The sequence below is a fragment of the Lacicoccus qingdaonensis genome, from assembly GCF_900101075.1.
GTDB lineage: Bacteria > Bacillota > Bacilli > Staphylococcales > Salinicoccaceae > Lacicoccus > Lacicoccus qingdaonensis.
The window spans coordinates 1-57671 of the sequence record NZ_FNFY01000005.1 but is presented as its reverse complement, the minus strand read 5'-3'; the positions used below and the strand labels follow the sequence as shown (position 1 = coordinate 57671).

At 44.2% G+C, this 57671-nt stretch carries 61 protein-coding genes, 1 pseudogene, 1 riboswitch and 1 other annotated feature (1 of these 64 running past the window's edge); of the genes and pseudogenes, 15 read left to right on the top strand and 47 right to left on the bottom strand.

The features are described 5' to 3' along the window. Positions 1–56 carry the end of a DUF362 domain-containing protein gene (locus BLR15_RS04610; RefSeq protein ID WP_092985153.1) on the top strand. The gene continues 184 nt to the left of window position 1, outside the view, so 56 of the gene's 240 nt are visible here — the last part of the coding sequence; its start codon lies beyond the left edge, outside the window; the stop codon is at positions 54–56. Between the two features lie 158 nt (positions 57–214). Here the strand turns inward: BLR15_RS04610 and BLR15_RS04605 are convergent, their stop codons facing one another. The 3 genes from BLR15_RS04605 to BLR15_RS04595 are packed head-to-tail and all read right to left on the bottom strand — an operon-like array spanning position 215 to position 1527. Next, the gene (locus BLR15_RS04605; protein WP_092985151.1) at positions 215–577 is read right to left on the bottom strand and encodes a DUF423 domain-containing protein; all 363 of its coding nucleotides are present in this window, start codon (positions 575–577) and stop codon (positions 215–217) included. An 18-nt stretch (positions 578–595) separates the two neighbouring features. Next, positions 596–877: a DUF5327 family protein gene (locus BLR15_RS04600; protein WP_092985149.1), complete on the bottom strand. Its 282-nt coding sequence runs from the start codon at positions 875–877 to the stop codon at positions 596–598. Then, a complete protein-coding gene (locus tag BLR15_RS04595) occupies positions 874–1527 on the bottom strand; it encodes a uracil-DNA glycosylase (RefSeq protein ID WP_092985147.1) in 654 nt (217 codons plus the stop codon). Before BLR15_RS04595 ends, BLR15_RS04600 begins: the two co-directional genes overlap by 4 nt. A 117-nt stretch (positions 1528–1644) precedes the next feature. On the opposite strand from BLR15_RS04595, the gene thiD reads away from it, so the two are divergent. The 4 genes from thiD to folE2 are packed head-to-tail and all read left to right on the top strand — an operon-like array spanning position 1645 to position 4461. Beyond that, positions 1645–2475, top strand: coding sequence for a bifunctional hydroxymethylpyrimidine kinase/phosphomethylpyrimidine kinase (thiD, locus tag BLR15_RS04590; RefSeq protein ID WP_092985145.1), 831 nt, complete (start codon positions 1645–1647; stop codon positions 2473–2475). 56 nt (positions 2476–2531) lie between these two features. After that, positions 2532–2891 (top strand): DUF1806 family protein, encoded by a 360-nt coding sequence (locus tag BLR15_RS04585; RefSeq protein WP_092985143.1) that lies wholly within the window; start codon positions 2532–2534, stop codon positions 2889–2891. Between the two features lie 12 nt (positions 2892–2903). Next, positions 2904–3572, top strand: a complete 669-nt coding sequence (gene bshB2 / locus BLR15_RS04580) for a bacillithiol biosynthesis deacetylase BshB2 (protein ID WP_092985141.1) — start codon at positions 2904–2906, stop codon at positions 3570–3572. Positions 3573–3582: 10 nt separating this feature from the next. Continuing rightward, a complete protein-coding gene (gene folE2 / locus BLR15_RS04575) occupies positions 3583–4461 on the top strand; it encodes a GTP cyclohydrolase FolE2 (RefSeq protein WP_092985139.1) in 879 nt (292 codons plus the stop codon). A gap of 30 nt (positions 4462–4491) precedes the next feature. Here the strand turns inward: folE2 and BLR15_RS04570 are convergent, their stop codons facing one another. Genes BLR15_RS04570 through BLR15_RS04550 form a run of 5 tightly spaced genes read right to left on the bottom strand, consistent with a single transcriptional unit; the run spans position 4492 to position 8778 of the window. After that, positions 4492–5373 carry a Cof-type HAD-IIB family hydrolase gene (locus BLR15_RS04570; protein WP_092985137.1) on the bottom strand — a complete coding sequence of 294 codons (882 nt, stop codon included), beginning with the start codon at positions 5371–5373 and terminating at the stop codon, positions 4492–4494. 48 nt (positions 5374–5421) lie between these two features. Beyond that, positions 5422–5904 (bottom strand): tRNA adenosine(34) deaminase TadA, encoded by a 483-nt coding sequence (gene tadA / locus BLR15_RS04565; RefSeq protein ID WP_092985135.1) that lies wholly within the window; start codon positions 5902–5904, stop codon positions 5422–5424. After that, positions 5888–6592 (bottom strand): HAD family hydrolase, encoded by a 705-nt coding sequence (locus BLR15_RS04560; protein WP_092985133.1) that lies wholly within the window; start codon positions 6590–6592, stop codon positions 5888–5890. Before BLR15_RS04560 ends, tadA begins: the two co-directional genes overlap by 17 nt. Positions 6593–6631: 39 nt before the next feature. After that, on the bottom strand, positions 6632–7576 hold the full coding sequence (locus tag BLR15_RS04555; protein WP_092985131.1) for an NAD-dependent epimerase/dehydratase family protein: 945 nt from the start codon (positions 7574–7576) through the stop codon (positions 6632–6634). 11 nt (positions 7577–7587) lie between these two features. Next, positions 7588–8778: a glycine C-acetyltransferase gene (locus BLR15_RS04550; RefSeq protein ID WP_092985129.1), complete on the bottom strand. Its 1191-nt coding sequence runs from the start codon at positions 8776–8778 to the stop codon at positions 7588–7590. Positions 8779–8938: 160 nt separating this feature from the next. On the opposite strand from BLR15_RS04550, the gene BLR15_RS04545 reads away from it, so the two are divergent. The 3 genes from BLR15_RS04545 to BLR15_RS04535 are packed head-to-tail and all read left to right on the top strand — an operon-like array spanning position 8939 to position 12467. Continuing rightward, the gene (locus BLR15_RS04545) at positions 8939–10114 is read left to right on the top strand and encodes an amidohydrolase (protein WP_092985127.1); all 1176 of its coding nucleotides are present in this window, start codon (positions 8939–8941) and stop codon (positions 10112–10114) included. Next, a complete protein-coding gene (locus tag BLR15_RS04540; protein ID WP_092985125.1) occupies positions 10105–11295 on the top strand; it encodes an amidohydrolase in 1191 nt (396 codons plus the stop codon). Before BLR15_RS04545 ends, BLR15_RS04540 begins: the two co-directional genes overlap by 10 nt. Continuing rightward, on the top strand, positions 11295–12467 hold the full coding sequence (locus BLR15_RS04535; RefSeq protein WP_245696592.1) for a M20 metallopeptidase family protein: 1173 nt from the start codon (positions 11295–11297) through the stop codon (positions 12465–12467). The genes BLR15_RS04540 and BLR15_RS04535 overlap by 1 nt, the downstream gene beginning before the upstream one ends. Before the next feature lie 124 nt (positions 12468–12591). Here BLR15_RS04535 and BLR15_RS04530 read toward each other — a convergent pair whose 3' ends face one another. The 33 genes from BLR15_RS04530 to BLR15_RS04370 form a co-directional block, all read right to left on the bottom strand. Further along, positions 12592–14526, bottom strand: a complete 1935-nt coding sequence (locus BLR15_RS04530; RefSeq protein WP_092985121.1) for an ABC transporter permease — start codon at positions 14524–14526, stop codon at positions 12592–12594. Then, the gene (locus BLR15_RS04525) at positions 14516–15280 is read right to left on the bottom strand and encodes an ABC transporter ATP-binding protein (protein ID WP_092985119.1); all 765 of its coding nucleotides are present in this window, start codon (positions 15278–15280) and stop codon (positions 14516–14518) included. Before BLR15_RS04525 ends, BLR15_RS04530 begins: the two co-directional genes overlap by 11 nt. A 102-nt stretch (positions 15281–15382) precedes the next feature. After that, positions 15383–16375, bottom strand: a complete 993-nt coding sequence (locus BLR15_RS04520) for a sensor histidine kinase (protein ID WP_092985117.1) — start codon at positions 16373–16375, stop codon at positions 15383–15385. Positions 16376–16381: 6 nt separating this feature from the next. Beyond that, the gene (locus BLR15_RS04515) at positions 16382–17056 is read right to left on the bottom strand and encodes a response regulator transcription factor (protein ID WP_218118657.1); all 675 of its coding nucleotides are present in this window, start codon (positions 17054–17056) and stop codon (positions 16382–16384) included. A 128-nt stretch (positions 17057–17184) separates the two neighbouring features. Beyond that, positions 17185–18372 (bottom strand): elongation factor Tu, encoded by a 1188-nt coding sequence (tuf, locus tag BLR15_RS04510; RefSeq protein ID WP_092985113.1) that lies wholly within the window; start codon positions 18370–18372, stop codon positions 17185–17187. A 128-nt stretch (positions 18373–18500) separates the two neighbouring features. Next, the gene (gene fusA, locus BLR15_RS04505; protein ID WP_092985111.1) at positions 18501–20582 is read right to left on the bottom strand and encodes an elongation factor G; all 2082 of its coding nucleotides are present in this window, start codon (positions 20580–20582) and stop codon (positions 18501–18503) included. Between the two features lie 58 nt (positions 20583–20640). Next, positions 20641–21111 carry a 30S ribosomal protein S7 gene (rpsG, locus tag BLR15_RS04500; protein WP_052254911.1) on the bottom strand — a complete coding sequence of 157 codons (471 nt, stop codon included), beginning with the start codon at positions 21109–21111 and terminating at the stop codon, positions 20641–20643. 76 nt (positions 21112–21187) lie between these two features. Next, positions 21188–21607, bottom strand: a complete 420-nt coding sequence (gene rpsL / locus BLR15_RS04495; RefSeq protein WP_092985304.1) for a 30S ribosomal protein S12 — start codon at positions 21605–21607, stop codon at positions 21188–21190. A 398-nt stretch (positions 21608–22005) separates the two neighbouring features. Further along, positions 22006–25623, bottom strand: coding sequence for a DNA-directed RNA polymerase subunit beta' (rpoC, locus tag BLR15_RS04490; protein WP_092985109.1), 3618 nt, complete (start codon positions 25621–25623; stop codon positions 22006–22008). A gap of 39 nt (positions 25624–25662) precedes the next feature. After that, positions 25663–29199, bottom strand: a complete 3537-nt coding sequence (rpoB, locus tag BLR15_RS04485) for a DNA-directed RNA polymerase subunit beta (RefSeq protein WP_092985107.1) — start codon at positions 29197–29199, stop codon at positions 25663–25665. Positions 29200–29439: 240 nt separating this feature from the next. Beyond that, entirely contained in the window at positions 29440–30060 is a 621-nt protein-coding gene (locus BLR15_RS04480) for a class I SAM-dependent methyltransferase (protein WP_092985105.1), read from the bottom strand. A gap of 101 nt (positions 30061–30161) precedes the next feature. Further along, positions 30162–30530: a 50S ribosomal protein L7/L12 gene (gene rplL, locus BLR15_RS04475; protein ID WP_092985103.1), complete on the bottom strand. Its 369-nt coding sequence runs from the start codon at positions 30528–30530 to the stop codon at positions 30162–30164. Between the two features lie 37 nt (positions 30531–30567). Continuing rightward, entirely contained in the window at positions 30568–31062 is a 495-nt protein-coding gene (gene rplJ, locus BLR15_RS04470; RefSeq protein ID WP_092985101.1) for a 50S ribosomal protein L10, read from the bottom strand. Between the two features lie 34 nt (positions 31063–31096). Next, positions 31097–31249: a sequence feature (ribosomal protein L10 leader region), on the bottom strand. A 44-nt stretch (positions 31250–31293) separates the two neighbouring features. Beyond that, on the bottom strand, positions 31294–31992 hold the full coding sequence (gene rplA, locus BLR15_RS04465) for a 50S ribosomal protein L1 (RefSeq protein WP_092985099.1): 699 nt from the start codon (positions 31990–31992) through the stop codon (positions 31294–31296). A gap of 79 nt (positions 31993–32071) precedes the next feature. Continuing rightward, entirely contained in the window at positions 32072–32497 is a 426-nt protein-coding gene (rplK, locus tag BLR15_RS04460; protein ID WP_052254920.1) for a 50S ribosomal protein L11, read from the bottom strand. Positions 32498–32636: 139 nt separating this feature from the next. Next, the gene (gene nusG / locus BLR15_RS04455; RefSeq protein WP_092985097.1) at positions 32637–33176 is read right to left on the bottom strand and encodes a transcription termination/antitermination protein NusG; all 540 of its coding nucleotides are present in this window, start codon (positions 33174–33176) and stop codon (positions 32637–32639) included. 17 nt (positions 33177–33193) lie between these two features. After that, a complete protein-coding gene (secE, locus tag BLR15_RS04450) occupies positions 33194–33370 on the bottom strand; it encodes a preprotein translocase subunit SecE (protein ID WP_092985095.1) in 177 nt (58 codons plus the stop codon). 20 nt (positions 33371–33390) lie between these two features. Further along, positions 33391–33525, bottom strand: a complete 135-nt coding sequence (gene rpmG / locus BLR15_RS04445) for a 50S ribosomal protein L33 (protein ID WP_245696589.1) — start codon at positions 33523–33525, stop codon at positions 33391–33393. Between the two features lie 79 nt (positions 33526–33604). Continuing rightward, the gene (locus BLR15_RS04440; protein WP_143003928.1) at positions 33605–34198 is read right to left on the bottom strand and encodes an RNA polymerase sigma factor; all 594 of its coding nucleotides are present in this window, start codon (positions 34196–34198) and stop codon (positions 33605–33607) included. Between the two features lie 63 nt (positions 34199–34261). Further along, positions 34262–34786: an NYN domain-containing protein gene (locus BLR15_RS04435; RefSeq protein ID WP_092985089.1), complete on the bottom strand. Its 525-nt coding sequence runs from the start codon at positions 34784–34786 to the stop codon at positions 34262–34264. 4 nt (positions 34787–34790) lie between these two features. Beyond that, positions 34791–35531, bottom strand: coding sequence for a 23S rRNA (guanosine(2251)-2'-O)-methyltransferase RlmB (rlmB, locus tag BLR15_RS04430; RefSeq protein WP_092985088.1), 741 nt, complete (start codon positions 35529–35531; stop codon positions 34791–34793). Continuing rightward, a complete protein-coding gene (locus tag BLR15_RS04425; protein WP_092985086.1) occupies positions 35524–35928 on the bottom strand; it encodes a Mini-ribonuclease 3 in 405 nt (134 codons plus the stop codon). Before BLR15_RS04425 ends, rlmB begins: the two co-directional genes overlap by 8 nt. Continuing rightward, the gene (gene cysS, locus BLR15_RS04420; protein ID WP_092985084.1) at positions 35921–37315 is read right to left on the bottom strand and encodes a cysteine--tRNA ligase; all 1395 of its coding nucleotides are present in this window, start codon (positions 37313–37315) and stop codon (positions 35921–35923) included. The genes BLR15_RS04425 and cysS overlap by 8 nt, the downstream gene beginning before the upstream one ends. After that, on the bottom strand, positions 37299–37955 hold the full coding sequence (gene cysE, locus BLR15_RS04415) for a serine O-acetyltransferase (protein WP_092985082.1): 657 nt from the start codon (positions 37953–37955) through the stop codon (positions 37299–37301). The genes cysS and cysE overlap by 17 nt, the downstream gene beginning before the upstream one ends. A gap of 264 nt (positions 37956–38219) precedes the next feature. Continuing rightward, positions 38220–39671, bottom strand: coding sequence for a glutamate--tRNA ligase (gltX, locus tag BLR15_RS04410; RefSeq protein ID WP_092985080.1), 1452 nt, complete (start codon positions 39669–39671; stop codon positions 38220–38222). After that, positions 39664–40155: a 2-C-methyl-D-erythritol 2,4-cyclodiphosphate synthase gene (gene ispF / locus BLR15_RS04405; protein ID WP_092985078.1), complete on the bottom strand. Its 492-nt coding sequence runs from the start codon at positions 40153–40155 to the stop codon at positions 39664–39666. Before ispF ends, gltX begins: the two co-directional genes overlap by 8 nt. Continuing rightward, positions 40152–40835: a 2-C-methyl-D-erythritol 4-phosphate cytidylyltransferase gene (gene ispD / locus BLR15_RS04400; RefSeq protein WP_092985076.1), complete on the bottom strand. Its 684-nt coding sequence runs from the start codon at positions 40833–40835 to the stop codon at positions 40152–40154. Before ispD ends, ispF begins: the two co-directional genes overlap by 4 nt. Positions 40836–40837: 2 nt before the next feature. Next, positions 40838–41887: a PIN/TRAM domain-containing protein gene (locus BLR15_RS04395; RefSeq protein WP_092985074.1), complete on the bottom strand. Its 1050-nt coding sequence runs from the start codon at positions 41885–41887 to the stop codon at positions 40838–40840. A 33-nt stretch (positions 41888–41920) separates the two neighbouring features. After that, the gene (radA, locus tag BLR15_RS04390) at positions 41921–43291 is read right to left on the bottom strand and encodes a DNA repair protein RadA (RefSeq protein WP_092985072.1); all 1371 of its coding nucleotides are present in this window, start codon (positions 43289–43291) and stop codon (positions 41921–41923) included. 131 nt (positions 43292–43422) lie between these two features. Beyond that, positions 43423–45870 carry an ATP-dependent Clp protease ATP-binding subunit gene (locus tag BLR15_RS04385; protein WP_092985070.1) on the bottom strand — a complete coding sequence of 816 codons (2448 nt, stop codon included), beginning with the start codon at positions 45868–45870 and terminating at the stop codon, positions 43423–43425. Further along, a complete protein-coding gene (locus tag BLR15_RS04380; RefSeq protein ID WP_331465668.1) occupies positions 45871–46893 on the bottom strand; it encodes a protein arginine kinase in 1023 nt (340 codons plus the stop codon). Continuing rightward, a complete protein-coding gene (locus BLR15_RS04375) occupies positions 46880–47401 on the bottom strand; it encodes a UvrB/UvrC motif-containing protein (RefSeq protein WP_092985066.1) in 522 nt (173 codons plus the stop codon). The genes BLR15_RS04380 and BLR15_RS04375 overlap by 14 nt, the downstream gene beginning before the upstream one ends. Positions 47402–47405: 4 nt before the next feature. Next, positions 47406–47873 carry a CtsR family transcriptional regulator gene (locus BLR15_RS04370; RefSeq protein WP_092985064.1) on the bottom strand — a complete coding sequence of 156 codons (468 nt, stop codon included), beginning with the start codon at positions 47871–47873 and terminating at the stop codon, positions 47406–47408. Between the two features lie 215 nt (positions 47874–48088). Between BLR15_RS04370 and BLR15_RS04365 the strand changes: the two genes are divergently transcribed. Continuing rightward, entirely contained in the window at positions 48089–49345 is a 1257-nt protein-coding gene (locus BLR15_RS04365) for a NupC/NupG family nucleoside CNT transporter (protein ID WP_092985062.1), read from the top strand. A 70-nt stretch (positions 49346–49415) separates the two neighbouring features. On the opposite strand, the gene BLR15_RS04360 is transcribed toward BLR15_RS04365, so the two are convergent. After that, complete coding sequence (locus BLR15_RS04360; protein WP_092985060.1) at positions 49416–49604, bottom strand: hypothetical protein; 189 nt, start codon at positions 49602–49604, stop codon at positions 49416–49418. A 139-nt stretch (positions 49605–49743) separates the two neighbouring features. Further along, positions 49744–49839: riboswitch (guanidine-I (ykkC/yxkD leader) on the top strand. A 50-nt stretch (positions 49840–49889) separates the two neighbouring features. On the opposite strand from BLR15_RS04360, the gene BLR15_RS04355 reads away from it, so the two are divergent. After that, entirely contained in the window at positions 49890–50225 is a 336-nt protein-coding gene (locus BLR15_RS04355; RefSeq protein ID WP_092985058.1) for a DMT family transporter, read from the top strand. Further along, the gene (locus BLR15_RS04350; RefSeq protein ID WP_092985056.1) at positions 50225–50539 is read left to right on the top strand and encodes a DMT family transporter; all 315 of its coding nucleotides are present in this window, start codon (positions 50225–50227) and stop codon (positions 50537–50539) included. Before BLR15_RS04355 ends, BLR15_RS04350 begins: the two co-directional genes overlap by 1 nt. 79 nt (positions 50540–50618) lie before the next feature. Here the strand turns inward: BLR15_RS04350 and BLR15_RS04345 are convergent, their stop codons facing one another. The 4 genes from BLR15_RS04345 to BLR15_RS04330 all read right to left on the bottom strand — a co-directional run bounded on the left by BLR15_RS04345 (position 50619) and on the right by BLR15_RS04330 (position 54592). After that, positions 50619–51623: an NADP-dependent oxidoreductase gene (locus BLR15_RS04345; RefSeq protein ID WP_092985053.1), complete on the bottom strand. Its 1005-nt coding sequence runs from the start codon at positions 51621–51623 to the stop codon at positions 50619–50621. A gap of 56 nt (positions 51624–51679) precedes the next feature. Continuing rightward, positions 51680–52651: a nuclease-related domain-containing protein gene (locus BLR15_RS04340; protein WP_092985051.1), complete on the bottom strand. Its 972-nt coding sequence runs from the start codon at positions 52649–52651 to the stop codon at positions 51680–51682. A 371-nt stretch (positions 52652–53022) separates the two neighbouring features. Then, positions 53023–53499, bottom strand: a complete 477-nt coding sequence (locus BLR15_RS04335) for an SRPBCC domain-containing protein (protein ID WP_092985049.1) — start codon at positions 53497–53499, stop codon at positions 53023–53025. Positions 53500–53599: 100 nt separating this feature from the next. Continuing rightward, the gene (locus tag BLR15_RS04330; RefSeq protein ID WP_092985047.1) at positions 53600–54592 is read right to left on the bottom strand and encodes an MsnO8 family LLM class oxidoreductase; all 993 of its coding nucleotides are present in this window, start codon (positions 54590–54592) and stop codon (positions 53600–53602) included. Positions 54593–54749: 157 nt separating this feature from the next. On the opposite strand from BLR15_RS04330, the gene BLR15_RS04325 reads away from it, so the two are divergent. From BLR15_RS04325 to BLR15_RS04310, 4 genes are all read left to right on the top strand, one after another. Then, on the top strand, positions 54750–55352 hold the full coding sequence (locus tag BLR15_RS04325) for a hypothetical protein (RefSeq protein WP_092985045.1): 603 nt from the start codon (positions 54750–54752) through the stop codon (positions 55350–55352). Positions 55353–55478: 126 nt separating this feature from the next. Further along, entirely contained in the window at positions 55479–55673 is a 195-nt protein-coding gene (locus BLR15_RS04320) for a hypothetical protein (protein WP_176754058.1), read from the top strand. Between the two features lie 108 nt (positions 55674–55781). Then, on the top strand, positions 55782–56387 hold the full coding sequence (locus BLR15_RS04315; protein ID WP_176754057.1) for a CDP-alcohol phosphatidyltransferase family protein: 606 nt from the start codon (positions 55782–55784) through the stop codon (positions 56385–56387). Next, positions 56384–57322, top strand: a complete 939-nt coding sequence (locus BLR15_RS04310) for a phosphatidate cytidylyltransferase (RefSeq protein WP_092985041.1) — start codon at positions 56384–56386, stop codon at positions 57320–57322. The genes BLR15_RS04315 and BLR15_RS04310 overlap by 4 nt, the downstream gene beginning before the upstream one ends. A gap of 153 nt (positions 57323–57475) precedes the next feature. On the opposite strand, the pseudogene BLR15_RS04305 reads toward BLR15_RS04310, so the two are convergent. Further along, positions 57476–57671: pseudogene (locus tag BLR15_RS04305) on the bottom strand (IS110 family transposase); the annotation flags it as partial.

Here is a 57671-nt window from a genome sequence, read left to right as displayed (position 1 = left end):
CTCCAGAGGACGAACCGTTCCTGGAAAAGGCAAAAGAATTCTACGGTTTAAAATAGAATAAAGTAATACTTATAACCAAACCCCGCGCGGGTTTGGTTTTTTTGTTTATCGGGGGATGTGGACCGCTGCCTTTCCTCCCCCGGAAGACGGAGGTTCTGCCAAAGAAAAAGCCACGTCCGGTGCCTTTTGGCAACAGATGTGGCTTTAAATAAATTTATACTTTCACTATCCCGATAATCACCATTACCCAGGCTGCTAAAAACAGGACGCCCCCGATCGGTGTCACTGCACCGAGTATTGAAATTCCGGAGACTGCAAGCACATACAGCGATCCGCTGAAAAATATGATACCTGCAAACATCAGCCAGCCCGCAACATTCATCGGTATATCTGTCATGCCGATTAAAATACCAATCGCTATCAGACCCATTGCATGAAACATCTGGTACTGCACTGCAGTTTCCCAAACGGCTAAATAGTGATCGGATATTTTACCTTCCAGTCCGTGTGCGCCGAATGCGCCCAGTGCCACTGATATAAATGCGTTGACCGCACCTAAAATTACAAACAATTTCATCATCAATTACTCCTTTTATTAAAAATCAAAAATCGAATCGTTTTTATCGTCATCCGCCGGACCGCTTCCTTTACTTCTGCCGCCCATCAATTCAAGCATCTTCTCATCTTTCTCGGTCATGGCAGTTTTTTCATCCATATCCCTTATGGCCGCTCCATTTTTCGGGGCGGGTTTCTGGTCTTTTAAAACTCCGACCAGTGTCTCGACCGCATAAAGGTGTTTTTCAAATTCATGCGGCAGGCTGGATACTTCGAGCATATGCAGCTCCGACTTGATCTGGTTTATGATCTGCTGTTTCATTTCTGCTCACTCCAATCCACCATCGCCCGGCCGTTCTCTTTCAAATATTCATTCGTCCGGCTGAACGGCTTGGAACCGAAAAACCCGCGGTACGCAGATAAAGGGCTCGGATGGACGGATTTTATCACCAGATGTTTTGACGAGTCGATCAACACTTCTTTTTTCTGTGCAGGCTTCCCCCACAATATGAACACGACGTTATCCAGTTCTTCTGACACCGTTTCGATCACACTGTCGGTGAACTGTTCCCAGCCGAGTCCCCGGTGGGAGTTCGCATCGTGGGCATCCACGGTAAGTACAGTATTGAGCAATAAAACACCCTGGCCTGCCCAGTCTTTCAGGCTGCCGCCGGTCCGTACAATGTTCAGGTCATCTTCCAGTTCCTTATACATGTTTCGGAGGGACGGGGGTATCTTTATTCCTTCGTTTACAGAAAATGCAAGACCGTGTGACTGGCCTTCTCCGTGATAAGGGTCCTGTCCCAGTATCACGACTCTGACATTTTCAAATGAAGTCAGTTCAAACGCCGTGTAGATTTCTTCCCGCGGCGGGAAAACGCTGCCGTTTTTATATTTGTCATTCAGTACTTCTTCAAGAGTGCTGAAGTCCTGTTTTTCCTTTATTTTCCTGAATACTTCAGGCCATTCCATGTAATCACCTCTTACAAAATTTTATTATACCATTCAAGTAAGCAATGCTCTAGAATTACAGAAACAAATATAGTAAAATATCATTATTAATCTTATAGTAGGAAAGAGGAACTTTTTATGGGACTTCAAAAAACTCTAACAATTGCGGGTACTGATGTCAGCGGGGGCGCAGGTATCGCCGCTGACCTGAAAACATTTCAGGAGTATGAAACTTATGGGATGTCCGTTATTGTAACCACTGTGACGATGGACCCGGAAACGTGGTCGCACAGGGTATTCCCTACAGCTTTGGAAGTTGTAGACTCACAATTGGAAACAGCTTTGTCGCTGTCACCCGATGCCATAAAAACAGGCATGCTTCCTTCAGAGGAAGTCATTGAAAAAGCGAAAGATGCTTTTTTAAGCAGTGATGCAAAAGCTTTCGTCATCGACCCTGTCATGGTATGTAAAGGAGACGACGAAGTCTTGAATCCGGGACTTGTGGATGCGATGATCGAACATCTGATTCCGCATGCGACAATTGTAACACCAAACCTGGTGGAAGCGGGCCACCTGACACGCCGCAAAACACCTAAAACTTTAGAAGAAGTCAAACATTGTGCGGAAGCCATTATAAAAATGGGCGCAAAACACGTCATCATCAAAGGCGGTACAGGCATCGATGGTGACAAAGCAGTTGATGTATACTATGATGGTGAAGAATTCCATCTGTTAAAATCTGATAAGATTGATGCTTCATTCAACCACGGTGCCGGCTGTACATTCGCTTCAGCCATTACGGCAAATATCGCCAAGGGCAAGACACCTCTGGAAGCTGTTCAGGCTGCAAAGGCTTTTGTCACATCAGCAATCAAGAATGGCTGGAAAATGAACGAACATGTTGGCGTCGTCAGACACGGCGCAGCCAACACCGTAGAAGAAGTACAAGTGAATGATGAACAGATATAAGAAGAGAGATAGTTCAGCTATCTCTTTTCAAATGCAAAATTAGGAGTGTCATGTGAATGGAGAAAATCGACCGCGACAAAGTACAGGAAGTGTTGAATCAATATCAGAATCAACCCGTCTATGTACATGTTGAAATAACAAGCGGCATGTATGCGAACCATTTGAATAATGAAGTCTTCAATGTCGGCACATTCATGCGGAATGTCCAAATCGAATTTGTCCAGGGTGCTGTCAGAGGCGGAAAAGATGGCGAGTACCGTGTCGGTTTGAAATTGCTGAACGGCGGCTGGATCTACGTCCTTGGCCTGACACATTATGTTATCAATGAAGACAATGAGTTCATTATGCATGGTTTTGACCATGATGGAAAAATGGCGAGCGCATTGGAAATATCCGCTAATGAATTTTTCAAATAGGAGGAAATTAAGATGGAAAATGAAAGACATGTTCTAGTTGTCTTCCCTCATCCCGATGACGAGGCATTCGGCGTTTCCGGAACGATAATGAAATACATCGATGCCGGTGTCCCTGTGACATATGCCTGCCTGACATTCGGTGATATGGGGCGGAGTCTGGGTTATCCTCCATTTGCAACGAGAGAGTCACTGCATGATATAAGGAAGCAGGAAGTAGAAAAAAGTGCTGAAATAATGGGTCTGACCGATCTGAGACTGCTCGGCTACAGAGATAAGACGCTGGAGTTTGAACCCCCCGGTCACCTGACTTCAGTCATGAAAGATCTGATAGATGAACTGGATCCTACCACAATCATATCTTTTTATCCCGAGTATTCAGTACACCCCGACCACGAAGCGACTGCAGAAGCCGTAGTGGATGCGGTCACAGAAATGAATCCGGAAGAGAGACCGAAACTGCATCTGGTCGCTTTCGATAAAAATACTTTGGAAGATCTCGGTGAGCCTGATATCATTAATGATATTACCGGATATGAAGACAGGAAAGAACAAGTTATGGCAGCACACATCTCACAGACAGGTCCGCTGTTAAAAAGGCTTGCTGCTGAGACGGTAGACGGTGAAGAAACAAGAGAAGCATATTTAAAACTGGAGCAGTTTTACAGTTATGATATAAATTAAGGAGATTGTTATGGAAGAGTTGGATTTAACGACACGAGAAGGTCGTTTTAAACATTTTGGTTCTGTTGAGCCTGTGAAAGGTACAAAGCCGACAGATAAAGCTGAAATGGCTGATCTTCAAAATTCTAAAAAAGATTTTTTATTCTCGGTAGAGTCTGTTGGTATCAATAATTTAAGTTATCCCGTAGTGATTGGTGATTTTCAGTCCGTCGGGAACTTTGAACTCGCGACAAGTTTACGACGCGATGAGAAAGGCGTCAACATGAGTCGTCTGCTGGAAGCGTTGGAAACTGAAAACAATAACGGTGTCACACTCGATTTTGAAACATTGGAGCAGGTACTTCTTGTACTTCGTGACCGCATGCGCCAGGATAATGCAGAAGTCACTGCCGACGGTAAATGGTACTTTTCAAAACCGAGTCCGGGTACGAACCTGCACGGTATCGCACATGCAGATGTAAAGTATTCACTCGCATTGGATGAATCCGGCCTGACGAGAAAGCAGTTCGGCATGACAGCGATGGTCACTACGCTATGTCCGTGTTCAAAAGAAATCAGTGAATACGGCGCACACAACCAGCGTGGATATATCAAAGTCATGATAGATGTAGACCCGGATGCGGAGCTGCCGGAAAATCATAAAGAAATCGTTTATGAATTATTGGAAATAAATGCATCAAGCCAGCTTTATCCTATCTTGAAGAGAACTGACGAAAAGATGGTTACCGAACGCGCTTATGAAAATCCGCGTTTCGTAGAAGATCTCATCCGTCTGGTCGCTTATGATATTGCAGAACTTGACTGGGTAAAAGGATTCGAGCTTGAATGCCGAAACGAAGAAAGCATCCATCAGCATGATGCATTCAGCAGAATGACTTATAATAAGTAATAATAAAAGACATCCGGCGGATGTCTTTTATTATTTTGCCGTATTTTCATATTCACTATTCAATATGTTTTCTATGGCCGTTGCCACACCATCTTCAATATTTGTTCCGGTGACGACATCCGCAATCGCTTTGACTTCCGATGTTGCATTGCCCATCGCAACGGCAGTGCCGACACGTTTCAGCATGGAAATGTCATTCAAGTTATCCCCGATAGCCATGGCATCCTTCAAATCGACATTAAGTTCCTCAGCCATCTTTTCAAGCGCGATGCCTTTTTGCGCACCTTTTCGTGTGACCTCGATGTTTCCATATGAAGATGCGGAAACTGCCAGCTGGTCGATTTCATTCAAATAACTCTTCGTTCTGACGAGCTTCGGTTTATTCGATGAGGCTGCTAAAAACTTCAGGACATGCTCGTCTTCCCGTTCATAGATCTCTCTGTAATTATCCACTTCTTTCAAAGAAGTTTTAGCAATTCTTTCACGCATCAGCCTGCGAATCTTTTCCACATCCGGATCGCCTCCGGATTGTTCTGCAAGTTCTATGAAAATATCAATATCTCTTTCGATGCTCGTCGTATATATCGCTTTATCAGTATAGATCTGATAAAAGACATCTTCTGATTTGAATACATCTGTCACCTCAGTGATCAGATCGTTGTTCATCGGATAGTTTTCCTCGATTTCATGCTGCTCGTTACGGATCTGGGCGCCATTCAGACATATATACGGAATCTTCAAATCATATTCCCTGACAATTCCATGGGCTTCATAAAATGCTCTGCCCGTGGCGATGACAACCTGGATGCCCTGTTCAAGTGCCTTGTTAATCGCGAGGATGGTCCTCGGGGTGATTGAATGTTCAGGTGTCAGCAGGGTTCCGTCCATATCTATTGCTATCAACTTGACCATAAGCTATATAAAACTCCCTTTAATTTTAATTTATATAATAGAATTCTATCATTGCCTGTCCTGTGATTTTTTTTGCCGCAGGTTCCTAAAAAAGCTTTTAAGCAGCTGACTGCATTCCTCTTCCAGAACTCCGGCGGTCACACCTGGTCTGTGATTGAATCTTGGTTCGTCCAGCAGCTCCATAAGGCTGCGCACTGTTCCGCCCTTCGGGTCGTATGCTCCAAAGACCACGTGTGATATGCGGCTCATTATTATTGCACCGGAACACATAACACAGGGTTCCAGAGTAACATATAAAGTGCAGTCTTCTAAACGGAAGGATTCAAAATGACCACTCGCTTGATGAATCGCGAGCAGTTCCGCATGGGTCAGCGGATGGCCGGCCGTTTCCCTTAAATTATGTGCCCGGGCGATGATTTCGCCGTCATACACTACTACAGCACCGATGGGCACTTCACCTTTCTCAAATGCCTTCTCCGCTTCTTCAAGTGCCGCCTTCATGAATTCGTCATGATCAGTTTCTCTTATCATGCAGTACAAACTCTCCACTTTCAATCAGATCGGTGACACTGTCCAATATCATGTCAGCACCTTTTAAATCATCTTTCTTTGAAGTTCCGCTCAATACGCCGATGGTATAAAGACCTTCATCTTTGCCCAAAAGGGTGTCAGCATCATTATCTCCGACCATCACGACATCATCAACTGCGTAGTTATGCCTGTTCAAAAACGGGTACAGCACACGGATGTCCGGCTTCTGATACTCCGTATCGTCTCCGGATACGATATCATCTATCAGCTCCGCCAGTTCCAATTGTTTAATGAAAAGCTCGGTTCCTTTACGGCTGTCACTTGTTACAATAACATTTTTATAACCTAAAGACTTGAGTGTTGAAAGCACTTCTCTGGAGCCGTCGATAAGCTCCATGTGTTCAGCTATGAACTCCAGGTTTTCTTCATAGAATTTCTGGGCCCATTCACCGCCGCCCTCGGCAAAATTTTCATACGCTTCGTGGATATCCCTGCTTGTACCGCTCGCTGCCACAGAGCCTGGCTGCATCTTGTTATCGACTAAACCGAGTGCGCGGGCGACACTTTCTTTTTGCGAATGGATATTAAAGTGTTCCGTAAACGCTTCAACACTTTTAATTGCGAAAGGAGTCCAGACTTTTTCGTAATTCAACAACGTGCCGTCCTTATCAAACAGTATCGCTTCCAATGACTATCCTCCTAGTAAAATAAGAAGGCAGAAGCCTTCTTATGATTTTTCTTTTATTGCATTGATCATTTCCACGGTCATTCTTTCTAAATCGTATTTCGGATTGAAGCCCCACTGCTCTTTAGCAGCACTTGCATCGATGGCATCCGGCCAGCTTTCTGCAAGGCCCTGGCGCACAGGGTCCACATTATATGAAAGTTCAAAATCCGGAATATGTTTTTTTATTTCATCGGCAACGGCTTCCGGCTCTATGCTCATCGCAGTGACATTGAATGCATTGCGGTCGATCAGGTTGTCCTCATCCGCCTCCATCAATTGAATGATGGCATCTATCGCGTCATCCATGAACATCATATCCATATAGGTTCCCGGTCCTATATAGGATGTGTACCTGCCGTTTTTCACCGCTTCAAAAAATATTTCTACAGCATAGTCCGTCGTACCGCCGCCCGGTTCCTTGATGTGGGAAATCAGCCCGGGAAACCGTACCCCGCGCGTATCCACGCCGAACTTCGAGTGATAGTAGTCGCATAACAGCTCTCCGGAGACTTTATTCACCCCGTACATGGAAGTCGGCCGCTGAATCGTCGTCTGCGGTGTATCTTTTTTAGGTGTGGACGGACCGAAGGCCCCGATGGAACTCGGTGTGAAGAATTTCATTTTTCCCTTTCTCGCAACTTCCAGGGCATTGACCAGTCCGCCCATATTGATATCCCATGCGATCATCGGCTTTTCTTCACACGTTGCACTGAGCAGTGCCGCCATATGCATTAGGGTATCAGGTTCGAATTCATCAGCCAGTTCTGCCATTTCATTATACCTTCTTACATCCAGTATCTTAAATGGTTTGCCTCTTAACGGCCCTTCTGCCGGTTCGTTGATATCTGTCGGCAGAACATTCTCCTCACCATAAATCTCCCTTAACCTCACTGTCAGCTCCGTTCCAATCTGTCCTAGCGCCCCTGTTATTAAAATTCTTTTCATAATAAACCCCTTCAGGAAATAACCTTTAGTTCTTTTCCGACCTTTTCATAGATTTTAAGTGCTTCATCCAGCATCTCTTTTGTGTGTGATGCCATCGGCATATTACGGACACGGCCTGTGCCTCTAGGCACTGTAGGGAAAACGATCGATTTTGCGTAGACGCCCTCTTCCATCAGACGTTTTGAGAATTCCTGAGTCGTCTTCTCATCTCCGATGATGCAGGGCGTGATCGGTGTTTCCGAGTTGCCGATATCAAAGCCAAGCGCTTTTAATCCGTTCTTCAAATAATCGCCGTTGTCCCACAGCTGATCGTGCAGTTCAGTTGAAGACATCAGCATTTTGACCGCCTCATTGATCGCTTTCGTATCCCCCGGTGTCAATGAAGTCGAGAACAGGAACGGACGCGCCGCCACTTTCAGGTAATCGATGAGTTCCTGTGTACCTGCCACATAACCGCCGACTACGCCGATTGCTTTGGACAGTGTGCCCATCTGGATATCCACATCTTTCTCAAGTCCGAAGTGCTTTACCGTACCTGCGCCTTTGCCCATTACGCCTGAACCGTGGGCATCATCGACATAGGTGATCAGGTCGAATTCTTTGGCGATTTCAACAATTTCAGGCAGTTTCGCAACATCGCCGTCCATTGAGAACACACCGTCGGTGATATACATCACTTTTTTATATTTTCCGGATTCCACCGCTTCTTTCGCTTTCTGTCTCAAGTCATCCATATCCGAATGATTGACGCGGATGATTTTTGCACGCGACAGCCGGCACCCATCGATGATGGAAGCATGGTTCAGTTCGTCGGAAAGAATCGCATCTTCCTTGTTCATCACTGCCTGTATCGCTGCCATATTACAGTTGAAGCCGGACTGGAATGCGACCGCTGCTTCAGTCCCTTTGAATTTTGCGAGCGTTTCTTCCAATTCAACATGGACATCGAGCGTTCCGTTGATGGTTCTGACCGCGCCCGCACCGACACCGTGTGTATCGATTGTTTCTTTCGCTGCTTTCTTCAATGTTTCATCCGTTGCCAGTCCCAGGTAGTTATTGGAAGACAAATTGATCAGTTCTTTATCATCAATATTGATCTTCGGGCCGTTTGCACCCTTTACGACATTGATTTCGTTATATAATCCATTATCCTTCAATTCCTTAAGGTTGGCCGATAAGTAATCGTTTAAAATTTTAGACATTTACCTCTCTCCTCTCACATCAATTCTATCATAATTAAGCGCTTACTTTTAATGAAAACTGGTATAATACAAGTAGTTGAAGTATTCATTCTATAGCAAATAGTTTAAAAAATTAAAAATTTTTGTTATAATAAACTATTACCTAAATGGAGGTTAGTATATGACTATTAATAATCTGGCTGAATCCTTCCTTCCTAAAATGATCGAGCATAGAAGGTATATGCATATGCATCCGGAAGTATCATTCCATGAAGCGGAAACTTATAAATATATTTTAAAATACTTAACGCAATATGATAATTTAAAAATCCGTGAGAACGTCGGCGGCAAAGGGCTGCTTGCGACATTCGGCGAAGGCCATCCCCATATAGCGATCCGGGCTGATTTTGATGCACTCCCGATTCAGGATGACAAAGATGTGCCGTATAAATCCACTGTCGACGGTGTCATGCACGCCTGCGGACATGACGGCCATACGAGCACTTTATTCGCCCTGGTGGATATTTTGAGTGAACAGCAGAAGTCCGGCAGATTGGAAGGGGCAGTGTCCTTCATCTTCCAGTTTGCCGAAGAAGTCCAGCCCGGCGGCGCTGTGTCGATGGTTGAGGATAATGTGCTGGAAGGTGTCGATAAAGTATACGGTCAGCACTACTGGAGCCAGTATCCGACACACACCATCAAGGCAAAACCCGGTCCGATTATTGCGAGCCCGGATTATTTTGTCATTACCATTAAAGGTCAAGGCGGACATGCGGCACATCCTCACAATGCTGTAGACCCTGTACTGATTGCAGCAGAAGTCATTACAAACCTGCAGAGTGTCGTTTCAAGACAAGTGTCGCCCATGGACAATGCAGTGGTGACGTTCGGCAAGGTCAGTGCAGGGTCAGCATTCAATGTCATACCGGATACTGCAGAAATTGTAGGGACCGTGCGTACTTTCAAACCTGAAATCAAAGACAGGATTTATGAAATATTCCAGAATGAAGTGGCGCTTACAGCGAAAAAACGCGGCGCTGAAGGCGATCTTTATTATAATTACGGTTATCCTGCAGTCATCAACCATGATGCTGAGGCCGAAGTCATCGAACAGGCGGCTGAAGATCTGGGGCTGCCGTTCGAAACCGCAAAACCGCTGATGATCGGTGAAGATTTCAGTTACTACATTTTAGAAAAGCCCGGCGCATTCTTCTTTACAGGCTCCGGTAACAGCGATAAGAACTCAAATTATGTCCATCACCATTCGATGTTTGACCTGGATGAAGATGCCATGGTGAGCGGCTTATCCATGTTCATGAAAATACTTGAGCTTGAGCAGGTGATCAAATGGAATTGAAAGATATAGAAAAATTTGCAAATGATAATTTCAATGAACTCGTAAAACTCCGCCGTCATTTTCACATGAATCCTGAACTGTCCTTCAAGGAAGTGCACACACCGGCGTATATCGCAGACTATCTGCGTGACCTCGGACTCGATGTGCAGGAAGGCGTCGGCGGTCGCGGCGTTGTCGGCAAGCTCATAATCGATGAAAATCTGCCCACAGTGGCTCTCCGTGCCGATTTCGACGCTTTGCCCATCCACGACCAGAAAGACGTGCCATACCGCTCTGTAGTCCCTGGAGTGATGCATGCATGCGGACATGATGCCCACACCTCGGTCATCATGACGGCTGCACGCATTTTAAGTGAAAATAAAAACGCTCTTAACGGAAATGTCGTATTCATATTCCAGCATGCCGAAGAAGTCGATCCGGGCGGTGCAATCCAGATGATCGCCGACGGGTGCCTGGACGGAGTCGACGCGATATTCGGCCAGCATGTGTCCACAAGCCTTGATATCGGTACAATCGGCTATAAAAAAGGGACCGCGACCGGCATGCCGGATGATTTCACGGTCAATATAAAAGGCCGCGGCGGACATGCATCAAAACCGGACGGTGCGATTGATCCCCTTGCTGCCGCGATTTCATTCTGCAACCAGATGCAGTACGCGGTTACAAGGAAATCCTCTCCGATGGAGCCGGTTGTGCTGTCCATTACGATGTTCAACGGCGGACACCAGCATAACGTCATTCCCGACGAGGTCGAAGTCGGCGGCACCATCCGTACTTTCAACAAGGAAACGCAGGATGTCATGATCAAAGAACTGAAAAAATGTCTGGAAGGTCTGGTCACGATCACAGGCATCTCATATGATCTGGATTACATGAAAGGCTATCCGCCTGTCGTCAACGATGAACAAAAAACCGACATCGTCATCCAGGCATCAGATGAAGTTTCAACGGTAAACGATGTCCAGTCACTTGAGCCGGATCTCGGGGGAGAAGACTTCTCCTACTACCTTCAGAGAGTTCCCGGGACTTTTTATTACACAGGTGTGAGGAATGCAAGCTTCAGGGCAGATTATCCGCATCATCACGGCATGTTCGACATCGATGAAAAAGGACTGGTCAATGCGTTGTCAGTGATGCTGCATTCAGTATTCATATTTTTTGAAGAGGAGGCGTCAAAGTGATGGATATTAAAAATGAGATAGAGTCCAGATTCGAAGATATGACAGCCGTGCGCCGTCATATTCACAGATATCCCGAGCTGTCCTTTCAGGAAGAGAAGACGAAAATCTATATATACGATCAGATAAAAAACCTCCCACTCGACATAAAAAGAGACGTCGGCGGAAACGGTCTAAGTGCGAGGCTGCAGGTCAATGATAATTACAAAACCGTCGCACTGCGCGCGGATTTCGATGCACTGCCCATTCAGGAGGAAAACGACGTCGATTATAAATCAGAGTTTGAGGGCGTCATGCATGCATGCGGACACGATTCCCACACGGCAATGCTCATAACAACCGCTAAAATACTATGTGCACATAAAGAAGACCTTCCTGTAAATGTCGTATTCATATTCCAGCACGCTGAAGAACAGCTGCCCGGCGGTGCCAAAAGCATGGTGGAAGCCGGCGTGCTTGAGGACGTCGACTACATTTACGGCATTCATGTTTCAAGCCAATATACTGTAGGCACCCTCGGCTATTCATACGGATATAAACATGCGAGCGCCGATGCATTTACATTCAACATCATCGGCAGAGGCGGACATGGTGCCGAACCGCATGAGGCGATCGACCCGGTTGTGGCATCCGCCTCACTCGTGCAGCAGCTGCAGACCATCGTCTCAAGAACCATAGACCCGTTAAAGTCAGCAGTCGTCACCACATCCATGTTCAACGCAGGCAGTGCATTTAATGTCATACCGACCAAATCTGAAGTGAGAGGCACTGTCCGCACATTCGAAAAAAGTGTGCAGGAACAGGTCATGACACGTATGGAAGGCATTAGAAAAGGCATCGAAGACAGCTTCAATTTAAAATGTGAACTCGACTACGTCAAAGGATATCCGGCAGTGCTCAATACAGATGAACATGTTGATCTGTTACAGGAAACGACAAGCGGCGATACGGACTTCATTACAAGTGTTGAAGAAGTCGAAACATCAATGGGCGGCGAAGACTTCGCCTATTACCTGGAGAAAATACCAGGTGCCTTCTACAATATCGGCACGAAAAATGAAACACTCGGAACAGACTATCCGCACCATCATCCGAAATTCAACATCGATGAAGAAGGACTGAAAGCCGGCGTCGAGTCATATTTGAGACTAATAACAGGGTTCAGGGAAGTTTAAAGTTCAAGTAAGCAGCAAAGACGAAAAGGTCAAAATCCAGATGGGATTTTGACCTTTTTCATCTATTCTTCAAATATTACAGCGAAACCACCCTGGAAGCATTATAGGTTTATATAAATTGCTTCTATATGCTCGCCTTCACCACTTTTTTATAATATCCAAGGGATATCAACGCAAAGATCGAGTATAGTACGGTATACGCCCCTACCACGATTAACATCGGTGTCCACATTTCAATGCCGAATATGAACCATCCTGACTGGACTGCAAAATACGTATGCAGCAATCCGATGATCAGCGGTATGCCGAATGTAATCAGCATTTTCAATCCGAGACCGCGTAATATTTCGCCTTCACTGAATCCCAGTTTACGCAGCACGCTGTAGCTGCCCTTCTCATTTTCACACTCATCAATCTGTTTGAAGTACAAAATGCATCCTGATGTCAGAAGAAATGCAAATCCGAGAAATCCTATGATGAATGTCAGCATTCCCGTCATCTGGACCGCTTCATTGTAAGACTGCAGTCTGGACTCGAAAGCGGGATTCGATTCATCATCCATCATTTCATAAATTTCATCTGAGTCACCACCTGGAATGTTAAAAGCATACAGATTGGTCGGCGCATCTGACATCGTTTCCGACTCATGCTGATTTTCCATCAGCTGCCGGTAGACCGTTTCATCAACAATGACTGTCGGAAGTCCGAAGCTTACGTGGGAAGGCAGTATTGCGCCATCATCAATAGCTGTCACTTCCACAGTCCTCCTGAAATCATCATCTCCGGTGAAGGTCACCTGGTCACCTTTTTCGAAATTCATGAATAGATCGAGAATAGCCAGGTCACCTGTTACATGCGTTTCATTTTCATTGACATCGAACCCTTCAAACTCATTGTCTGATGCCACTACAAGACTGTAGTTCAGAGGCTCTTCGGCATCTCCAGGGTCTTCATCATCTTCTTTTGGCGCTATCGGAAAATGAATGAATGATTTCTCAATACGCTCAATTGCAACACCTTCATCATTCAGCAGTTCATCATAAAAATCCAGATCCTCTTCAGAATATACGATGTAATCATAAGGATCGGTACTGTCCAGCATCTTTTCAGTCGAATAATAACTGATATAGCTGAGCGACATGGCTGTGATGCTGATGGCGGTAATGACCGTGATGACGGTAAGTAAAAATGCGTTGGAACGCATCTTGAACATCACACTCGTGACCGACAGGACGTCATTCACATTGACATGCCCGTTCTTACTCCGGCGGACAAGATTCAAAAGGAACGTGACGGAATATTTGAATGTGATATAAGTGCCCGCAATCGTCAAAAATAAAATAAGCATCATATTGACCGGCAGCATGACAGGGTTATCCATCGCACTTTCAAAGAGGTTGGAGGACATGTAGTAGCCATATCCGATCATGGCGAGACCGATGATTCCCATTATGATTGTACCGATACCGACCGGTTTACCGACTGATTCAGATGTCTTGTTCAGATTGAGCAGTCTGATCAGCGATGCATTTCTCAGAAATACATAATTCTGTATCATCAGAATGATAAATACCACGATGAAGACAAGCGCAGTAATCCATACTGCTGTAAATGAAAAGCTCATGCTGACCAGCATATCCACCCTCATTATTTTTAAAAGGGCCATCATAAGCAGCCTTGAAATAAGGAAGCCCAGTGCAATACCGCCCACCAGACTGCCGAAATATATGATGAAGTTCTCGAGTGCCAGCACTCCGAATACTTTGCGTCTGCTCATGCCGATCAACTGATACAGGGCGATTTCCCTGTGACGTCTTTTGATGAAAATCATATTCGCAAACATCACGAACAGGCTGATGATGACGACCATGACAATTGCCCCTACCGAAAAGAGAGAGGATAATCCCGAATTGCCGGTTATTTCATCAGATACATTTTCATCCAGAGTAAGCAGTAATAGTGAAAAAAACAGGGAGACACTGAATATAAGGGCAAAAATATACAATGCGTAATTTTTTATGTTTCTTAAAAAGTTTTTGATGATCAGACTATTCAGCATCTTCGACTACACCACCCAGCACACGCTGTGTATCCAGAATTTCCTGATAGTAACTTTCCTGAGTCATGTCTCCGCGTGTCAATGAAGTATAGACCTGGCCGTCCTTTAAAAATATGACACGGTGCGAAAAGCTCGATGCGGTGGCGTCATGCGTCACCATCAAAATACTCGTTTCAAGTGTACTATTCAGCTGCTGGAGTTTCTTCAGCAGGTCACTCGCCGATTTGGAATCAAGTGCACCGGTGGGCTCATCCGCAAATATGATTTTCGGCTGATGTATGAATGCACGGGCGGCACTCGTACGCTGGGCCTGCCCCCCTGAAACCTGGCCCGGGTATTTATTCGCAAGCTCCGAAATACCCAGCTCCCCCGCCACCTTTTCAAAATGGCCGGCTGCTTCATTCTTCGTCATATTTCTGATTGCAAGCGGCAGCATAATATTTTCCCTGACGGTTAAAGTGTCCAGCAGGTTATAATCCTGGAAAATAAAACCGAGATCATTTTTTCTGAAATCAGCGAGCTTTTTATCTTTTAATGATGTGAAATCAGTACCGTCTATATAAATTTGCCCGCTCGTCACACGGTCTATTGAACTCAGGACATTGAGCAGTGTCGTTTTGCCGGAACCCGACGCCCCCATTATTGAGACGAATTCACCTCTGTTCAAATTGATATCTATACCTTTCAGAACATCTGTGCGGTTGAACTTATTGCCAAAACTTTTCTTTATATTTTTCGCTTCCAATAATGTCATTATTAATCCTCCTGTATTTCTCTTATAAATATATTGTACTCTGAAAATATAACCGCATCGTTTGATTTGGCGAACAAAAAACACTGCAAAGTGACATTTTTGTCACTTTGCAGTAATATGGGTGAACTGATTTTCTTTATTGAACTCGAGTGTCATGGTCGTATATTCCCCGTAGACAGATTCTGCAGTAAGCCTTATATTCAATGACTCTGCGACATTTTTTGCTATATAAAGTCCCATACCTGTCGACTGTTCATCATGATGGTCTCCCGTCGATGTAAAGCCCGCTTCAAAGATTCTTTCCAGATCACGCTTCTCGATGCCTCTGCCATAATCTGTAACCGTAAGTTTTACAAACCCGTCCGTCATACTGCTGCGGATGACAATATCATTTTCCTCAGAATATTTCACACTATTGGTGATCAGCTGATCGATGATGAACTGGCACCATTTCATATCTGTATACACGATATTTTCTTTAAGGTCTATATCAAAACCTATACGTTTTCGTATGCATATCTCCCGTAACTTCCTGATCGAGCTGTTCAATAAAATATTCAAATCAATAGGTTCTATGTACAGATCATTTTTTATATCCGGGAGCCTTTTTAAATACAGTACTTCGTTCAGCATGCCATTCAGACGTGTCCATTCTGCCAACAGCTTATTTCCTTCTGTTTCCGGCAGGTCATCAATCATCAGTTTCATTGTCGTCATCGGCATTTTCATATCATGGATGAACCGCGTGAGTTCATCCAGATTTTCTTTTGTCCTGGACGATTCCTTGTCCAGCTGCCTCTGATGGATTACCCGCAAATCATCCATCTTTTCATAAATTCTATTTTGTACTGCTGTATTCCCTTTACTCATGCCCACCATATCATTCAGCGTCCCGAGATTTTCAAATTCAATGTAGAACTTTCGTTTTCTTACATAATCCCAGACAATATAGATTATCAAAATTATAAAGTTGACGGTGAATATATAGATAACAGATATATTCGGTATTCCATTATCCAGTAAGCCTATCAATAATATCGAACTATTGAAGAGAAGGAATAATATGAGCACCGGCGCGTTTTCTTTCCAGTACATCGTACACTACTCCTTTAAAATATAACCGATTCCTGTCTTGGTATGGATCGCTTCTGAGAGACCGATGTTTTCCAGTTTTTTTCGCAGACGGTTGACATTGACGGTCAAAGTATTATCACTGATAAATTTCGAGTCATCCCACAGCGCTTCTATGATTTCCGTCCTCGATACCGTCTCGCCTGCACTCTGCGACAGGATGGACAGAATATACGACTCATTTTTTGTCAGTTCAACTGTATCCTCATCCGATGTGATCATCAGCTTTTTGAAATCGAATACCGCATTTCTGAACTTGAATACATCGAGTGCTTTATTCTGGTATTCATATGTACGTCTGAGCAGTGCCTGCACCTTGGCATTCAGCACTTCAAAATTAAAGGGCTTCTGCACATAATCGTCGGCCCCCATCTGCATGCTCATGACCATATCAGTAGGGTGGTCCCTCGAAGATAAAAATATTATCGGTACCCTGGAAATATTCCTGATCATTCGGCACCAGTGAAAACCGTCATATTTGGGGAGTGTGATATCTATGATGACAAGCGACGGCTCTATCTTTATGAAGTCGCTCATCACATCTGAAAAATCATTCACCCCATATGCACCCAAATCCCACTCTTCAAAGCGGGCGGTCAATTCATCGAGCAGCACTTCATCGTCTTCAATGATAAGTAAATCCACTGTCATATACCTCCCGTATATTAAAGGCACTTCATTTATAAACAGTATACGTCATATAAATCATTTATAAAAATTAAAAAAGCACAAAATCCCAAAGAGATTTTGTGCTTCAAATATATAATCAGAGATTATTTTTTGATTTCAGTAACAACGCCTGAACCTACTGTACGTCCACCTTCACGGATTGAGAAACGAGTTCCGTCTTCAATCGCGATTGGAGAAATCAGTTCAACATCAATTTCAACGTTGTCTCCAGGCATAACCATTTCAGTTCCTTCAGGAAGGTTTACTACGCCAGTTACGTCCGTAGTACGGAAGTAGAACTGTGGGCGGTAGTTAGTGAAGAATGGAGTATGACGTCCACCCTCTTCTTTTGAAAGAACATAAACTTCAGCTTTGAAGTGTGTGTGTGGTGTGATTGAACCTGGTGCTGCAAGTACTTGTCCACGCTGGATATCATCACGGGAAATACCACGGAGCAATGCACCGATGTTGTCGCCAGCTTCAGCATAGTCAAGAAGCTTACGGAACATTTCTACACCAGTAATTGTTGTTTTGCTTGATTCTTCAGCAAGTCCGATGATTTCAACTTCGTCACCAACTTTGATTTGACCACGGTCAACACGGCCTGTTGCAACAGTACCACGGCCAGTGATTGTGAATACGTCCTCAACCGGCATCATGAATGGCTTGTCAGAGTCACGCTCTGGAGTAGGGATGAAGTCATCTACAGCCTGCATAAGATCAAGAATTCTTTGTTCCATATCTGCATCGCCTTCAAGAGCTTTAAGTGCAGAACCGGCAATAACTGGAATGTCGTCACCAGGGAAGTCGTATTCAGAAAGAAGTTCACGAACTTCCATTTCTACTAGTTCAAGAAGCTCTTCGTCGTCAACCTGGTCAACTTTGTTAAGGAATACAACTAGTGCTGGAACACCAACGTTACGTGAAAGCAGGATGTGCTCACGAGTTTGTGGCATTGGGCCGTCTGCTGCAGATACAACAAGGATAGCTCCGTCCATTTGTGCCGCACCAGTGATCATGTTCTTAACATAGTCAGCGTGACCTGGGCAGTCAACGTGTGCATAGTGACGAGTATCAGTTTCGTACTCGATGTGAGACGTGTTGATTGTGATACCACGCTCTTTTTCTTCTGGTGCGTTGTCAATCTCAGCGTATGACTGAGCTGTAGTGTCACCATGTTTAGCAAGTACAGTTGCAATTGCAGCTGTTAAAGTAGTTTTACCGTGGTCGACGTGACCAATTGTACCAATGTTAGCATGTGTTTTCGAACGGTCGAATTTTTCTTTTGCCATTTTAAAATACATCTCCTTATTTAAAGAAATTAGTTTTTATATAGTTGCCCGGGAAAAGTATGAACCTTTTCCCAAGTTGTTTCTAAATCACTTATATACGATTCGTGTACAAAAATCAAGTTTATAAATTATTCACCAGTGTTTTTCTTGATGATTTCTTCAGCAACTGATTTTGGTACTTCTTCGTAATGATCAAACGACATAGTGTAAGTTCCGCGGCCCTGAGTGTTCGAACGTAATGCTGTCGCATAACCGAACATTTCTGAAAGTGGGACGAATGCATTGACGACCTGTGCGTTACCGCGTGCGTCCATACCTTCAACACGTCCACGACGGCTCGTTACGTCACCCATGATATCACCCATGTATTCTTCAGGCATAACGATTTCTACCTTCATCATAGGTTCTAAAATAACCGGGTCACACACTTTGGCAGCTTCTTTCAGAGCCAATGATGCAGCAACTTTGAAGGCCATCTCTGAGGAGTCGACATCGTGGTATGAACCATCATACAGTCTTGCTTTGACGTCTACCATCGGGTAGCCCGCAAGTACACCGTTTTCCAATGAATCTCTGAGTCCGGCTTCAACCGAAGGAATGAATTCACGTGGAACAGCACCGCCGACGATGTTGTCTTCGAACTCAAAGCCTGCACCTTGTTCGTTAGGTGTGAACTCGATGTGAACATCACCGAACTGTCCGCGACCACCAGACTGACGTGCGAATTTACCTTGAACTTTAGCCGCTGTCTTGAATGTTTCACGGTAGGATACCATTGGCGCACCAACGTTACATTCAACTTTGAATTCACGTTTCATGCGGTCAACAAGTACATCAAGGTGAAGCTCACCCATACCGCCGATGATAACCTGGCCGGTTTCATTGTCAGTACGTGCAGTGAACGTCGGGTCTTCTTCCTGAAGTTTCACAAGAGCTGTCGTCATCTTATCCTGGTCGGCCTTGGATTTAGGCTCAACTGATAAGTGAATAACCGGCTCCGGAAAGTCCATGGACTCAAGGATAACGTCAAGTTTCTCCTGTGTAAGAGTATCACCTGTACCAGTATCTTTAAGACCGACTGCAGCTGCGATGTCGCCTGAGTAGACAGTCGAAATCTCTTCACGTGAGTTAGCATGCATCTGCAGGATACGCCCAACACGTTCACGCTTCCCTTTTGTCGTGTTCTGAACGTAAGAACCAGCATCAAGTGTTCCTGAGTACACTCTGAAGAAAGTAAGTTTACCAACATAAGGGTCGCTCATTACTTTAAAAGCCAATGCTGCAAACGGTTCTTTATCGTCCGGTTTTGCAATATATTCTTCCTCTTCATCATCCGTTTTATGACCGACGATCGGCTTAACGTCCAATGGAGACGGCAGGTAGTCGACTACTGCGTTAAGCAATAATTGAACACCTTTGTTTTTGAAAGCAGTTCCGCAAAGTGCAGGATAGAATTCAACATCACAAGTCGCCTGACGAATTGCTGCTTTGAGTTCTTCTACAGGAAGCTCTTCGCCGCCAAGGTATTTTTCCATGACGTCTTCGTTGACGTCGGCTAAACCTTCGATAAGAGATTCTCTTGCTTCTTCAGCTTCAGCTTGATATTCTGCAGGAATATCAATTTCATCAATATCCGTTCCCAAGTCATTACCGTAGCTGTAGGCTTTCATTTCTACAAGATCAATGATTCCTGAGAAATTGTCTTCAGCACCGATAGGAAGCTGGATCGGGTGAATGTTCGCTTGTAAACGGTCTTGTACAGTGCCTACGGAATATTTGAAGTCGGCACCGACTTTGTCCATTTTGTTTACGAAGACGAGTCTCGGAACACCGTATGTCGTCGCCTGACGCCATACTGTTTCTGTCTGTGGTTCAACACCTGACTGTGCATCAAGTACTGTAACCGCACTGTCAAGTACACGAAGTGAACGTTCAACTTCAACTGTGAAGTCTACGTGTCCAGGTGTATCGATGATATTTACACGGTGACCGTCCCACTCGGCTGTTGTCGCAGCGGAAGTGATCGTGATTCCACGTTCCTGCTCCTGCGCCATCCAGTCCATCTGTGAAGCACCTTCGTGTGTTTCACCAAGTTTGTGGATACGTCCTGTGTAATAAAGAATACGCTCAGTCGTCGTAGTCTTACCAGCATCAATGTGAGCCATGATACCGATGTTACGCGTTTTTTCTAACGAGAATGGTCTTGCCATGAGTATTCTTTTCTCCTTCCAAAAATGGATTGAAATTTATTACTATCAGGCACTGACACTACCAGCGGTAGTGAGCAAATGCTCTGTTAGCTTCTGCCATTTTGTGCACTTCTTCACGTCTCTTAACAGCACCGCCGGTGTTGTTTGCAGCGTCAAGAATTTCGTTCGCTAATCTCTCCACCATTGTTTTCTCCCCACGCAGACGAGCGTAGTTCACAAGCCAGCGGAGACTTAGAGTCGTACGGCGTTCAGGGCGTACTTCCACAGGCACCTGGTAGTTTGAACCGCCGACACGGCGCGCTTTAACTTCAAGTACAGGCATGATATTCTCAATCGCTTCATCGAAAACCTCCATGGCATCTCTGCCTGAACGTTCCTGAACAAGATCGAATGCACTGTATAGGATACTTTGTGAAGTACCGCGCTTTCCGTCTACCATCATTTTGTTGATAAGTTTCGTGATTAGTTTCGAGTTGTGAATCGGATCTGGCAACACATCTCTTTTTGCAACTGGACCTTTACGAGGCATATTGTAATCCTCCCTTCAAATTTTATCATTTATGCGTCAAAAGTTTAATTCATATACAAAGAATTAGTGACTTTAATTATTTTTTAGCTTTAGGTTTCTTGGCTCCATATAGTGAACGGCCCTGCATACGTCCGTCAACACCTGAAGTATCAAGTGCACCACGTACAACATGGTAACGTACACCCGGTAAGTCTTTGACACGTCCCCCGCGGATAAGAACAACACTGTGCTCCTGCAGGTTATGGCCGATACCAGGGATATAGGCGTTAACTTCGATGTTGTTGGAAAGTCTCACACGAGCATATTTACGAAGCGCCGAGTTCGGCTTCTTCGGTGTCATTGTACCTACACGAGTACAAACACCACGCTTATGAGGCGCTGATTCTTTCGTCACGCGCTTTTTTAGACTGTTGAAACCTCTGTTCAGTGCTGGTGAGTCTGTACTTTGGCTCTTAGACTTACGCGGCTTTCTGACTAACTGATTAATAGTTGGCATTTTAAATAGTCCTCCTCCCTTTATCAAGATTTTGTAATACCACACATCCAGGTGGTTCATTTTTAGATTATAAAAAATCTGTAAGAATAAATTCTTACAATTTCGCATCTAAATTGCTCTCTAAGAGGTAAATTACCCATTATAGAGTAACCTTAACAATAATAGCACTTTGAAAATGCCATTGTCAAGTATTTTTGAGCATTAATCCCTTAATTGCCTCAAGTAGTAATGATAACAAGATTAGCCGCATGGTACAAGGGTTAAAGCATAAAATATGCAGGAGAAGCGCCTTTTGAAATAAAGACCCTATCCCCTGTATGCAATCATTTCATCTATTGACTTCTTCATGCGAAAAGTGTCCCGCTGTATAACTTCGGCGGGACACTTCCAAATTTATATTATTCTTCTGTCACTGGTTCTTTCTCAGCTGTTTCAGGTAATTCTGCATCAACTTCAACATCACGGTATCTCGGCATTCCTGTACCTGCAGGTATCAGTTTACCAATGATGACGTTCTCTTTAAGTCCGAGCAGCTCATCGCGTTTACCTTTAATCGCTGCATCTGTAAGCACTCTTGTTGTCTCCTGGAAACTCGCCGCTGACAGGAAGCTTTCAGTTTCCAGTGATGCTTTTGTGATTCCGAGTAATACAGGCTTGGCTGTTGCCGGGCGTTTTCTCTTCTTAAAGATTTCTTTATTCGCATCCGTAAATGAGTGCACTTCAACCAGTGCGCCAGGAAGGAGTGTCGTATCTCCGGCATCGATGATTCTCACTTTGCGTAACATCTGTCTGACCATTACTTCAACGTGCTTATCATCAATTTCAACACCTTGCATACGGTATACTTTTTGAACTTCTTTAAGCAAGTATTCCTGCGTCTTGTTCAATCCGGCGACCGTCAGCAATTCTTTCGGTTCGATTGAACCTTCGCTCAGCGAATCACCCGGAGCGACTGTATCACCGATTTCAACTTTCAGCCTTGCTGCGCCAAGTGCGGTGTATGTTCTTGTTTCCTGTTCGCCTTTGACTTTAATTTCCTGCTGGCGATCTTTAACAACTTCAATATCCGTCACTTCGCCGCCGATTTCAGTAATGACGGCCTGACCTTTAGGGTTACGTGCTTCAAATAACTCCTGGATACGCGGCAGACCTTGAGTGATATCACTTCCGGCTACCCCGCCCGTATGGAATGTACGCATCGTAAGCTGTGTACCCGGCTCACCGATGGACTGGGCTGCGATTGTACCAACCGCTTCGCCGACTTCAACTTTTTCACCGGTCGCAAGGTTTTTACCATAGCAGCGTTCACATACGCCGTGACGCGTATTACAAGTGAATGCCGAACGGATATACACTTCTTCAATGCCGCTGTTCACGATTTCTTTGGATTTTTCTACGGTGATCAGGTCATTCGAACGTACAATAATTTCTTTAGTTTCAGGATTTCTGATTGTTTCTTTGGCGTAACGGCCTTCGAGACGGTCGATCAGCGGTTCAATCAGTTCTGAACCTTCTGTAAGTGCTGAAACCAACAGTCCCTTATCAGTACCACAGTCTTTTTCACGAACAATCACATCTTGTGCGACGTCAACGAGACGACGTGTCAGGTAACCTGAGTCAGCTGTTTTCAGAGCTGTATCCGCAAGTCCTTTACGTGCACCGTGTGTGGAAATGAAGTACTCGAGTACTGTCAGACCTTCACGGAAGCTTGATGTGATCGGAAGTTCGATGATCTGGCCGGACGGGTTCGCCATCAGACCACGCATACCTGCAAGCTGCGTGAAGTTTGATGCGTTACCACGGGCACCTGAGTCGCTCATCATAAAGATCGGGTTCAATCTGTCCAATGAATTCATCAGTTTTTCCTGGATGACATCTTTTGCTTTTGTCCACAGTTCAATGACTGTGCCGTAACGTTCATTCTCTGTGATCAGACCACGTGAGAACTGCTTCTGCACTTTTTCAACTTTATCCTCTGTCTCATCAATGATCTGCTGTTTGTCCGGCAGTACCACGATATCGGATACACCGACCGTAATACCCGCTCTGGAAGAATACTTGAAGCCCAGATCTTTCATCAGGTCCAGCATTACAGACGTTTCGGTAATGTGGAACTTGTTGAAGATTTCAGCAATGATCTGGCCCAGGTAGCCCTTATCGAATGGATCGACAAGTGGTCTGTCCTTATAGTATTCTTTCAGGCCGCCTTCACCCAATTTTCCAACTTGTACGAAGTATTCATCAGGTGTTTTATTTTCAAGGTTGGTTCTTGTCGGTTCGTTTATATACGGGAATGACGGTGGCATGATTTCATTGAAAATAATCTTCCCGACCGTTGTCAGCATTACTTTGCCGCGGTTTTCTTCAGATACTTTTTCAACCTCCAATGAACCTGCATGGACACCGATTCTTGTATGAAGACCAACATAGCCGTTGGTGTAGGCCATGATGACTTCATTCGCATCTTTGAAAATATGACCTTCACGCTTATCATTCTCGCGTTCAAGTGTTAAATAGTAGTTACCCAGAACCATATCCTGTGACGGTGTAACAACCGGCTTGCCGTCTTTCGGGTTCAGAATGTTCTGAGCTGAAAGCATCAGCATTCTCGCCTCTGCCTGCGCTTCTTTGGAAAGCGGTACGTGAACAGCCATCTGGTCACCGTCAAAGTCAGCGTTATAAGCAGTCGTCACAAGCGGGTGAAGTTGAATTGCCCGGCCCTCGATCAGTACAGCTTCAAACGCCTGGATGCCCAGACGGTGCAGTGTAGGCGCACGGTTTAACAGTACAGGGTGTTCTCTGATTACATCTTCCAACACATCCCATACTTCGCTTTCCATACGTTCTATTTTACCTTTGGCATTTTTAATGTTGGTCGCCATTTCACGCTCGACAAGCTCTTTCATGACGAAAGGCTTGAACAGTTCAAGCGCCATTTCTTTTGGCAGACCGCACTGGTACATCTTCAAGTTTGGTCCGACGACGATAACTGAACGGCCCGAGTAGTCTACACGTTTACCAAGTAAGTTTTGACGGAAACGTCCCTGCTTACCTTTCAACATATGAGACAACGATTTTAACGGACGGTTGCCCGGCCCTGTGACCGGGCGGCCGCGTCGGCCATTGTCGATTAAAGCATCGACGGATTCCTGCAGCATGCGTTTCTCGTTCTGTACGATGATTCCTGGAGCACCCAGGTCCAGCAGGCGTTTCAGACGGTTGTTACGGTTAATTACACGACGGTATAGGTCGTTCAAATCACTCGTTGCAAAACGTCCGCCATCCAGCTGTACCATCGGACGGATTTCCGGCGGAATGATAGGAAGGACATCTAAAATCATCCACTCAGGGTTATTTCCTGAGTTACGGAAAGATTCCACAACTTCCAGCCGCTTGATCGCACGCGTCAATCTTTGACCCGTCGCAGATTCAAGTTCCTTTCTCAGTTGTGACAATTCTTCTTCAAGGTCAACATTCTGAAGCAGTTCCTTGATTGCTTCCGCACCCATTTTTGCAGTGAAAGTATTGCCGTGCTTCTCATAATACTCACGATATTCCCTTTCGGATAAAAGCTGCTTGGGTTCCAAACCGGTTGATCCCGGTTTGATGACTGCATAAGATGCGAAATAAATGATTTCTTCCAAAGAACGCGGCGACATATCCAGCAGAAGCCCCATTCTTGATGGGATGCCTTTGAAATACCAGATATGTGATACAGGGGCAGCAAGTTCAATGTGCCCCATTCTCTCACGGCGTACTTTTGCGCGTGTAACCTCTACACCACAGCGGTCACAGACCATACCTTTGTAACGTACACGTTTATACTTTCCACAACTGCATTCCCAGTCCTTAGTCGGACCGAAAATTTTCTCGCAGAATAATCCATCACGCTCTGGTTTCAAAGTTCTATAGTTAATTGTTTCAGGTTTCTTGACTTCTCCGAAAGACCACGAACGGATCTTTTCCGATGAAGCAAGACCGATTTTCATATATTGAAATCTATTGACATCTATCAATGAGCTTTCCTCCCTAAAAGTTTAATCAAGCTCAGTACATCACTCAGTGACATTCTCAGTTTCAACTTGTTTTTTATCGCTGACATTCAGTTGATTCGAATTGTCCTCGTCTTCCATGTCATGCATATCGACTTCATTGTCTTCATTATCCATGATCTTGACATTTAATCCTAAGCTCTGAAGCTCTTTCATCAATACTCTGAATGACTCAGGGACACCTGGTTTTGGCACGTTTTCGCCTTTCACAATCGATTCGTAAGTTTTCACCCGTCCGACTGTATCATCTGATTTGACCGTCAGTATTTCCTGCAATGTGTATGCAGCACCGTAAGCTTCAAGCGCCCATACTTCCATCTCACCGAAACGCTGACCGCCAAACTGGGCTTTACCGCCAAGCGGCTGCTGAGTAACAAGTGAATAAGGTCCTGTACTTCTCGCATGGAGCTTATCATCAACCATGTGAGCGAGTTTAAGCACGTACATTACACCAACAGAAATTCTGTTTTCAAACGGCTCTCCGGTACGGCCGTCATACAATACTGTCTTACCGTCACGTGCAAGTCCGGCTTCTTCCATTGTACCCCACACGTCATCTTCGTTCGCGCCATCGAAAACAGGTGATGCCATCTTGATGCCCATCTCGCGGGCAGCCATGCCGAGGTGAAGCTCGAGCACTTGTCCGATGTTCATACGTGAAGGTACGCCAAGCGGGTTAAGCATAAGATCGATAGGTGTGCCGTCCGGCAGGTAAGGCATGTCTTCCTCCGGCAGAATACGTGAGATAACACCTTTGTTACCATGACGTCCCACCATCTTATCACCGACGTTAATCTTTCTCTTCTGTACGATATAAACTCTTACAAGCTGGTTTACACCAGGGGACAGCTCATCGCCGTCTTCACGGTTGAACACTTTGACATCCAGAACGATACCTCCGGCACCATGCGGCACACGAAGTGAAGTATCTCGCACTTCACGCGCTTTTTCACCGAATATGGCATGCAGCAGACGTTCTTCAGCAGTCAGTTCCGTCACACCTTTAGGTGTCACTTTCCCTACAAGAATGTCGCCGTCGGTCACTTCTGCACCTATATAGACAATGCCGCGGTCATCCAGTTTTTTCAGGGCGTTGTCTGAAACATTGGGGATATCACGTGTGATTTCTTCCGGTCCAAGTTTAGTATCACGGGATTCGGATTCATATTCTTCGATATGGATTGAAGTGTAGACATCATCTTTTACAAGTCTTTCACTCATGATTACAGCATCTTCATAGTTATAGCCGTCCCATGTCATAAAGCCGACAACAAGGTTGCGGCCGAGTGCCATTTCCCCGTTATCCATGGATGGGCCGTCAGCCAGAATTTCACCTTTGGAAACAACGTCTCCTACGGAAACGATCGGCTTCTGGTTATAGCATGTACCTGAGTTTGAACGTGTGAATTTAGTCAGATTGTAAATGTCTTTCTCTGTTTCCACTTCTTTGCCGTTCTTCTCTTCAATACGGTATACATGGATGGCTTTCGCTTCAACATGAGAAACTCTGCCTTTATATTTGGATACTACTGCTGCACCTGAATCACGGGCAGATACGTGCTCCATACCTGTACCGATATAAGGTGATTCAGGTATAAGAAGAGGTACTGCCTGACGCTGCATGTTCGCACCCATCAGTGCACGGTTCGAGTCATCGTTTTCCAGGAACGGTATACATGCAGTCGCTGCCGATACTACCTGCTTTGGTGATACGTCCATGTAATCCATGCGCTCTCTCGGCATCTGCGTGTTGTTACCGCGGAAACGACAGAAAATCTCATCGTTCTGGAAACGGTTGTTCTCATCAAGTATAGAGTTGGCCTGTGCCACAACATAGTTGTCCTCTTCATCAGCTGTCAGATAGTCTATCTGATCTGTGACACGGTTTGTTTCATGATCCACTCTTCTATACGGCGTTTCTATAAAACCAAACTCGTTGACACGCGCATAGCTTGATAAAGTGTTGATCAGACCGATGTTCGGCCCCTCAGGTGTTTCAATCGGACACATACGTCCATAGTGTGAATAGTGAACGTCACGCACTTCAAAGCCGGCACGTTCACGCGTCAGACCGCCGGGTCCAAGCGCTGACAGACGACGCTTATGCGTCAGCTCGGCCAATGGGTTAGTCTGGTCCATGAACTGTGATAACTGCGAGCTTCCAAAGAACTCTTTTATAGAGGCAATTACCGGACGGATGTTGATCAGCTGCTGCGGAGTGATCGACTCTGCATCCTGAATTGACATACGTTCACGGATGACACGTTCCATACGTGAAACACCGATTCTGAACTGGTTTTGCAGCAATTCACCGACTGAACGCAGACGTCGGTTGCCCAGGTGGTCGATATCATCTGTATAGCCGACACCATGAAGCAGGTTGAAGAAATAACTGATTGAAGAAATGATGTCTGACGGCGTGATTGATTTCACTTCAGCATCAGGGAATGCGTTCCCGATGATTGTCGTCGTCCCTTCTTCAAAGTCAGGTGCTTCAACACTGATTGACTGCACTTCAACAGGCTCATCAAGAGCGCCCTGTTCCAGGTCATATGTCTCCAGGTTCGCTGTCGACTCAAGTGCATCTGTAATAGCATCCAGCGTTCTGCGGTCGATTGTCGCACCCTTTTCAGCTACGATTTCGCCCGTTTCTTTATCAACGATCGGTTCAGCCAGTACCTGGTTGAATAATCTGTTTTTAAGATGGAGCTTTTTATTCATTTTGTATCGTCCGACGTTTGCCAGATCATAACGTTTCGGATCGAAAAATCTTGTATACAGCAGATTTTTGGCGTTTTCCACCGTCGGCGGTTCACCCGGACGCAGGCGTTCATAGATTTCAAGCAATGCCTGATCCACTGTTTCTGTAGTATCTTTGTCTAATGTGTTGCGTATATATTCATTATCACCAAGAAGATTGATGATTTCCTGGTCAGTTGAGAATCCAAGTGCACGGACAAGCACTGTGATCGGAAGTTTACGAGTGCGGTCAATACGGACGTAGACAACGTCTTTGGCGTCAGTTTCATACTCTAACCAGGCACCGCGGTTCGGTATGACCGTCGCACCATAGCTCAACTTACCATTCTTATCATATTTCTCCGAGTAATATACAGATGGGCTACGTACGAGCTGAGATACAATGACACGTTCAGCTCCATTAATAATGAAAGTACCAGTGTCTGTCATCAATGGGAAGTCACCCATAAACACTTCTTGCTCTTTCACTTCACCAGTCTCTTTAATGACCAGGCGGACTTTCACGCGTAATGGCGCAGAATAAGTAGCATCGTGGTTCTTTGCCTCATCTTCATCGTATTTTGGTTCACCAAGTTTATAATCTACGAACTCTAATGACATATTTCCGGTAAAATCTTCCACCGGTGAAATATCCTTGAACATTTCAATCAGACCCGTCTGTAAAAACCACTCATAAGACTTGGTCTGAATCTCAATCAAGTTAGGCAGATCCAATTGCTCTTCGATACGTGCATAGCTCCTGCGTGTAGCATGTCTTCCATATTGAATCACTTGACTCATCGACAGATTCACCCCTAATAAAATTTACGTAAAACATACACATTAGCATACTAGAATGTTTAAAGACAAAAAGAAAACGGAATCGAAATCAACTCCATTTTCTATTTATATTAAACAGTATTTAATACGCTCCATTTCAATAAGCAGACAAAAAGTGCATACTTACTGACATTATATTTTTACATTCTATAACTATAACACAAGTATTTTGTCAAGTCAAATTGGTCATTGCTTTTCTTTTCAATTTGTGTTTTGACCGGTACCCTCGTGTCTTTTTATACCTTTTAATACGTAATAGCCCTTATCTTTCAAGAGCACTTCAACATTGCCAAACAATTGTTCAATCGAATCTTTATATGATTTCATACCCTGCTTCTTTTGAACGACCATATAAAATCTACCGGCCGGCACGAGACGGCTGAACCCATCTTTTATAATGCCCATGACAACATCTTTGCCGGCTCTGAACGGGGGATTGGTAACATAGAGTTCAGCTTTCACATCGGATCCATCATACGCTTCCCTCGATAAAATCTCAGCATCGATATCATTCTTTGCGGCGTTATCATGCAGCAGACTGAGCGCATCCCCGTTCACTTCGACCATCACCGGCCGGGCGTTTAAAACCTTGCCCAGTATGATGCCTATCGGTCCGTAACCCGCCCCCATATCAATCAATGAGGCAGAACCTCCCCCATTATCAGAGAACACACCGCGTATCAGTACTCTCGTACCGTAATCCAGCTGATCTTTTGAAAAAACACCACGGTCCGTTTTAAACTTATAGACACTGTTTTCAAAGGTATAGTCTATCTCCTTGTAATCATGGGCGGACTGGTCCGTTGTAAAATAATGAGACATCAATTTCACCTCCGGTGATGTTTTATGTAATGAAAAAGTGAGGCTCATCTAAACAATTTGTTTATATGAGCCTCACTTCAAAAATTAACTATACACAAAAATTATTTAAGTTCTACGCCAGCGCCTACTTCTTCCAACTTCTCTTTAAGTTCTTCAGCTTCTTCTTTAGCCATGCCTTCTTTGATCACTTTAGGAGCTCCGTCTACAAGTTCCTTAGCATCTTTAAGTCCAAGACCAGTTGCTTCACGTACTACTTTGATGACTTTGATCTTGGATGAACCAGCATCTGTAAGTTCAACGTCGAATTCACTCTTCTCTTCAGCAGCTGCTTCTCCGCCGCCTGCGCCTGCTGCTGCTACTGGTGCTGCTGCAGTTACGCCAAATTCTTCTTCAATTGCTTTTACAAGATCGTTTAATTCTAAAACTGTCATACCTTTAATCGCTTCAATGATTTCTTCATGATTAGCCATTATAAATTCCTCCATTTTTTATTTGATTTAATTATGATTAAGCTTCTTCTTTGTCTTCACCAACAGCTTTAACTGCATAAGCGAAGTTGCGTACCGGAGCTTGAAGTACAGATAGCAGCATAGATACAAGTCCATCTTTGGATGGTAGTGATGCGATTGCATTCACATCTTCTGCCGGTGTGAACTTGCCTTCAAGGACACCTGCTTTGATTTCCAAAGCTTCATGTTCTTTAGCAAAGTTGTACAGAACTTTAGCCGGAGCAACAACATCTTCATTAGAAAATGCAATCGCGTTTGGACCAGTTAATAATTCATTCAACTCTGTCAGTTCTGCTTTTTCAGCTGCACGGCGAGTCATCGTATTTTTGTATACTTTGAATTCTACGCCGGCATCTCTGAGGTTTTTACGCAGTTCAGTTATTTCAGACACTGTCAGTCCACGGTAGTTTACAACTATTGTAGATACAGATTCTTTCAACTGAGCAGCGATATCGTCTACTAACTGCTGTTTCGATTCCATCACGTTTGACATTCTTACACCTCCATAATTTTGTGTGTATAGGTTGGTGCAATAAAAAAAAGCACCTTTTACCTACGGCAAAAAGTGCTTGAATATATATTGGTCAATTCAAGTCTTTTCATTTGCCTCGGCAGGATGGTCTTTTAAGCGGCGTATAAAACGTCACTCCTGCTGTCTTAGGTAATATTTTAATACAAGTGCAACTGTACAACAGCCAGCTGCACTTGTCAATATTAATTTTTATTAAACAATTCTTGCTGCGTTGTTGTCTACTTTAATTCCAGGTCCCATCGTTGATGAAACTGCTACAGATTTAAAGTAGGTGCCTTTCGCAGATGAAGGCTTCGCTTTGCCAAGAGCATCGTGGATTGCATTGAAGTTTTCAACCAGTTTCTCAGTATCGAATGATACTTTACCGATTGCAACGTGTACAATACCTGATTTCTCTGCACGGTATTCAACTTTACCTGCTTTGATTTCTTCCACTGCTTTTTTAACATCCATTGTAACTGTACCTGTTTTAGGGTTCGGCATTAAACCTTTAGGACCTAATACGCGTCCAAGTTTACCAACTTCACCCATCATGTCAGGTGTTGCAACGATTACATCAAAATCAAACCATCCGCCATTGATTTTCTGAACGAATTCCTGATCTCCTGCGTAATCTGCGCCTGCTTCCTCTGCTTCTTTGAGCTTTTCACCTTTAGCAAATACTAATACACGCTGTGATTTACCAGTACCGTGCGGCAATACAATCGCTCCACGGATTTGTTGGTCGTTTTTACGTGTATCAATACCCAGGCGGAAAGCGACTTCAACAGAAGCATCAAAATTTACAGTGCTTGTTTCTTGAGCTATTTTAACTGCTTCTTCAATTGAATATGAAGAATTGGCATCAAATTTTTCAAGCGCTGCCTGATACTTTTTACTTCTTTTAGCCATTGATAATTCCTCCTTGTGGTTTTAGCGGGTTATCCTCCCACGTTTGTATTAATACGTTTTTATACAGTCATTGTCATTTTTACTTTTCAATTTCGAAGCCCATGCTTCGTGCTGTACCTTCGACCATACGCATTGCCGCTTCTACATCAGCCGCATTAAGGTCTTCCATTTTCGTTTCAGCAATTTCACGCACTTGCGCTTCTGTTACTTTCGCCACTTTGTCTTTGTTCGGCTCGCCTGAACCTTTGTCGACATTTGCAGCTTTTTTCAATAATACTGCAGCTGGTGGTGTTTTTGTTATGAAAGTAAATGAACGGTCTTCAAATACAGAAATTTCTACTGGAATGATCAGACCTGCCTGCTCTTGTGTACGTGCATTGAATTCTTTACAGAATCCCATGATATTGACGCCTGCCTGACCTAATGCCGGCCCAACTGGCGGCGCTGGATTTGCCTTCCCTGCAGGAATCTGCAATTTCACAACGTTGATAACTTTTTTAGCCACGATGTGCACCTCCTCGTTTATCGTGATGTGGTCATAGGATATTAAGATTTTATCCTCCCACTCGCATCTATAAAAAGATGGCCGGAAAATTCCGACCATAATATTCTACCATTATTATATTTAAAATACAACCTGAATTTTATAGTTTTTCGATTTGATCGAATTCTACTTCCACAGGCGTTTCTCTGCCGAACATTTCGACAAGCACCGTCAGCTTATAGCGCTCTTCATCAATCTCTTTGATTTCACCGGATTGGTTGTTGAACGGACCGTCAATGATATTGACGACTTCACCGACTTCAACTTCAAAATCTACAGTCTTTTCAACCATGCCCATAGATTTCAAAATAAACTTCACTTCTTCAGGCAGTAACGGGTTCGGTTTGCTTCCTGCACCCTGTGAACCTACGAATCCAGTGACACCCGGTGTATTTCTGACAATATACCAGGATTCATCTGTCATTATCAATTCTACTAGTACATAGCCTGGAAATGTCTTTTTCATCGCCGTTTTACGTTTGCCATCTTTAACTGTCGTCTCTTCTTCTTCAGGGATCACCACTCTGAAAATCCGATCCTGCATATTCATAGAGTCAAGACGGGCAAGTAAATTCGCCTTTACTTTGTTTTCATATCCCGAATAAGTATGAACGGCATACCAATTCTTTTCACCAGACATCCAATCGCTCCTTTAAATTACAATAAATCTATTAATGCTGTAATGCCTAAATCCAATGCATAGAAAAAAGCCAAGAAAAATATAACCGTCATTGCGACAATCATTGTAAATCTGGCAGTTTCCTGACCTGTCGGCCAGCTGACTTTTTTCATTTCGCTGACTACATTTTGAAAGAAATTCTTATTGTTTGCCATTTTTAACAAATCCTCCTACTTCAGATGGAACTTTTATGAGTCGTATGCCGATTACATTTTTTACAATACTTCTTCATGACTAAACGTTCTTTATGGTCACTCTTTAATTGATAGTTTCTGGAGCCACATTCATTACACGCCAATGTTATCTTCATATAACACATCTCACTCAATTCTTATTTACTATACCGATTTTAAAAAACAATGTCAAACACTGTTAAATGACACGATAAATTATTTTTTACGCTTTCTTCTCACTCTGTGCAGACTGTTCACTATCGCTTTTTCACTGACACAGAGCTTTTCCGAGATTTCTTTGATCTGGTAGCCGTAGTTGCAATAATAAACGATTTTACGCTCAAGCGGCGAGCATACTTTACGATTGTTCAGAATATGTGACTTGTTCTCTTCATATATGATGATATCCAGCGGATTGTCCTGCATACGGTTTCTGTGATCACCAGTTTCAAAAGTGATGTCCTGAACGGACTTGATGACCTCGCTCAACCCATAGTCCGTCATTCTGTGATACAGCTTCATCAGCTCATAGGTGATCGCTTTGGAGACATAGTGACGGTAGTTGCCAAGTTCAGGGTTGTATTTATAGCATAGCCTCAGTGCCAGCTCCATCATGTCCTGGAGTGCATCTTCCCTGTCATAATAATCGAATTTGTACTTCAATGTCTTTTTAAAAACGCTCTGTCTTAAATTTTCATCGATCCAATCAAATGCACTAATATCACCATTGTAAACTTTGTACGCACAATCATTCATCCGGTCATCCAACGATTCTTTGAGAATAAAGTGATGTTGAGTAATTAGATACATAAGCCGTCTCCCATAATTTTATATATATAAAATATATGGCGGAACGGCATTTACTTCAAGGTGCTATTTTAAGCCCCTTCTCCATTTTTCAAATTCTGATAACACATCCGGACGGATATCCAGTTTCTGCCTTGGCAGTTTCCTGTTTATTGCATCTATTTCTTTACTGATATTTTTTTCTGAATCTTCCAGTGTCAGCCACATCTCTCTTGATGATATCCGGTAGGCGCCAAGAGCAAAGATGGCATTCTGTTCAGTCAGGTCGCTGGTCACTACACTGATTTCACAAAGAAATGGGTGGTAATTGTCATGGACAAAGCGCTCTATATATTCATCTGCCGTTTCCTTTTCTTTTGTGAAAATAACGGTGAGTCCATGTTTTTGAAGGACGGACTCCTTACTCTTCACTTCGTAGGCATCGAACACGATGATGATTTCAAATGTTGTAACCATCTGATATTCGGCAAGCGCTGTAATCAGCTCTTCCCTGGCCAGCTCCAGTGACACTTTGGATTCATTGAAAAGTTCTTTATTGGCACCGATCAGGTTATAGCCGTCAACGATTAAAATTCTCCGCTTTTTTCTCATCACATCACAACCTGACAGGGTTCTGCTTCCGGTATACTTCGTACATCAGCAGCGCTGCCGATACTGAAGCATTTAAACTCGTTATTTGTCCGGTCATGGGAATCTTGACAGTGAAATCACATTTTTCCAGTGTTTTTCTGCTGATACCTTCACCTTCACTGCCGATGACGACCGCAGTGCTCATATCCAAAGAGAGCTCACGATAATCCGTGTCTCCGCTGCCGTCAGTCCCGACGACCCAGAAACCTCTGTCCTTCAGCTTATCAATCGTCTGATTGATGTTGGTCACCCGCACTACGGGTATATATTCAATCGCGCCGGTTGATGTTTTCGCCACTGTTTCTGTCAGCTGGACGGACCGCCTTTTCGGAATGATCACTGCATCAAACCCTGTCGCGTCGCATGTTCTTAATATCGAACCAAGATTATGGGGGTCTTCAAGCCCGTCCAGTATGATGACATTTGCAATATCCTTGCCTTCGACAGTCTGAAGGAATTTATCAAAATCCATATATTCATGGGCACTGATTGATGCGATGATACCCTGATGCTTTTCATCTGTCATACTGTCTATCTTATTCTTCGGTACATTCTGGACAATCACTTTCCGCTTCCTTGCCAGATCCAAAAGTTCCTTCACCTGATTTTTATTGATCGAATCCTGTACGTAGACTTTATTTATATCACTTCCCGAACGCAGCGCTTCTCTCACTGCATTTCGGCCGGCTACTATGGAATCAGTCATCGTGAACCCTCCCCTCCTTAATGATTTCCTGCATCAGTTCTCCTATTCTGGAATGGTTATCCATCAAGTCGAGATAACCGATCAGAGCCTCCAGGCCAGAAGCATTCCTATATTCTTTGATTGTCGCATTTTTGGCTCTCGTCGCACTTGATTTATTGCGTGCACGTTTTGCTATTTCCCACTCTTCTTCAGTGAGCAGCCTTTCATTTCTCAAATGAAGCAGCGCACGGGACTGCGCCTTCGCGCTCACCAGCCGGTTCGCCTCTATATGAAGATCTTCAGGTTTCAACCGTGATTTCTCTTTGATCAGAAACGTCCGGATGTAGACTGCATATACCGAGTCACCCAGAAAAGCCAAAGATAAACTCGGCACTTCTTCCACATTAAAGTCAGCCACGCTTGAACCGCACTCCCTCTTTAGTATCTTCCAAAACGATACCCTGTTCTTTTAAATAGTCTCTGATTTCATCGGCACGGGAGAAATCTTTATTTTTCCGTGCATCATCACGTTCCAGAATGAGCTTTTCAATTTCTTCATCGAGCAGAATCGTTTCTTCTTCCAAAACGATGCCCAGAACTCCGGCATACTGTTCAAACACTTCGATGAATCTCGCCAGCACTTCCTGGTTCGTCGTGTTATAGCGAAGGTATTTATTCAGTTCGGTAGTGAGGTCATGCCATGCACTGATGGCGTTGGCCGTGTTGAAATCATCATCCATATGCGCTTCGAACGTCTTGATATTTTCCTCGATGATTTCCTGTATCCTACTGTCCGGGTCAGTGCCTACTGCACTGTCCAGGCGCTCTTTCGCCTGTTTGTAACTGTCCTGGATACGTTCCAGTCCGGCTCTTGCGGCATCGACCAGTTCTCGGTTGTAATTGATCGGGTTGCGGTAATGCACACTGATCATAAAGAATCTCAGTACATTCGGGTTGATTTCTTTGATGATATCGTGAACCAGTATGAAGTTTCCGAGGGATTTTGACATCTTCGTGTTGTCAATATTGATATACCCGTTATGCATCCAGTAATTCGCAAATGTTTCATCCGTCATACATTCACTCTGCGCAATCTCGTTTTCATGGTGCGGGAAAGTCAAGTCCTGTCCGCCTGCGTGAATATCAATCGTATCGCCCAGGTGTTCTCTCGCCATCACACTGCATTCGATATGCCAGCCCGGACGACCGGCGCCCCACGGCGAATCCCACTTGATCTCATTCGGTTTGGCCTGCTTCCATAATGCGAAGTCCAGCGGATCTTCCTTTTTCTCTCCGGCATCTATACGTGCACCGACTTTCAGGTCGTTGATCGACTGCTGGCTCAGTTTACCATAACCGTCATATGAACGTGTTTTAAAATAAACATCTCCGTCAGATTCGTAGGCGTGCCCTTTGTCGATCAATATTTCGATGAATTTAACGATGTCATCCATGTGGTTCATCACTCTCGGATGCACTGTCGCCCGCTTGATGTTGAGTGCGCCGGTGTCTTCAAAGAATGCTTCGATGAAACGCTCTGCGATATCAGGGACCGTCTCTCCCAGTTCCTGTGACGCCTTGATCAATTTATCATCGACGTCTGTGAAGTTGGCGACGTATTTTACATCATATCCTTTATATTCCAGATATCTACGGACTGTATCAAATGCAATCGCCGGTCTTGCGTTGCCGATATGAATATAGTTATAAACAGTCGGACCACAGACGTACATCTTGACCTTGCCTTCTTCGATCGGCTTGAACGTCTCTTTCTGTCTTGTCAAAGTATTATATATGCGAACCATCTTTAACCTCATCCCTTACTTCTTTTCTAAAGTCTTTTATTTCATCTTCCAGGCCAATGATCATTTCCAGTATAGGGTCCGGTAAATCCGTCACATTCAGATCACGTGCGCCTTTGATCTTTTCGCCGGCCTGTTTGACGATGCGTCCCGGTATGCCGACGACCGTAGAGTCTTTCGGCACATTGATCAGCACGACTGAATTGGCGCCAATCTTCGAGTTTTCTCCGATGCGTATGTTCCCGAGCACCTTTGCTCCGGCGGCAACAAGAACATTGTCATCCAGATCCGGGTGCCTTTTCGTTTCTTCTTTTCCTGTCCCGCCCAGCGTGACGCCCTGATAGATCGTCACGTTATTGCCGATGCGGCACGTTTCACCGATTACCACGCCCATGCCGTGGTCTATGAATAAACGTCTGCCAATCTGTGCGCCGGGATGTATTTCAATACCTGTAATAAAACGGCTGACCTGCGAAATGATCCTTGAAAGAGTAGCGAATTTTCTTTTATACAGTTTATGTGCGATTAAATGCATCCATACAGCATGCAGTCCCGAATAAGTAAAAAATACTTCAAATTTACTTTTGGCTGCAGGGTCCAGCTCAAGTATCATATTGATGTCCTCTTTCATGCGATTAAACAAAATGATCCTCCTCTCAAAATAAAAAATGCCTCTGTCCAGTTTTTGGACAGAGGCGCATTTGCACGGTTCCACTCTGCTTACAAAGTAAATTTGCACTTAAAATATACAATTGGTCACAGAGTGCATTTCTGATTATATTATGGTTGCCTTCCCACCCGCCAGACAATCTCTGTTTTCCATAATAGACCATACTTCATTTCTCTGTTACTGATTATGATAATCGATAATAAACCCGACTTCAACAAGATAGACTCAGGAAGCCGTTTATTTTAATTTGGAAATTCTGTTCAGCACTTTTTCCTTGCCGATCAGGGAAATTGAGTCCGGCAGTTCAGGCCCCTGCGTCTGTCCTGTAACGGCAACACGGATCGGCATGAACAGCTGTTTTCCTTTATACCCAGTTGCTTTCTGTACATTTTTAATTGATTTCTTGATTGTATCAGGGTCAAAGTCGATCAAATCTTCAAATTCATCATACAGGGCAGTCATCAGTTCAGGTATATGCTCCTGATTGATCACTTCTGTCGCCGCTTCACCGAATTCGATATCATCTTTGAAAAACTGTTCTGATAGAGTTGTAATCTCTCCGGCAAAACTCATCTGCGGCTGATAGAGTGCGACTAGCTTTCTTGCCCATTCGATTTCTTCCGCCCCTGAATCTTCATTGACCAGACCTTCTTTGATCAGAAATGGAAGTGCCATGTCGAATACTGTTTCTTCATCCTTTTCTTTCATATACTGGTTGTTGATCCACGTCAGTTTCTGCTTGTCGAAGAAAGCAGGTGCCTTGGATAATCTCTTCTCATCAAATAATTTTATGAATTCATCTTTGCTGAAGATCTCTTCTTCACCTTCCGGCGTCCATCCGAGTAAAGCGATGAAGTTGAAGAGTGCTTCCGGCAGATATCCGAGTTCCTTGTACTGTTCGATAAACTGGATGATTGAGCCGTCACGCTTGGATAATTTCTTTTTATTTTCATTGACGATCAAAGTCATATGGCCGAACTTTGGCGGTTCAAGTCCCAAAGCTTCATAGACCATCATTTGTTTCGGTGTGTTTGAAATGTGGTCGTCGCCGCGCAGAACATGTGAGATTTTCATTTCGTGATCATCGATTGTGACAGCAAAGTTATAAGTCGGGATGCCGTCTTTCTTCACGATGACCCAGTCACCGAAACCTTTTGAATCGAATGACACTTCACCTTTGACGATATCATCGAATTTGTAGACTTTATCCTGAGGCACGCGGATACGTATTGCCGGTTCCCGTCCTTCAGCAATAAGCGCATCTTCCTCTTCTTTTGTCAGGTTGGCATGGCGGCCGCCGTATCTCGGCATTTCACCTCGTGCAATCTGTTCCTCACGCTCTTTTTCCAGTTCTTCGCTTGTCATATAACAACGGTAGGCAAGATCCTCATCCAGCAGCTTTTGGATATAAGGCTCATAGATGGACCCGCGTTCAGATTGACGGTAGGGCCCGTAGCCGCCGTCCACATCAATACTTTCGTCCCAGTCGATGCCGAGCCACTTCAAGTTTTTCAGCTGCGACTCTTCACCTGTTTCAACGTGTCGTGATTTATCGGTATCTTCTATCCTGATGATGAAGTCCCCGCCGTAGTGACGCGCAAATAAATAGTTGAATAACGCTGAACGTGCGTTACCTATATGCAAAAACCCGGTCGGGCTCGGTGCATATCTGACTCTTACTTTATCCATTATGATTCCTCCATTTTGTGAGCAGGACCACTGCTTCAGAAGTGATGCCTTCTTTTCTGCCTACAAAACCCAGTTTTTCTGTTGTAGTCGCTTTAATATTAACATTAGAGACGGATGTCTTCAAAATTGAAGCGACACTTTCCCGCATATCATCTATATGGGGTCTGAATTTAGGCGCCTGGGCCATGATAACAGCATCGATGTTGCCGATCTCGTAATTTTCATCATGCATTTTCTCCACGACTTCAGCCAGCAGTACTTTTGAATCCATATCTTTATACTTATCGTCTGTGTCTGGGAAAAACTTGCCGATATCACCAAGTGCGAGCGCACCCAGTATGGCGTCCGCCACCGTATGCAGCAGTACATCGGCGTCGGAATGGCCGGCGAGGCCCCTGTCATGGGGTATGTTCAGTCCGCCTATGATCAGCGGCCTGTCGTCGGCAAATGCATGAACATCAAATCCATGTCCGATTCTTATCATTTGTCTTCACCTTCTCTGTTGATGATTGATTCCGCAATCACCAGATCTTCACGGGTAGTGATTTTAATATTGTTATAGGATGACTCCACAATGTGCACATTCTCCCCGAGAGCTTCCACCATGCTTGAATCATCAGTCACCGAAAGTGTATTTATACGGGCATTTTCATGCGCATGCATGATCAGCTCATAATCAAAAGCCTGCGGTGTATGGGTGATGAACAGTTCTTCCCTCGGCAAAGTTTCCACAACACGTGTACCACTCACCTTCTTGACCGTATCTTTCACTTTGACTCCGCAGATGACTGCCTTGTGCATTTTGACATTGTCATATATATCATCCAGCAGTTCCTTAGTGATGAACGGTCTCGCGCCGTCATGGATGAAAACATGATCACATTGCGGAATTTTCTGCAAAACATTGTAGATGCTGTCCTGGCGTTCTTTTCCGCCGATGAAAACACCGTGCACTTTATCATACCCGGATAATTTTTTTCTCAGCATCTCTGCCTCATCTTCTCTTATTGCCAAATAAATGCCTTCACAATTCACATCATTCTGGAATTTTTCGACAGTCCGTTCAATGATCGACTTTTTATTCAGCTCAATAAATACTTTGTTTTTGTTATAACCCATGCGCCTGCCTAAGCCTGCTGCGGGAATGATTGCGATATAAGCCATAATTAACTCTCTTTCTTAGTAAAGATAATGCGTCCTGAATTGGTCTGCAGCACACTTGTCACTTCTACGCTGACAGTCTGATTCACCAGTTTTCTGCCATCTTCGATAACAACCATTGTACCATCATCGAGATAGCCGACACCCTGGTCTTCCTCTTTGCCGTGTTTGGTCACCATGATGTCCAGTGTGTCTCCCTGCTTGATGATCAGCTTGATCGCATCCGACAGTTCATTGACATTTAAAACTTTAATATTATGGACCTGGCATACACGGTTCAGATTGTAATCGGTTGTAATCAGTGCGGCATTTTCTTCTTTTGCCAGCTGGACCAGCTGGTGGTCAACATCCAGCTTATCGTAACTGACCGGCTGGACGTTGACATTCTCGGAACTCTCCTGCAAATCATGCAGCATCTCCAAACCTCTCTGTCCGCGGTCTCTTTTCATGGAGTCCGTCGAATCTGCAATCAGCTGCAATTCGTCCAGTACGAACTGTGGGACGGCCAGTTCTCCTTCTATAAAACCTGTTTTTACAACATCGACGATGCGCCCGTCTATGATCGCACTCGTATCAAGCAGCTTTTTTTGCCCGCGGGGCCCTTCATTTTGTTCTTTGTCATTTTGCTTCGGCAGCAGTTCCAGCACTTCGTTATGTTTTTTCATGCCAATCTGGAAGCCCAGGTAGCCTAAAATAATTGCCAGTGCAAAGGATACGACTTCGCTCACGATCGGTATATTCAATGTATTTAATAATAATGATATTAAGACAGCAACCACAAGTCCGATGACCATACCCAATGTGGCAAATATTATTTCAGGCAGATTCCTGTTTAAAATGATGCCTTCACCCTTGCGGATCAACTGCTCGACTTTATCAATGGACCAGTAGAATATGGTTAAAAAAAGCAGTCCGCCGACCAGCGCATGAATAAGTGCGTTATTCAGTATTGCAGGCAGATTGACAGGCAGTACGGAGATCAGATCCGGAAACAGCCATACACCGAGTGATACACCACATAAAAAGTATAAAATATACAATAAGTATCTCAACATAACTTTCACCTCCTCATACTGATTTTCATCCCTTTAGTTAAAAGCGTACTTGATCGCCTGCCCAAGGTCGGTCACACCGAGAACCTTCAAACCTTCCGGCAGCTGGATGCCGGACAGGCTGGCTTTTGGAACAATCGCCCGCTTAAATCCAAGCTTGGCAGCTTCCTGCAGACGTGATTCTATTTTGGTTACACGCCTCACCTCGCCTGTTAAGCCCACTTCACCGATAAAGCAGTCATCTCCGCGCACTTCCTTATTCTTAAAGCTTGAAGCAATGCTGATGATGACACTCAAATCCACGGCCGGTTCCTCCAGTTTCACACCGCCTGCTACTTTGATGTAAGCATCGTGCTGCTGCATCAGATAACCGCCGCTCTTTTCCAGAACAGCCATCAATAGTGACAGCCGGTTCTGGTCAATTCCCGTTGCCATACGCCTTGGGTTGTGAAAATGGGTCGGTGTCACAAGCGCCTGCACTTCGACAAGCATCGCCCTGGTACCTTCCATAGTCGCAACAATTGCCGAACCCGGTGTATTTTTAGAGCGTTCTTCCAGGAAGATTTCAGAAGGATTCAACACTTCTTTCAGACCGGTATTCTTCATTTCGAATATGCCCATCTCATTTGTCGATCCAAAACGGTTTTTAACAGCCCTTAAAATACGGAACGTATGGTGCTGGTCACCTTCGAAATAAAGAACGGTGTCCACCATATGTTCAAGAAGACGCGGCCCTGCGATCTGCCCTTCTTTTGTCACATGGCCGACGATGAACGTTGCAATGTTTTCACCTTTGGCGATATTCATCAGACTCTGTGTACATTCCCTTACCTGTGAAACACTGCCCGGCGCACTTGTAATATCCGGATGGAATATCGTCTGGATGGAGTCTATGATCAGAAAATCAGGTTTTGATTTTTTGATTTCATCGTGGATGTAATAGAGGTTCGTTTCGCAATAGACGTTGAGATTTTCACTTGCCTCTTCCAGCCTGTCCGCCCGTAGCTTGATCTGTTCCAGTGATTCCTCTCCGGAAACATATAACACTTCATGCTCTTCTGACAGTGTTAATGCAGTCTGGAGCAGAATCGTCGATTTCCCGATACCCGGGTCGCCGCCGATGAGTATCAGAGAGCCGTTCACAATACCTCCGCCGAGGACACGGTCGAACTCTCCGCTTTTTGTCATTGTTCTTGGTGTAAACGTCTTTTTGACATTATTCAATTTCACCGGCCGATTGCTTTTCTCCGGCTCCTGTTTGCCGAGGGTGCCCCGGCCCTTCGTTTCTTTATGTATCAATTTTTCTTCCATCTGATTCCACGCACCGCAGCTCGGACATTTCCCCATCCACTTGGGTGTTTCATATCCACATGCCATACATTCAAAGACATTTTTAGTTTTCGCCATATTTGACAGCTTCCCCCAGTCTGTTCTCTTTATCATTGTATTACTATTTAGAAAGATTTTAAAGTGTGGAATCTATAAGTGAAATTAAAACAGAACAGCCCAAACCAACATGCGATTTGGGCTTTCTGAAATTATTTTTTGACCGTTTCTTTTTTCTTCGTATCCACTGTGAATTCCTTATTCTTATAATCGACGACGACCACTTTATTTTCAAAGTCTGCACCTGACAGCAGCGCTTCACTTAAAGTATCTTCGATATTCTTCTGAATGCTGCGCGCAAGGGGTCTTGCACCATATTCAGGATCATATCCATCTTCGGTGATTTGCGCTTTTGCTTTGTCAGTGACCTCAATATTGATATTCTGGTCAATCAGTCTCTCCTGCAGCTCTTCAATCATCAGTGAGACGATTTCCGTCAAGTGCTCTTTTTCGAGACTATGGAAGACGATGATGTCATCCACACGGTTGATGAATTCAGGTCTGAAAGTCTCTTTCAACTCTTTCATCATCGTACTCTTGATCGTATCGTAATCCTGTGCATTCGAATCCGATGTCGTACCGAACCCTGCGAACTTACGGTCTCTAAGTTCCTGGGCCCCGACGTTCGAAGTCATGACGATGATTGTGTTTCTGAAATCTACAGTACGCCCGTTGGCGTCCGTCAGACGTCCGTCGTCCAATACCTGCAGCAGCATATTGAAAACATCAGGGTGCGCTTTCTCAATCTCATCGAACAGTATGAGTGAATAAGGTTTTCTGCGGACTTTCTCAGTCAGCTGGCCGCCGTCATCATAACCGACGTAACCCGGAGGTGAACCGACCAGTCTGGAGATGGAATGTTTCTCCATGTACTCACTCATGTCCACACGGATCATCGCATCCTCTTCACCGAACATCGTTTCACTCAGTGAACGGGCAAGTTCAGTCTTACCGACACCTGTCGGTCCAAGGAAGATGAAGCTTCCGATCGGACGCTTCGGATCTTTAAGACCTGCTCTTGCACGTCGGACCGCTTTGGAAATCGATTTAACCGCTTCTTCCTGTCCAATCACTCTGCCATGCAGAATGGATTCCAGGTTCAACAGACGTTCAGACTCACCTTCTGCAATCTTGGAAAGCGGGATGCCTGTAATACCACTGATGACCACTTCTATATCACCCTGCGTCACAGACTGTGATGCCTGGCCCTGTTCTTTCTTCCAATTGTCCTGCTTTTCTTTCAATTGTTTTTCAAGTTTCGACTGCTGGTCTCTATAGTTTGCCGCTGATTCAAACTCCTGGCTTTGGACAGCAGCATTTTTCTCTTTCTTGACCGCTTCAAGCTTGCTTTCCAGATCTTTCAGATCCGGCGGCGAAGTATAGCTGCGCAGTCTGACTTTTGAAGACGCTTCGTCAATCATATCAATCGCCTTGTCCGGCAGGAAACGGTCCTGGATATAGCGGGCACTCATTTTTGCTGCCGAATCCAGCGCTTCATCCGTTATATTGATTCTGTGGTGCGCTTCATACTTATCCCTTAAACCTTTAAGAATCAATACAGTATCCTCGACACTCGGCTCATCCACCTGAACCGGCTGGAAGCGGCGTTCGAGTGCAGCGTCTTTTTCTATATGCTTGCGGTACTCTTCAAGCGTCGTGGCACCGATACACTGCAGCTCACCGCGGGCAAGCGCCGGTTTTAGAATGTTCGAAGCATCGATGGCACCTTCGGCACCGCCTGCGCCGATCAGTGTGTGCAGTTCATCTATGAATAAAACCACATTACCTGCTTTATGGATTTCCTCCATCACTTTTTTCATACGCTCTTCGAATTCACCGCGATATTTCGTACCTGCGACAACCGTACCCATATCCAGTGACATGACACGTTTATCCTTTAAAGTTTCAGGGACTTCATTTTTCACGATTGACTGTGCAAGCCCTTCGGCAATCGCCGTTTTACCAACACCCGGTTCACCGATCAGCACCGGATTATTTTTTGTACGGCGGGATAATACTTCAATCACTCGCGTGATTTCCTTTGAACGGCCGATGACCGGATCCAATTGGTCTTCACGGGCAATTTCAGTCAGATCTCTTGCGAGTGAATCCAATGTCGGAGTATTATTATCTTTCTTTTGAGGATCTTTGCCCTGAAGCGTTTCAGGGTTGCCCAGCATTTTGATGACTGAAGCACGGGCTTTTGTAATATTGAGATCCAGGTTGGCGAGGACACGCGCAGCGACACCTTCGCTTTCACGGATCAGTCCGAGCAGCAGATGCTCAGTTCCGACAAAATTGTGATGCAGTTTGCGGGCCTCATCCATGGACAGTTCAATCACTTTTTTGGCACGTGGCGTATATCTTATGGATGCTGTTGCATCGTCACCTTCATTGATCAGGTTGAAGACTTCATCACGGACGTTGTCTTCACTGATATTGAAGCTTGATAACACTTTGGCAGCGATACCTTCTTTTTCTTTTATCAGTCCAAGTAGCAAATGTTCTGTTCCAATATTCGAATGCTTCAGGCTGATTGCCTCTTCCTGTGCATAAGCAAGCACTTTCTGTGCTCTTTCTGTCAACCTTCCAAATAACATTTATATAGTCCCTCCTATGTGTTCGCGTAGTAATGTTGCACGTTCTTCTGCAACTGCCCTCTCTAGTGATACATACTCTTTATCCAGGCTGTTTAAACGCATTTTGATGAATGCGGGTTGAATCAGCTGAACAAGCTCCTGGAATCTGATTGTATTTTCAGGGAGGAAGCCGAGATCCACACCCAGTTTAATATTGCTCAAATGATTGGCAGCCTCTTTCAATGATATCGTATATGCATGCTTAAGTATGCCGTATGAACGAAATATTGAATCTTTGGCTTTTATTAGATGTTCGTTATGCATGATTGAGCGCATCTCTATCTCTTCTTCTATAATCCTTGCTTTAAGTTCGTTCAAGCTTTTGATGATATCCTCTTCGGACTGTCCAAGCGTCAGCTGATTGGACAGCTGATATATATGTCCGAGCGGCACCGAGCCTTCGCCGTATATCCCGCGGAGGGTAAAGCCAAACCGGTTCAGATTGTTGGATACTCTTTGAATCCTGTTTCCGAGCGACAAGGCAGGCAGATGAAGCATGACCGATGCCCTGAGTCCTGTACCTATATTCGTCGGACAGGCTGTCAGAAATCCATACTTATCATCAAACGCGTAATCGAGCCTGCTTTCCAGGCGATCATCGAGTGAAGATGCATTCTCATAAAGTTCATCCAGGGAAAGTTCCGCCCCCATCGCCTGTATCCTGATGTGATCCTCTTCATTGACCATGATCGAAACTGATTCGTCTCCATTGATATAACTCAAACGGCCGCGTTTCGTAAACAGCGGGCTGATGAGATGCTTCTCGACCAGCAGCGCCTTGTCTTCGAATTTCAACTCTTCAAGGTCGATCCGGTTAAAATCATCCAGTGTATCATTCAAAGTCTCAATCACTCCGGACATTTCATCGTCTTCCACCAGGTGGGGAAACGGCAGTTCACGGACGTTTCTGGCGAGACGTATTCTAGATGACATTTCAACAGGTATTTCTTTTGCCTGGCTGACCCACGGACTAATCTTTCCCATTGCCATCACCCGCTTCCAATGATTTGATCTGATCACGCACTACTGCCGCTTCTTCAAACGCCTGCTCTTCAACGAGTCCGGAAAGTTCCGCACGCAGCTGCTCGATTTCCTTTTTGACTTTGATGTAAGCTGAAGATTTCTGAGGAATCTTACCGTTGTGCTCAGTTTGAAACAGCTGTACTTTAGTGATTATCTCATTGCTTTTCTCGCTGAACGTTTCATAACATTCAGCACACCCGAACTTCCCGTTTTTAAGTATCGATTCGACAGTCGAACCGCAGTTTTCACAGTGTTTTTTCTGTTGCTTATGGGAAGTGAACGGCTGCTGCGCCGACAGCGACTGTAAGAGCTGATGAATATTGAACGAATCGTCCTGGAAACTTGAAAATTGACCGGAAAACGACTTATTGGCACAAACTTCACATAAATATCTTTCTGTTTTGTTCAAGCCACTGCCTGTCGTTATATGGACAGTCGCTTCATTCTCCTGGCATGATTCACAAATCATATAATCACTCCTCGGTGTATAAGATGACGTCGATTATGCTAAGTAAGATTTTCGCTCTGAGCTGATCCCTGAAAGGCAGTTCTATCATTAGGCTCTCCCTGTCCAGAGCAGCATTGATGATTTTGCCCTCTTTAAGGGTAATCACGTCATTTTCAAACATTGACTGCACAATATGCTGTGCATTTTGCTGGCTTAACGCGGGACCTATCAGATTTTTCAAATGAGCGAGATATTCTGACTTTGAATGTGTCTCAACTTTAGTGATTCGTATATATCCGCCGCCGCCGCGCTTACTCTCTACCATATAACCATGTTCATTGGTAAACCTTGTTTTGATTACATAGTTCAGCTGGGACGGGACACAGTCAAATTTTTCAGCAATAAAGGCACGCTTGATTTCGACGACTTCGCCGTCGGAAGCTGCGAGTAATTCCTTCAAATATTGTTCGATAATATCTGACATATTACGCATGCTATCACCTCTTTTGACCTTCTTTGACTAAAGTATACATTCTGTCTGGAAATTTGGCAAATTTCTTGTTTAAAAATAAAGTTACCCTTTATTTTTGTAAACGTTTGCATTATAATGATTCAGTATCGCGTTTCAGTCTTATATACTTTATAATGTATTTCTAGAGATGCATATACATAGACACAGCACATAATTTATTTTTTGGAGGATTATTTATGGGTATTTTAATGGGAATAGTCGGTATACTATTCACAATGTTCCTGGCATGGATTGCGAGCAGCAACAAAAAACTTTCATTTAAAAAATGGAAGAATATACTTATATTACTCGCTTTACAGCTATTCTTCGCATTCCTGTTCCTGAACACTACTTGGGGCCAGACATTTATCGGATGGCTGGCAGAGGCATTCAATCATCTTCTCGGTTTTGCCGCTGAAGGCGGACAGTTCGTATTCGGCGATCTGATGTCATTATCTACAGAGTCCGGAGCAGCTGGTGAGCAGGTTTTATATAACAGTGAAGACGGATTGGCGTTCAACGTATTCTTCTTCAACGTATTGATTCCGATCATCTTCATCAGTGCAATAATCGGTATTCTTTCCTACACAAGAGTACTACCTTTGATCATTAAAGGCATCGGTATACTGATGACAAGAATTACAGGCATGCCTTACATCGAATCATACAACGGTGCAGCATCAATGTTCCTCGGTCAGTCCGAAGTTTTCATTTCACTTAAAAACGTTCTGCCGAAAATGACAACGCAGAGAATGTATACACTGGCTGCACAGGCAATGAGTTCCATTTCATTATCAATTGTCGGTGCGTTCTTTACGATGCTTGAACCACAGTTCGTCATCATCGCCATCGTTCTTAATTTTCTTGGTATTTACATCATCGTCCACATCATCAATCCATATGAGGAAGAGATCAATGATACCGGTGTAGAAATTTCAACGAACCCTGAGAAAGGCAAGTCTTTCTTTCAGGTACTTGGTGATTACATCATCGATGGCGGAAAAGTAGTACTTGTTGTTGCCGCAATGCTTATCGGTTTCATTGCCCTGATCGGTCTCCTGAACCAGCTGTTCCTGCTCATACCGGGAAGCAGCCTGACGTTCCAGGATATTCTTGGGTATATCTTCATGCCGATCGCATTCCTCATCGGTATTCCCTGGGATGAGGCACAGACTGCAGGAAGTCTGATGGCAACAAAACTGATTACGAACGAATTTGTTGCGATCGGTGAATTCATGACCATCGCAGATGATCTATCAAGAAAAACACAGGCAATGGTTTCAGTATTCCTGATTTCATTTGCCAACTTCGGCAGTATCGGTATCATTGCCGGTTCCGTCAAAGGACTTCACGGTGAAAGCGGAGATAAAGTGGCAAGATTCGGTCTTAAGCTTGTTTACGGTGCGTCACTTGTAAGCCTGCTTACTGCTACAATCGTCGGCTTCTTCTTCTAATATTTAAGATGGAAAAGAACGCTCAAATCTGAGCGTTCTTTTTTCATCTTAAATCTGCAACATGCCTGCTTCATAGACTGATGACGACGAGCACACCCATTAAAACAATGGTGGTGCCGGCAAAAATAATGAAATATTTTATGTATCGCTGTTTATGTTTCTGAAAATAGCCGCCGTACTGCAGTATTGTCATCATACCGCTGACGAGAAAAAGCGCAATGGAAATCAATAATATTGTATATAGCACTTCTGTAAGCATAATTGGAACTCTCCTAAATTGAATGGTATAACCATTGTACACGAAAGGCGGCCTGACACCATCAGCTGAAGGTGAATTTAGGGAAGTCCTCCTGTTTGATAGTCGGATTTTCATGTGCTAATATATGATTGAATAGAAGAAAAGAGTTTACTAGGGTTCCGCAATCAGTTTGGCCTGGACCGAGAGTAGACCCATGAAGCAATTCATGACACGGAAGGATAAAAGCCTGGGAGATTTTAAAATCTCCCGGGTTTTTTTATTTTACCTTTGAAAGGATTTGAATTTATGAACTGGATTAAAATTATCATCGCTTCCATTTTTGAAGTCGGCTGGGTTATCGGACTCAATCACGCAGAAAACTGGTGGCAGTGGGGCCTCACCCTGGTTGCCATTTATGTGAGTTTCTATCTGCTGATCATCGCTTCTATGGAACTGCCCGTCGGGACGTCGTACGCGGTGTTCGTCGGATTGGGCGCAACAGGCGTGGCCATCACAGACTTCCTGATTTTCGGGCACCCTTTCACCATATGGAATCTTGTATTTATCGCAGTACTGCTGGCCGGTGTCATCGGCCTTAAAATGGTCACATCGGGCGAACGTGTTGAGGAGGCTGAAAAATAATGGCATGGATATTATTGATTTTTGCAGGTATTTTCGAAATGCTCGGCGTTAACTCCATTAATGTTTATACACATAACAGAACAAAGAAATCCTTAGTCGGAATATTATTCTTTTTCGCTCTCAGTTTCATCTCTCTCACAATTGCTATGAATGAGATTGCAATGAGTACCGCCTATGCCGTCTGGACGGGCATCGGCGCAGCAGGCGGCGCCATTCTCGGTATGCTGTTCTATAATGAACCGAAAAATTTCCCGAGAATATTCTTCATCGCTTTGATCATAGGCAGCGCAGTCGGTCTGAAAGCGATCAGCTGATATGCGTCAGAATACACAAACTGCTCACCCACGGGGAAATACCTCCACAGGTGAGCAGTTTATTTTAATTCACAAATTATTATTCGTCTGCAACCTTCACTATCTGCTTGCCAAAGTTCGAACCGTCAAACAGTTTTCTGAATGCTGAAGGGAGATTTTCAAATCCTTCATCAATCGACACTTCAGTATGAATTTTGCCTTCATTGATCCATTCCGACAGCTGCCGGTCAGCATTCTCAAAATCGTCAGCATAATTGCCGACGATAAATCCCTGCATCAACGTCTGTGTCTTGATCAATGTCGACTGGATTCTCGGCCCAATGTCTTCCGACGGGTTGTTGTAAGCGGAGATTGCCCCGCATACCACTATTCTCGAGAATTTATTCAGATGCTTGAACACTTCATCCGAAACAGGTCCGCCGACATTTTCAAAATAAACATCTACACCTTCAGAAAGTGCGTCCTCCAGCTGTTCACCGAAATCATCCGATTTATAATCGACACTCGCGTCAAACCCGAGTGTTTCCGTTAAATATTTTGTCTTTTCGTCACCACCGGCGATACCGACGACTCTGGCACCTTTAATCTTCGCAATCTGGCCGACAACCGAACCGACTGCGCCGGATGCCGCCGACACGACAACAGTTTCCCCTTTCTCAGGTTTACCGATTTTCAGCAGACCGTGATACGCAGTCTGGCCGGGCATGCCGAGCGTGCTCAAATACAAGTGCAGGGGCAGTTCAGTATTCGAAATTTTAGACAGGTGATCAGCAGGCACTGTGGCATAGCGCTGCCACCCCATTATACCTTTGACATACTTGCCTTCTTCGAATCCCTCAGCATTGGATTTCTCAATTTTTCCGACGACATGTCCACCCATCGGGGCGCCTACTTCAAACGGCTTCGTATATGATTTTCCCGCAGACATGCGGCCTCTCATATAAGGGTCTACAGAAACATAAATGCTTTTTACTGTCACTTCACCTTCTGCCGGTTCCTGGACTTCTGTCTCTTCAAATCTGAATATATCATCGCCGGGAATACCTTCCGGACGCTTGGCCAGGACGATCTGTTCATTTTTCATATTTCCGCCTCCATCTGCATATTGTCCACCCAGTGTAAATCTGACCAGATGTGATATCAAACAATCGGGCTTTTATCCTGCATTACATAAGTTCTGGACCTGCCATGATCAACCGGAGTACAATACGTTCTTAGATTTCTCTGAATTGTCGAATATGAAATTTCTCCGTTTAATATCTTTTGGATGACGGCAGTTGTAATCTGTCCATTATGAAACAACAGTTGAAAATCGCGCACCGCAGTCAACACGTGCAGTTTATTGCTCATTCTGCCGTGGCAATTTCTGCAGATTGTAAAACCCCTGTAACTGTCAAGTTCATATGCATTGCAATGGACGCAATATCTTCCTGTTTTGAGACGGCTGAATTCTGTGCCTGTACGATGGAGAGGCTCGGGAACACTGTATGATTCAATCAATTGCACAACCTCATGGGAATCTCTTCCGGAAGATAAGCGGTTCAAAGACCTCATGTATATTTTAAGTCTGTCTCTTTTTATCACAGATGCATTGCAGAACTCATCATTTGTTGTGAGTATAAAATAAGGATTTGGAAATATCACATTGGAATCCACAGTGACATTCGTATGATTTTCCCTGAATATTTTTATCAGTTTGGAACTCGCTCTTTTAGACTGAATGATGGGATCATCCGATATTTGAATATTTCCAACATGCCATACATTATTTTCATAAGTATACTGCCCGCTGTAATTTTTAATCTCATTGATAACAACTACATCATCACTGACAATCAAACTGTCAATTTGAGTCAAAGATTTATCTGCTTTTATCCAGATATCTCTGAAAATGCTGATTTTATCGTGTCCTGCTTCATCAAAAATCTTGTCATATCGCTTTTCACCTTCGAAACCTTTCTGTAATCTGTTCAGTGTTTTCGACTCCGTCTCTGTCAGCTGTGCTCTGATTGATAAAGCTTCCAGATACTTCAATTCATTTGATTTGCTGCGCTCCGTCAGAAAAATAAAATCATCCCCTTTATTATTTTGGACATAAAAAAATCTCCTCATAATGTATTAGGAGGAAAATGGGGATTTTGATTTATTTTATTTTGCTTTTTATGGGTGATAATACCCGTAAAGGAACTAATTACTCATTTATTTTGATATTATTGTCATCTGTCTCTTTTTCTTACTTTGATCATTAGGTTCGAATGAAATTATACGAATATATAAGTCACTGAGTCAGCCGGGTGACCGATAAAGTATGATTATCAGTCACACGTTATTCCCAGTGACCGGCAGCTCACTTAATTCAGTCACTCAGCACTCCCAGTGACTGACAATCCACTTAATTCAGTCACTCAGCACTCCCAGTGACCGACAATCCACTTAATTCAGTCACTCAGCACCCTCAGTGACTGACAATCCACTTTATTTAACTATAATCCCAACTCTTCCTTTATAGCCGCTTGCTGCTGCTTAAAAGCTTCCTGATCCAGCGCCTCCGGCTCCCCTGTTTCAGAAATCTTCCTGATATTCTGAGCCTGGAAATACCATCCTGTAAAGTCACGCGCGATACCCTCAAATGTGAGTGGCAGTCTTTCTTTGAGCATCAGCACAGTCCTGCCGTCATCAACCTCATCAAGTTCCATCTGGATATCACCGGCGTCCCATGTGAAAATGATCCTCTTCTTATCACTGAACTCCAGCACATCCATGTACTCCCAGTCGTCATCTCCAAGAGTGAAGACCAATTTTTCCGGTCTTGGCTCATCGTCAAAAGAGAGCTCTGGGAACCATTGTCTGATCCCCTCTGCAGTGCTTATATAATAAAATATATTTTCTGCCGTCGCATCGATTTCTATTTCTATCGTCTGATATGCATTATTGTCATCAGTATTATAATCCACCCACATTTTAATGTCCCCTTTCCAATTTTTGAATTTGCATCACCTTTAGTATACCAAATGTTTTCACAATAAAAAAAACAGTGCACTCCAGCACTGTTTTTAATGCTTATAAAAGTTCTTTTGCCAATAATCTGTAAACATTAAGACGTTTCTCCTGTGAATGCGGAATGCTGCAGATCATCGCCTCTTCAAAACCGTACATTTCCTGTTCATCTTTAAGCTGCTCTGCAACTTCTTTTGCAGATCCTACCAGATGCAGCTTACGCCCTTCCCTGATGCTCATCTTATCGAGTTCACTGAGTGGATAATTTTGTGCCTCTTCAGGTGTCATCGTCTGGGCAATGCGCCCCTGTTGCAGCATCAGCCTTGAAATGTCATATGGCAGTGCTTCATATTCAGCTTCCTCTTTAGTTTCAGCGGTCGTCACCATATAGGATACGTTGATTTCAGGTTTTTCCATCAATGCGGACGGTTTGAACCTCTCTTTATATATATCGAGGATTTCTTTCGACAGTTCACCGTTGAAGAATTGTGCAAATGAATAGCCCGCTCCCATTTCTGCTGTCTGGATTGCACTGTTTCCGGTCGAACCAAGCATCCATGCTTCCGGCAGTACAACATTGGCAGGGAACGCAGGTGTCGAGCCGTAAAGCCTGCCTTCCGGCACTTCATCACTGATCAGCTGCATGGTGATTTCAAACTTATCATACATATCATCCATCTTCGGCTGCCTGCCCTGTGCAAGTGCGTACATTGCAAAATGATCGCCGCCCGGAGCCCGGCCGACACCGAAATCAATTCTGCCCGGAGAAAACGCACTGAGGGTTTTAAACACTTCAGCCAGTTTCAGCGGTGAGTAGTGCATCATCATGACGCCGCCTGTACCGATTCTGATATTTTCAGTCTTGGCCGCGAGTCTTGCAGCTGCGACTTCCGGGGCAGAGCTCACATGCGATTTTGTGCCGTGGTGTTCAGCCATCCACATCCGGTGGTATCCCAGTTTATCCACCAATACCGCAAGCTCTTCCGCTTTAACCAGAGCATCCGCAGACTTATTCCCTATCGTCACCGGCGCCTGGTCCAATACGCTCAATTTCATTTAAACCCATCCTTTCGATCGTCATCCAGTTAATTTTCAAATTAGCAATTATGGTATCAGTTGTTTGAGTCCCATTCAATTTTACTGCCTGATTTACTTTGGAAAACAAATACTATATTCTCATAGTATTAAGTTTATAAAATAAAGGGGGCTTGGCATGACAGAATTACAATCTGAAAATAATGGAAACTTAAAGAGTAAAAAAGAATTCTGGATAACTGTCTCACTTTTTCATATATACTTCATATTTTTCTACATGCTGGTGCTCATCATCTTTTCACGGTTCACCGTCAGCTGGCTTTTACTCACTGTTCCATTCCTGATTATCGCCATGGTGCCGCTTGCAAAAAAGGGGATTACAGCACAGAAGGAGAAACCGGCTAAAAATGACATGCTGCCGACCGTGGGCTTTTTAATATTGTTTGCAGCCGCTAAATTGATCATCATCTTTTCATTACATGACTATTTCGAACCTTTTTACATGATTGACCTGGAATCATCCGCAATCAATCTGGTCGTCGTCGGCATTTTCACAGTGGTACTTGCTCTGGCGATATTTTTCCTGTTTACATCGGACTCCTGGATCAACCGCTTCATTTTCATTATTCTCGGCGTCTATTCCCTGGCCAGAATTTTAAGCCCTTTTGGTGTGATGTCTGAGATTACAGATTGGGTTCTGCAGTACCTGACGCTTATTGCACTGCCGATAATTCTGCTGGCAATTTTTATAAAAGCCAAGTCGTCCAGAGATTCCGGATAAAAAACTTCGGAGCTGTTCATGTTTCGTCAAATCTCAGTCATCTGCCATCACTTCTGTCTGATATAATATTCATAAATACAAATTGCGGGCCGGGTGATCATTTTGTCACGTGCACATTTAAATGCATTGATAGTCAAATTCATAACTTTCATTACAGTATTCGCGCTGCTGTATGTAACATCAGCCTATATTTTAACTTTTATCACACCGAATATTAACTGGGCGATGGTACTCCACATACTTAATATCGGCGTGATGTTCATATTGTCCCTGTTTATCAGCAAACATCTCGGCAGATGGATAGTTGGAAAAATTTCATAACAGGCATTATGCCCGGACGAGAACCTTATTTCTCCTCCGGGCATATTTTTATTGTCGTAAAATTTCACATTGTGTAATATGATAATTATATCAGGAGGCGATTTTATCATGATCAGCATTTATGAATTGAAACCTAAATTTCAGCAGCTGTTAAAACCGATTGTGAATTTCCTGCACAAAATAAATATCACACCGAACCAGGTGACAGTTTTCGCATGTCTTCTTTCAATAATGATTGGTGTGCTTTTTTATTTCAATTATGAATCGACCTGGATTTATGTTGTCCTCCCGATTTTCATGTTTGTGCGCATGGCACTGAACGCGATTGACGGCGTACTCGCCAAAGATTTCAACCTGCAGTCGAGGCTCGGCAAATATTTGAATGAATTGACGGACGTCATCAGTGATGCCGCTCTGTTCCTGCCTTTCATACTCGTTGTCAGTCCGCATCCTGTGACCGTGATGATCTTCATACTGTTATCCATCATCAGCGAGATGGCAGGCGTGATGGGAGAAAATATTTCAGGTGTCAGACAGTACAGCGGGCCGATGGGTAAAAGTGACCGCGCATTTTTAATCGGTGCGATATCTGTGCTGCTGATCTTCTGGCATTCACTCACACACTATTTATGGATAGTATTTCTGATCGCCTCGGTTTTAATTGTCATCAATACATATACGAGAGTTAAAAAGGGATTGGAGGAGAAAGCATGAATTTCAATGTACTGACAGATGAAGTGCTCTACGTGCTTATCGGCATCGTAGGAATATTAATCATTTCAACCGCAATCACTTTAGTTTTAAAGAAACAGAAACCCTCCCATACGGTGGATGAGGTCATGCTACGCATCAAATCATGGTGGGTCATGTTTTTTATCTTCACTTTCGCACTCGTAATCCATTCGACCATATCTCTGATATTCATGGGGATACTGTCGTTCCTTGCATTAAAGGAATATTTTTCACTGATACCGTTCAACCGTGCACACCGTCTTGTTATTTTCTGGTCCTATATCGCAATACCAATTCAGTTTTTATTCATATACTTTGAATTTTACGGCATGTTCATCGTCTTCATACCTGTCTACATGTTCCTGCTCATTCCGATTCAGGCACTCATCGTCGGGGAAACGAAGAACTTTCTGCAGTCTGTCGCCTCCGTACAGTGGGGATTGATGCTGATGGTCTTCGGGCTGTCACACCTCGCCTACCTGCTCGTTCTGCCCGGCAAGGAGAACAGCGTGCTCGGTGCAGGACTCGTGTTATTCCTCGTTGTGCTGACACAGGCTAATGATGTCGCCCAGTTTTTATGGGGCAAGACACTCGGCAAAAGAAAAATATTACCCAAAGTGTCGCCGAATAAGACATGGGCCGGCTTTCTCGGCGGAGTGCTGACAACGACAGTACTTGCTGTACTGCTCGCACCGCTGATCACCCCGTTCACTTTGACCGGCAGTATTATTGCGGGGCTCTACATCGGACTGACCGGATTTATCGGTGACGTGAACATTTCTTCCTTGAAACGGGATTTGAACATCAAAGATACTTCTGCAATCATCCCGGGACACGGGGGCATACTGGACCGGGTGGATTCACTGACATACACGGCGCCGCTGTTCTTTCACTTTGCTCGATTCTTTTACTTTTAAGACTTGTGGTGTTAAGTCAAATTGATGTATTCATAACATCAGTAGAGGCGACAACTGAATCACAGATTTAAAGCATACTTAAATAAGCCTAGCGTAATTTCACATTTTTCCTAGGCGTTGGATGAAAGGATTCGAGTCAATATTATGCCCGAATTACACGCTCCTTTCCGGCATGTAGAGTTGGTGGTTGCGTAGTAGGACATCCACCAGACGCACAAGTTTTCTTGCGGTAAGGACGAGGGCTCTTTTGTGTTGATGCTTGGGGACTTCTGCTTTCTTTTTCTGATAGTACGCACGAAACGTCGGAATATTATTGCGGACTGAATTGGCAGCCTCAATCAAGTAATAC

Excerpts from the sequence above, each read along its gene's own strand:
- BLR15_RS04525 (WP_092985119.1), bottom strand. The coding sequence starts at position 15,280 with ATGACATTATTGGAAGCGAAAAATATAAAGAAAAGTTTTGGCAATAAG.
- rpmG (WP_245696589.1), bottom strand. The coding sequence starts at position 33,525 with ATGAAGATAACATTGGCGTGTAATGAATGTGGCTCCAGAAACTATCAA.
- BLR15_RS04435 (WP_092985089.1), bottom strand. The coding sequence starts at position 34,786 with ATGAGAAAAAAGCGGAGAATTTTAATCGTTGACGGCTATAACCTGATC.
- secE (WP_092985095.1), bottom strand. The coding sequence starts at position 33,370 with ATGGCAAACAATAAGAATTTCTTTCAAAATGTAGTCAGCGAAATGAAA.
- BLR15_RS04350 (WP_092985056.1), top strand. The coding sequence starts at position 50,225 with ATGGCATGGATATTATTGATTTTTGCAGGTATTTTCGAAATGCTCGGC.
- BLR15_RS04370 (WP_092985064.1), bottom strand. The coding sequence starts at position 47,873 with ATGCGTAATATGTCAGATATTATCGAACAATATTTGAAGGAATTACTC.
- BLR15_RS04600 (WP_092985149.1), bottom strand. The coding sequence starts at position 877 with ATGAAACAGCAGATCATAAACCAGATCAAGTCGGAGCTGCATATGCTC.
- BLR15_RS04595 (WP_092985147.1), bottom strand. The coding sequence starts at position 1,527 with ATGGAATGGCCTGAAGTATTCAGGAAAATAAAGGAAAAACAGGACTTC.
- rlmB (WP_092985088.1), bottom strand. The coding sequence starts at position 35,531 with ATGACTGATTCCATAGTAGCCGGCCGAAATGCAGTGAGAGAAGCGCTG.
- BLR15_RS04385 (WP_092985070.1), bottom strand. The coding sequence starts at position 45,870 with ATGTTATTTGGAAGGTTGACAGAAAGAGCACAGAAAGTGCTTGCTTAT.
- BLR15_RS04315 (WP_176754057.1), top strand. The coding sequence starts at position 55,782 with ATGATCAGCATTTATGAATTGAAACCTAAATTTCAGCAGCTGTTAAAA.
- BLR15_RS04480 (WP_092985105.1), bottom strand. The coding sequence starts at position 30,060 with ATGTCTCATTATTTTACAACGGACCAGTCCGCCCATGATTACAAGGAG.
- tadA (WP_092985135.1), bottom strand. The coding sequence starts at position 5,904 with ATGATAAGAGAAACTGATCATGACGAATTCATGAAGGCGGCACTTGAA.
- BLR15_RS04440 (WP_143003928.1), bottom strand. The coding sequence starts at position 34,198 with ATGTATCTAATTACTCAACATCACTTTATTCTCAAAGAATCGTTGGAT.
- BLR15_RS04395 (WP_092985074.1), bottom strand. The coding sequence starts at position 41,887 with ATGTTGAGATACTTATTGTATATTTTATACTTTTTATGTGGTGTATCA.
- rpoB (WP_092985107.1), bottom strand. The coding sequence starts at position 29,199 with ATGAGTCAAGTGATTCAATATGGAAGACATGCTACACGCAGGAGCTAT.
- BLR15_RS04360 (WP_092985060.1), bottom strand. The coding sequence starts at position 49,604 with ATGCTTACAGAAGTGCTATATACAATATTATTGATTTCCATTGCGCTT.
- bshB2 (WP_092985141.1), top strand. The coding sequence starts at position 2,904 with ATGGAAAATGAAAGACATGTTCTAGTTGTCTTCCCTCATCCCGATGAC.
- rpsL (WP_092985304.1), bottom strand. The coding sequence starts at position 21,607 with ATGCCAACTATTAATCAGTTAGTCAGAAAGCCGCGTAAGTCTAAGAGC.
- rplJ (WP_092985101.1), bottom strand. The coding sequence starts at position 31,062 with ATGTCAAACGTGATGGAATCGAAACAGCAGTTAGTAGACGATATCGCT.
- ispD (WP_092985076.1), bottom strand. The coding sequence starts at position 40,835 with ATGGCTTATATCGCAATCATTCCCGCAGCAGGCTTAGGCAGGCGCATG.
- BLR15_RS04585 (WP_092985143.1), top strand. The coding sequence starts at position 2,532 with ATGGAGAAAATCGACCGCGACAAAGTACAGGAAGTGTTGAATCAATAT.
- BLR15_RS04345 (WP_092985053.1), bottom strand. The coding sequence starts at position 51,623 with ATGAAAAATGAACAGATCGTCCTGGCCAAGCGTCCGGAAGGTATTCCC.
- BLR15_RS04535 (WP_245696592.1), top strand. The coding sequence starts at position 11,295 with ATGGATATTAAAAATGAGATAGAGTCCAGATTCGAAGATATGACAGCC.
- cysS (WP_092985084.1), bottom strand. The coding sequence starts at position 37,315 with ATGGTTCGCATATATAATACTTTGACAAGACAGAAAGAGACGTTCAAG.
- BLR15_RS04520 (WP_092985117.1), bottom strand. The coding sequence starts at position 16,375 with ATGTACTGGAAAGAAAACGCGCCGGTGCTCATATTATTCCTTCTCTTC.
- BLR15_RS04340 (WP_092985051.1), bottom strand. The coding sequence starts at position 52,651 with ATGAGGAGATTTTTTTATGTCCAAAATAATAAAGGGGATGATTTTATT.
- BLR15_RS04545 (WP_092985127.1), top strand. The coding sequence starts at position 8,939 with ATGACTATTAATAATCTGGCTGAATCCTTCCTTCCTAAAATGATCGAG.
- rpsG (WP_052254911.1), bottom strand. The coding sequence starts at position 21,111 with ATGCCTCGTAAAGGTCCAGTTGCAAAAAGAGATGTGTTGCCAGATCCG.
- BLR15_RS04330 (WP_092985047.1), bottom strand. The coding sequence starts at position 54,592 with ATGAAATTGAGCGTATTGGACCAGGCGCCGGTGACGATAGGGAATAAG.
- BLR15_RS04540 (WP_092985125.1), top strand. The coding sequence starts at position 10,105 with ATGGAATTGAAAGATATAGAAAAATTTGCAAATGATAATTTCAATGAA.
- BLR15_RS04605 (WP_092985151.1), bottom strand. The coding sequence starts at position 577 with ATGAAATTGTTTGTAATTTTAGGTGCGGTCAACGCATTTATATCAGTG.
- BLR15_RS04380 (WP_331465668.1), bottom strand. The coding sequence starts at position 46,893 with ATGGGAAAGATTAGTCCGTGGGTCAGCCAGGCAAAAGAAATACCTGTT.
- BLR15_RS04355 (WP_092985058.1), top strand. The coding sequence starts at position 49,890 with ATGAACTGGATTAAAATTATCATCGCTTCCATTTTTGAAGTCGGCTGG.
- radA (WP_092985072.1), bottom strand. The coding sequence starts at position 43,291 with ATGGCGAAAACTAAAAATGTCTTTGAATGTATGGCATGTGGATATGAA.
- BLR15_RS04570 (WP_092985137.1), bottom strand. The coding sequence starts at position 5,373 with ATGGTCAAGTTGATAGCAATAGATATGGACGGAACCCTGCTGACACCT.
- nusG (WP_092985097.1), bottom strand. The coding sequence starts at position 33,176 with ATGTCTGGTGAAAAGAATTGGTATGCCGTTCATACTTATTCGGGATAT.
- gltX (WP_092985080.1), bottom strand. The coding sequence starts at position 39,671 with ATGGATAAAGTAAGAGTCAGATATGCACCGAGCCCGACCGGGTTTTTG.
- rplA (WP_092985099.1), bottom strand. The coding sequence starts at position 31,992 with ATGGCTAAAAGAAGTAAAAAGTATCAGGCAGCGCTTGAAAAATTTGAT.
- tuf (WP_092985113.1), bottom strand. The coding sequence starts at position 18,372 with ATGGCAAAAGAAAAATTCGACCGTTCGAAAACACATGCTAACATTGGT.
- folE2 (WP_092985139.1), top strand. The coding sequence starts at position 3,583 with ATGGAAGAGTTGGATTTAACGACACGAGAAGGTCGTTTTAAACATTTT.
- BLR15_RS04530 (WP_092985121.1), bottom strand. The coding sequence starts at position 14,526 with ATGCTGAATAGTCTGATCATCAAAAACTTTTTAAGAAACATAAAAAAT.
- BLR15_RS04335 (WP_092985049.1), bottom strand. The coding sequence starts at position 53,499 with ATGTGGGTGGATTATAATACTGATGACAATAATGCATATCAGACGATA.
- fusA (WP_092985111.1), bottom strand. The coding sequence starts at position 20,582 with ATGGCAAGACCATTCTCGTTAGAAAAAACGCGTAACATCGGTATCATG.
- BLR15_RS04325 (WP_092985045.1), top strand. The coding sequence starts at position 54,750 with ATGACAGAATTACAATCTGAAAATAATGGAAACTTAAAGAGTAAAAAA.
- ispF (WP_092985078.1), bottom strand. The coding sequence starts at position 40,155 with ATGATAAGAATCGGACATGGATTTGATGTTCATGCATTTGCCGACGAC.
- BLR15_RS04375 (WP_092985066.1), bottom strand. The coding sequence starts at position 47,401 with ATGATTTGTGAATCATGCCAGGAGAATGAAGCGACTGTCCATATAACG.
- BLR15_RS04365 (WP_092985062.1), top strand. The coding sequence starts at position 48,089 with ATGGGTATTTTAATGGGAATAGTCGGTATACTATTCACAATGTTCCTG.
- BLR15_RS04310 (WP_092985041.1), top strand. The coding sequence starts at position 56,384 with ATGAATTTCAATGTACTGACAGATGAAGTGCTCTACGTGCTTATCGGC.
- BLR15_RS04550 (WP_092985129.1), bottom strand. The coding sequence starts at position 8,778 with ATGTCTAAAATTTTAAACGATTACTTATCGGCCAACCTTAAGGAATTG.
- thiD (WP_092985145.1), top strand. The coding sequence starts at position 1,645 with ATGGGACTTCAAAAAACTCTAACAATTGCGGGTACTGATGTCAGCGGG.
- BLR15_RS04555 (WP_092985131.1), bottom strand. The coding sequence starts at position 7,576 with ATGAAAAGAATTTTAATAACAGGGGCGCTAGGACAGATTGGAACGGAG.
- rplL (WP_092985103.1), bottom strand. The coding sequence starts at position 30,530 with ATGGCTAATCATGAAGAAATCATTGAAGCGATTAAAGGTATGACAGTT.